At 27.8% G+C, this 43,518-nt stretch carries 36 protein-coding genes and 1 pseudogene; 35 read left to right on the top strand and 2 right to left on the bottom strand.

The features are described 5' to 3' along the window. The 5 genes from H9661_RS17100 to H9661_RS17080 all read left to right on the top strand — a co-directional run. On the top strand, positions 1-299 hold a 299-nt coding region (locus H9661_RS17100), incomplete at its 5' end, for an AAA family ATPase (RefSeq protein ID WP_479927600.1). Positions 300-816: 517 nt separating this feature from the next. Continuing rightward, entirely contained in the window at positions 817-2,472 is a 1,656-nt protein-coding gene (locus H9661_RS17095; RefSeq protein ID WP_191770006.1) for an ATP-binding protein, read from the top strand. A gap of 220 nt (positions 2,473-2,692) precedes the next feature. Further along, on the top strand, positions 2,693-3,115 hold the full coding sequence (tnpA, locus tag H9661_RS17090; RefSeq protein ID WP_191770004.1) for an IS200/IS605 family transposase: 423 nt from the start codon (positions 2,693-2,695) through the stop codon (positions 3,113-3,115). A 343-nt stretch (positions 3,116-3,458) separates the two neighbouring features. Further along, positions 3,459-3,611, top strand: coding sequence for a hypothetical protein (locus H9661_RS17085; RefSeq protein WP_191770002.1), 153 nt, complete (start codon positions 3,459-3,461; stop codon positions 3,609-3,611). Between the two features lie 35 nt (positions 3,612-3,646). After that, positions 3,647-3,856, top strand: coding sequence for a hypothetical protein (locus H9661_RS17080; protein ID WP_191770000.1), 210 nt, complete (start codon positions 3,647-3,649; stop codon positions 3,854-3,856). Positions 3,857-3,933: 77 nt separating this feature from the next. On the opposite strand, the gene H9661_RS17075 is transcribed toward H9661_RS17080, so the two are convergent. Next, positions 3,934-4,305, bottom strand: coding sequence for an integrase core domain-containing protein (locus H9661_RS17075; protein ID WP_341480439.1), 372 nt, complete (start codon positions 4,303-4,305; stop codon positions 3,934-3,936). Between the two features lie 160 nt (positions 4,306-4,465). Next, positions 4,466-4,909: a hypothetical protein gene (locus H9661_RS17070; protein WP_191769998.1), complete on the bottom strand. Its 444-nt coding sequence runs from the start codon at positions 4,907-4,909 to the stop codon at positions 4,466-4,468. Between the two features lie 268 nt (positions 4,910-5,177). Here H9661_RS17070 and H9661_RS19740 point away from each other — a divergent pair, with 268 nt between their 5' ends. From H9661_RS19740 to H9661_RS19735, 30 genes and pseudogenes are all read left to right on the top strand, one after another. Further along, complete coding sequence (locus H9661_RS19740) at positions 5,178-5,591, top strand: hypothetical protein (RefSeq protein WP_243240484.1); 414 nt, start codon at positions 5,178-5,180, stop codon at positions 5,589-5,591. Positions 5,592-6,391: 800 nt separating this feature from the next. After that, positions 6,392-7,486: an inositol-3-phosphate synthase gene (locus H9661_RS17060; RefSeq protein ID WP_191769995.1), complete on the top strand. Its 1,095-nt coding sequence runs from the start codon at positions 6,392-6,394 to the stop codon at positions 7,484-7,486. Between the two features lie 81 nt (positions 7,487-7,567). After that, entirely contained in the window at positions 7,568-9,046 is a 1,479-nt protein-coding gene (gene malQ, locus H9661_RS17055) for a 4-alpha-glucanotransferase (RefSeq protein ID WP_191769992.1), read from the top strand. Positions 9,047-9,400: 354 nt separating this feature from the next. Next, positions 9,401-10,396: a cysteine peptidase family C39 domain-containing protein gene (locus H9661_RS17050; RefSeq protein WP_191769990.1), complete on the top strand. Its 996-nt coding sequence runs from the start codon at positions 9,401-9,403 to the stop codon at positions 10,394-10,396. Positions 10,397-11,207: 811 nt separating this feature from the next. Further along, positions 11,208-11,405, top strand: coding sequence for a hypothetical protein (locus H9661_RS17045; protein ID WP_191769988.1), 198 nt, complete (start codon positions 11,208-11,210; stop codon positions 11,403-11,405). A gap of 318 nt (positions 11,406-11,723) precedes the next feature. After that, positions 11,724-11,846 (top strand): hypothetical protein, encoded by a 123-nt coding sequence (locus tag H9661_RS19935; protein ID WP_279290181.1) that lies wholly within the window; start codon positions 11,724-11,726, stop codon positions 11,844-11,846. Positions 11,847-12,311: 465 nt separating this feature from the next. Then, positions 12,312-13,025 carry an MraY family glycosyltransferase gene (locus H9661_RS17040; protein WP_243240482.1) on the top strand — a complete coding sequence of 238 codons (714 nt, stop codon included), beginning with the start codon at positions 12,312-12,314 and terminating at the stop codon, positions 13,023-13,025. Between the two features lie 128 nt (positions 13,026-13,153). After that, positions 13,154-14,521, top strand: coding sequence for a thymidine phosphorylase (locus H9661_RS17035; protein WP_191769986.1), 1,368 nt, complete (start codon positions 13,154-13,156; stop codon positions 14,519-14,521). Positions 14,522-14,581: 60 nt separating this feature from the next. Next, a complete protein-coding gene (locus H9661_RS17030; protein ID WP_191769984.1) occupies positions 14,582-15,709 on the top strand; it encodes a phosphomethylpyrimidine synthase ThiC in 1,128 nt (375 codons plus the stop codon). A gap of 20 nt (positions 15,710-15,729) precedes the next feature. After that, entirely contained in the window at positions 15,730-15,984 is a 255-nt protein-coding gene (locus tag H9661_RS17025; protein WP_191769982.1) for an acyl carrier protein, read from the top strand. Continuing rightward, positions 15,971-17,203: a phenylacetate--CoA ligase family protein gene (locus tag H9661_RS17020; protein WP_191769980.1), complete on the top strand. Its 1,233-nt coding sequence runs from the start codon at positions 15,971-15,973 to the stop codon at positions 17,201-17,203. The genes H9661_RS17025 and H9661_RS17020 overlap by 14 nt, the downstream gene beginning before the upstream one ends. A gap of 40 nt (positions 17,204-17,243) precedes the next feature. Beyond that, positions 17,244-18,572 (top strand): aminotransferase class III-fold pyridoxal phosphate-dependent enzyme, encoded by a 1,329-nt coding sequence (locus tag H9661_RS17015; protein WP_191769977.1) that lies wholly within the window; start codon positions 17,244-17,246, stop codon positions 18,570-18,572. A gap of 4 nt (positions 18,573-18,576) precedes the next feature. After that, positions 18,577-20,076 carry a class I adenylate-forming enzyme family protein gene (locus H9661_RS17010; protein WP_191769975.1) on the top strand — a complete coding sequence of 500 codons (1,500 nt, stop codon included), beginning with the start codon at positions 18,577-18,579 and terminating at the stop codon, positions 20,074-20,076. A 22-nt stretch (positions 20,077-20,098) separates the two neighbouring features. Then, the gene (locus H9661_RS17005; protein ID WP_191769973.1) at positions 20,099-21,151 is read left to right on the top strand and encodes an Ldh family oxidoreductase; all 1,053 of its coding nucleotides are present in this window, start codon (positions 20,099-20,101) and stop codon (positions 21,149-21,151) included. A gap of 25 nt (positions 21,152-21,176) precedes the next feature. Next, positions 21,177-22,154, top strand: a complete 978-nt coding sequence (locus tag H9661_RS17000; RefSeq protein ID WP_191769971.1) for an acyl-CoA dehydratase activase-related protein — start codon at positions 21,177-21,179, stop codon at positions 22,152-22,154. Then, positions 22,136-23,080, top strand: a complete 945-nt coding sequence (locus H9661_RS16995; protein ID WP_191769968.1) for an acyl-CoA dehydratase activase — start codon at positions 22,136-22,138, stop codon at positions 23,078-23,080. The genes H9661_RS17000 and H9661_RS16995 overlap by 19 nt, the downstream gene beginning before the upstream one ends. 34 nt (positions 23,081-23,114) lie before the next feature. After that, complete coding sequence (locus tag H9661_RS16990; protein WP_191769966.1) at positions 23,115-24,404, top strand: PLP-dependent aminotransferase family protein; 1,290 nt, start codon at positions 23,115-23,117, stop codon at positions 24,402-24,404. 35 nt (positions 24,405-24,439) lie between these two features. Next, entirely contained in the window at positions 24,440-26,140 is a 1,701-nt protein-coding gene (locus H9661_RS16985) for an ABC transporter ATP-binding protein (protein ID WP_191769964.1), read from the top strand. After that, positions 26,140-27,858, top strand: a complete 1,719-nt coding sequence (locus H9661_RS16980; protein ID WP_191769962.1) for an ABC transporter ATP-binding protein — start codon at positions 26,140-26,142, stop codon at positions 27,856-27,858. Before H9661_RS16985 ends, H9661_RS16980 begins: the two co-directional genes overlap by 1 nt. A 46-nt stretch (positions 27,859-27,904) precedes the next feature. Next, positions 27,905-28,966 carry a phosphotransferase gene (locus H9661_RS16975; RefSeq protein WP_191769960.1) on the top strand — a complete coding sequence of 354 codons (1,062 nt, stop codon included), beginning with the start codon at positions 27,905-27,907 and terminating at the stop codon, positions 28,964-28,966. Further along, positions 28,959-29,684 (top strand): glycosyltransferase family protein, encoded by a 726-nt coding sequence (locus H9661_RS16970; RefSeq protein WP_191769959.1) that lies wholly within the window; start codon positions 28,959-28,961, stop codon positions 29,682-29,684. The genes H9661_RS16975 and H9661_RS16970 overlap by 8 nt, the downstream gene beginning before the upstream one ends. A gap of 4 nt (positions 29,685-29,688) precedes the next feature. Next, on the top strand, positions 29,689-30,942 hold the full coding sequence (locus H9661_RS16965) for a hypothetical protein (RefSeq protein ID WP_191769957.1): 1,254 nt from the start codon (positions 29,689-29,691) through the stop codon (positions 30,940-30,942). Positions 30,943-30,993: 51 nt separating this feature from the next. Then, positions 30,994-31,806, top strand: coding sequence for a Cof-type HAD-IIB family hydrolase (locus H9661_RS16960; protein WP_191769955.1), 813 nt, complete (start codon positions 30,994-30,996; stop codon positions 31,804-31,806). Positions 31,807-31,821: 15 nt separating this feature from the next. Further along, positions 31,822-33,084, top strand: a complete 1,263-nt coding sequence (locus H9661_RS16955; protein WP_191769953.1) for a type III PLP-dependent enzyme domain-containing protein — start codon at positions 31,822-31,824, stop codon at positions 33,082-33,084. An 84-nt stretch (positions 33,085-33,168) separates the two neighbouring features. After that, positions 33,169-34,737: a hypothetical protein gene (locus H9661_RS16950; protein ID WP_191769951.1), complete on the top strand. Its 1,569-nt coding sequence runs from the start codon at positions 33,169-33,171 to the stop codon at positions 34,735-34,737. Positions 34,738-35,255: 518 nt separating this feature from the next. Next, on the top strand, positions 35,256-36,644 hold the full coding sequence (locus H9661_RS16945) for an HsdM family class I SAM-dependent methyltransferase (protein WP_191769949.1): 1,389 nt from the start codon (positions 35,256-35,258) through the stop codon (positions 36,642-36,644). Continuing rightward, positions 36,629-37,729, top strand: coding sequence for a restriction endonuclease subunit S (locus H9661_RS16940; protein WP_191769947.1), 1,101 nt, complete (start codon positions 36,629-36,631; stop codon positions 37,727-37,729). Before H9661_RS16945 ends, H9661_RS16940 begins: the two co-directional genes overlap by 16 nt. 372 nt (positions 37,730-38,101) lie before the next feature. Further along, entirely contained in the window at positions 38,102-41,290 is a 3,189-nt protein-coding gene (locus H9661_RS16935; RefSeq protein WP_191769945.1) for a serine/threonine-protein kinase, read from the top strand. Further along, positions 41,280-43,046, top strand: a complete 1,767-nt coding sequence (locus tag H9661_RS16930) for a hypothetical protein (RefSeq protein WP_191769942.1) — start codon at positions 41,280-41,282, stop codon at positions 43,044-43,046. Before H9661_RS16935 ends, H9661_RS16930 begins: the two co-directional genes overlap by 11 nt. A 293-nt stretch (positions 43,047-43,339) precedes the next feature. Continuing rightward, positions 43,340-43,518, top strand: a pseudogene (locus H9661_RS19735) (replication-associated recombination protein A); the annotation flags it as partial.

Raw genomic sequence — 43,518 nt, 5'->3', positions numbered from 1 at the left:
TAATTTATTTAGCTACATTACCAAAATCTAATAGTGCATATTTAGCAATAAAAGATGCTATGAATGATTTGGAGAATGGGAACTTTGGGGATATACCAATGCACTTAAAAGATGCTCATTATAGTGGTGCGGCAAATTTAGGAGTAGAGGGGTATAAATATCCTCATGATTATCCTAATCACTATGTTAGACAAGAATACTTACCAAAGGAATTAAGGGGGAAAAAGTATTATGAATGCCAGAACAATAAATTTGAAGACAGTATAAAAAAATACTGGATAAATATAAAAAACAGTTAGATGTTATTCCTAAATGGACAACGCTTGATAAAAAGACAATATACATTAAGCGTATATAATAAAAGTAAAGTGATTTTTAAGACATTTGTATAAGTAAAGTCAAGGAAACTGATGTAAAAAGTGGGAATGGATGCGATTTATGATAAAAAGTTATTTATTGAATTTTCAATAGAAATATGTAAATTGGTTATCATAAGAAATAATTATTTTTTATGATTTTAAAGAGTAGTCAATTGCAATAAAACAAGGACTTATGAACTTTAAATAGCATAAATCCTTGTTTATAAATCAGTGAATAGTTCTTCAATAGTAACTGAGAGAGCATTTGCTATTGAAACAATTTCATATGAGTAAGGTTTATACTTTTTCTAAGTCGTCTAACATTTTCACCAAAAATATTTCTTTTATCCATAATAACATTCCTATCATGATTTTATGTATTAATTGTAATAAAATGTACAAAATATAATGTGTAGTAAGTACACAAAATGAAATTTTCTTATTAGGAGTGGTAGTTATGGAAATCTTAAAACCATCTGTAAAAGATATATCATTATATAAAGAAATAGCAAAAAATCTAGTTAATCCACTTGAAGTTCCAAGAGAAGCCATCAGTAATTGCATTGATGCTGAAGCAAAAAATATAAATATAGATTTATATAGAAATGAAATAGGGGTATTTTGTATTAGATTTAGGGATGATGGTTGTGGCATGAATAAATGTGAAATAGAGAGCTTTTTTAATTTGGGTGATTCAAGGAAAGATGAAAGAAATATTGGAGAAAAGGGATTGGGAACTAAAATGTTTTTTAAAAGTGAAAATATTAAAGTCATTACTCAAGTAAATAATGATAAACGATTAGTTGCAATTATGAAAAAACCATGGGAGTTTCTTGCTCATGATGAAATACCAGTTTATACATTAGAAAACATTAAGCCAGTTATAGGAGAAAATGGTACAACTATAATAATTGAAGGATATTTAGTAGATAATCCTGAAAGATATTATAATTTCCATACATTGAAGGACTATATATTATGGTATACAGCAGGGGGGAGTTTTAAGAATGTTTTTGCAACATATCCTGAATTAAATAGATATGTGAAGAACATGCAAGTTGCACCTAGGATTTTTATTAATGATAAGGTTCTAGATAAAAGTGGTGAAATAGCAGGTACCCATCAATTCTTTCCTCCACAAGAAAATCCCCAAATTGACTCCAACGAAAAAATTTATAAGAGATCAGTTAATTATTGTAGGCATTTCGGGCCATATCATAGAAGTACTAATATCAATGGAGAATATGTTTCATTTCAATTGTATGGAACTGTATCAGGAGTAAATTGTAGAAAAGCTATTTGTAAATTGAGACCTTATGAAAGGTTAAAAGGGAGATTCGGTATTTACTTGGCAAAAGATTTTATAGCATTTTGTAAAAAATCAAGTTTAATAACAGATCCTAACTATCATCATTTTCATATTTTGATAAATTCACAAAATTTTGAACTAACAGCTGATAGAAATAATTTAAGCAACGAGGATGATCCAAAAGTTAAATGGATTTTTTCTAATGTGAAAAAAATAATATCAGATGATATACTTCCAAATACTCAGAATACTTATTTCAAAATGAGAAAAGAGGAGGAAAGTCAGTTTTTTATAAAAGAAAAAAGTAAGAACTTAAATAAAAGACTTGAAGAATTTACCAATTTGCAAGAGTTAGATATTGAGGATGTATCAGTTAAACGAATACCAGATAATGAATCACAAGTTGTATTGCTATTAGCAAGCTTGCTTAGTAATAGTAATACCAAAAAATATATTAGTTATATTAATTCTATTGCACATTATTCCATACAATCAACAACTGATTTAATATGTTTAGATAATAAAGGTGATATATTACTAGTAGAAGTAGAATTTTTATTGAGTAATATATTTAAACATGAGCATCCATATAAGACTTTCGATTGTATTGTATGTTGGAAAGTAGATATAGAGATAAATGAAAGAAGGACCCTAGTTGATGGTGTGAATTTAAAGGTATGTCATGAATCAGGAGAATGGTTATTAAAGTATGGAGCTGAAAAAGTAATACCAATTATTGAATTAGAAACTGTAATTAATAGTTTTAATAATAACAATCAAAATAAAAATGAAATAGTAAATTAAATAATTATAGACGATTATTGTTTTATAGGTATACTTATAGCAATATTTCACAATTACTAGTTGAATGTTCACCTAGTAATTTTTTTGTATTTTAAATACCACCTGCTACGCGGGTGGTTCTAAAGAGCTTTCAGCGGTGAGTAGAAAATAAAAAAAACTCCATTGTAAAGTTATAGTAGGTTTGCCGACCAATACTATAAAACAAGGAGGTGTGTCCGTAATGGACAATAGTAGTTTAGCACATAGTAAATGGAATTATAAATATCACATAGTTTTCACGCCAAAGTATAGGAGACAAATAATATATGGAAAGATAAAAGCGGATATTGGAAGAATTTTAAGAGAACTGTGTGAGTATAAAAAAGTAGAAATCATCGAAGCGAATGCATGCAAAGATCATATACATATGGTGGTTAGTATACCACCAAAATTAAGTGTGGCACAGTTTATGGGATACTTGAAAGGAAAAAGTTCACTGATGATTTTTGATAGACATGCAAATTTAAAGTATAAGTATGGCAATAGGCAATTCTGGTGTAAGGGATACTATGTTGATACTGTGGGGAGAAACAAAAAGGTTATAGAAGAATATATAAAGAATCAAATACAAGAAGATATAGCATATGAACAATTGAGTTTATAGGAATATATTGCCCCGTTTACGGGTGAGCCGGTAAACGGAAACAAAAAATAGAGCACCTTTTAGGTGCAAGTTTGTAAAGGTATGCGGTTGGCAAACCGTTCAACGTGCGAGTAACACAGCCAGTAATAAAGCCTTACAGGCGCAGAGCAAACCACCCGTTTTACGGGTGGTCCTGATTATATTAAAATAATTTTTTGTTTAAGCTTTTATTCAGTATAAGTCATTTTAGTAGAAATGAAAATAGTATGCTTTAACCTGAATGATGTGGTTATAGTTTTTTATGGAATATGTAGTCAGAAATAGGTAAATAATAAATATATTATGGCCTCGTGGAGGAAATAGAATGGAGAACAATATCATTTTGTTATTGAAAGATAGGATATCAAAAATTAAGGAGGTGGGAAATAAGCTATTAAGTGAACAAGATGTTCAAAATATAATCTATTCTGTATTAAAAGCTAAAGCTATTTTAGTGCATATAAAGCATTTGAGTTAAATCTAGCCCATATACCTATGGAAGCAATAAAAATTTTGGATAAAGATACTGATAATATTCTTAACCAAATACCACATCCTAAAATGTATTCTAAATTTGATGTAGTTGGTTTAGTTGTGGGCTCAGTTCAGATGGGAAAGACGACCAATATGTATGGTGTAATAAATAAGGCTTTAGATATTCGGTGTTTGTCAAGAGAGTTGTCGTATAAATTTATAAAATCTATACCGATTACTCTTTTTTGATTTTTGTTGAATTTTTTTCTATAATATTGAAGTGAATGTTAACACAAACCTAATTTGGACCTATAAAAATTAAAAAATCAGATTATTTTTAGATTATCTTTAAACTCATCAGTTGGATTAAGTGCTACCATTTCAGGTGGTGTCCAATTTCGGATATCCTTATTAAATCTTGCTGGATTCAACTTTCTAGCTGCTTCATATACCTTTATTCTATTCTCTAATATCTTTTCTGTTTCACCATTGTGTCTACTATTAGGTGTCATAAATTTAATTCCACTGTGGTAATGTTCATTATTATACCAATTAACAAAGGTAGAAACCCACTCTCTAGCTTCTTCTATTGATGTAAATCCATCCTTTGGATATCCCGGTCTATATTTCATAGTTTTAAATTGTGCCTCTGAAAATGGATTATCATTGCTTACTCTTGGTCTAGAGTATGAAGATATTACCCTAAAACCTCCAATTTAGCTTTAAGAGTATATAATTTCATAGGCGCACCATTATCAGAATGAAAGACTAATGGGCTTGAGTTATTTTTAAGTTTAAATTTTTCCTACAGCATAGCTCTTTCTACTAATTCTGATGCAAGTTCTCTATTTTTTCATTTCATATTTCCCACGAAACTATTTTCCTACTATAAATATCAATAATCATATATAACTTATAATAAAATCCTCTCGTATAGGTATTTAGCCACGTTATATCCCATGTCCAAACTTGATTAGGCCCATCAGCGATGAAAGTAGTTGGTAGATTAGCTCTTTCAGGCGGTTTAGTATGTCGTCTATGATTTTGTATATTTTTAACTCTCAATATCCTATAAAATGTTGATTCAGATGCAATATAAATTCCTCTATCAGCTAGTTTAGGAACTATTTGTAATGGTAGTAAATCAGCAAATTCTTGTCTATTTACTGTATTTAAAACATTTTGATCTTCTTCTTTAGAAAGCTTATTTTTAGGTTCTAGTCTTATACATGATTTTCTTTTATCTTCTTCTACCGAACCGTGTTTACACCATCTTTCAAAAGTTCTTTTACTTATACCCACAACATCACAGGATGGTATTAACCTAGCTCCATTTTCATTAGCTTCTTTTATCAGTTTTAGAATAATAATGCGATTTTCTATGCTGATTAATCTTCATCGTTTTCCTCGAAAATCGCATCTAACTTTTTTCTAAGAACTAATAATGCTGCTGTTTCAGCTAAAGCTTTTTTTTCTAAGATCTTTTTCAAGTTCTTTTGTCTTTTTCTTTTCCTCTTTTAATTCATTTTCTAAAACTTCACTATTGATTCTAGCTACGTTATTTGCTGCTATGCAGCTAGAACGCTATCCTTTAACTTCTTCAACATATAGTCCATTTTCTCTACATTATTTTGAAAGATCGCTTTCTGACAAAGTATATGTCTACATAACTATTAAAAACTTTTCTGTTGATGACATATTCTTTTTAGATTTTGCAGTATTTCTACTTGAAAATATGGTTGCCTTAGTTCTCCAAGTAGCTAATGTAGATTTGCTTATACCAGTTTCAAATGATAATTTTGATGGCGATATATTTTCAGGTGGTAGCATTCTTGCTATTAAACTTTCTTTTTCTTCTTTTGTATATCTTCTATTTTTACTATTATCTCTCCTTATTGTATCTCTTACGAGAATAGCATTAATTACGCTCTACGACAACTATCTTACCACCCAGGGAAGGAGACTTTCACGTACGGTTCTGTGAGAAGTTTGAGGTGAAACTCCTCCTGCTTGATTATATACATTATAGTATATTTTCTGAAAACAACTTTGGTGCAAAATTTAAATATATTAATAAATGCATAAAATATTTACAACAATATGGAACTGAGTAAAAAAAATATATAACTGAAAACGAAAATAGTAAAAAAAAAAAAAAGATGTTTTAAAAAAAAACATATGCACAGCAAAAAGTAACATAAAATTTAACTTAATAGGTGTAATATATATATTAGTCAAATAAATACAATATTGGGTTAAGTAAGTAAAAATATAGATAGATTTATCAAATAAAAATAATAAAATTGTACTAATTAAATTTAACTCTATAGAAATTAACAACTTTAATTATTAAAAAAATATAAAGCTACTATATTTACGTCTCTTTCATAGTTAGTGAAATGATTACTAACTAGATTCTACTATTATGATGTTAACTATATTACATTGATAACGATTGTAATTTTTGAAAATGTTATGTAAATATATATTGTTACTACATTATATATATATTTGAGTAAGTGATTTTTTACATTCGCCAATATAAACTAAGGTAAAATGAATTTTACAAAGTTATGTTGATATTTTTGATTAGACTACTTGACTTAAACTAATTTGGTTTATCCGAATAGCAATAAGGATGCTTTATATTAGACTTGTTCATTATGCGTTAATCTTTTTATGGTGGTAATTAAGTTTTACAAAACCATTGGTTTCCAAAGATTGAGAGGAACGCAGTATTCATATAACTTAATAGATTTAAAATAGAATTTAGGAGGAAAAGCTATGAAAATTAGAGTTGGAATTATTGGGGTGGGAAACTGTGCTAGTTCATTAATTCAGGGAATTACTTATTATGGATTTAACAAAGGTAAAGAAGCTGTTGGGTTAATGCATATGGAGATAGGAGGATTTAAAGCTTCAGACATTGAAGTAGTACTAGCTTTTGATATTGATAAAAGAAAGGTTGGAAGAGATATAAGTGAAGCCATATACCAGAAGCCAAACTGCACAAAGAGAATAGTGGATCATATTGAAAATAGTGGGGTAACTGTAAAAATGGGAAAAATACTAGATGGGGTTGCAAGTCATATGGAAGATTACAGTAAAGATATTTCATTTGATTTAAGCAATGAAAAACAGCCTACAAAAGAAGAAATAGTTATGTATATTAAAGAATCAAAAGCTGAAATGTTAATTAACTATTTACCAGTTGGTTCAGAGAATGCAGCAAAGTTTTATGCTGAATGCGCATTAGAGGCTGGCGTAGGATATATCAACAATATGCCCGTATTTATTGCAAGTAATCAAGAATGGGCAAATAAATTTAAGGAAAAAAATCTCCCTATAATTGGTGATGATATAAAATCACAAGTAGGAGCAACAATAGTACATAGAACGTTAGTTAATTTGTTTAGAGAAAGAGGAGTGGAAATTGATAGATCATATCAATTAAATGTAGGTGGGAATACAGATTTTTTAAATATGCTGGATCGTAAAAGATTAGCTTCTAAAAAAATTTCAAAGACAGATGCAGTGCAGTCAGTAGGACACTTGAAGGAATCTGATGTAAATCTTCATGTTGGACCAAGTGATTTCGTGCCATGGTTAAAGGATAATAAGGTTTGTTTTATTAGAATAGAAGGCAGAGAATTTGGAGATATTCCTATAGAATTGGAGTTAAGACTAAGTGTTGAAGATTCACCTAATTCAGCTGGAGTTGTTATAGATGCTATTAGATGCTGTAAATTAGCATTAGATAATAATGTTGGAGGAGTATTAGTTGGACCTTCTTCATATTTCTGTAAGCATCCAATTGAACAATTTGAAGATTCTGTAGCATTAAAAAATGTTCAATGCTTTATTAAAAAATATCAATAGAATGAGTAGAATTGAATGCTATCTCAAGTATAGTATTCGATTTTATTTATGTATTCTAAGAGACAAAGAAAGGGTGATAAAATGGCAGATAGAAGTTATGGAACATTAGTTCATCCAAGTTGTTTTCGTACCAAATATGGTATTGGAGATTTTGGAGCAGAAGCTTATAAATTTGTTGATTTTCTTAAGAAAAGCAAACAAAGATATTGGCAGATACTCCCTATAGAGCCTTGTGATAATGAAAACTCACCGTACAAGTGTCACTCTGCCTTTGCAGGGAATGAATTGCTAATAAGTATTGACCTATTGGTGAGGGATGGGCTAATTAATAATTCTGATATAAAATTTGATGAGTATTTAAACAAAGAAAGAGTAGATTACGAAAAATGTCGTAAATTAAAATATAAATATTATAGAATTGCTTATGATAATTTTAAAAAATATAGCATTCAAAAGGATGAATATGAGAAATTTTGTAATGAGGAAGAAGAATGGTTAAAAGATTATTCTTTATACATTGCGTTAAGTAATTATTTTAAAAAGAGTAGCTGGGTAAATTGGGAAATGTCAATAGTTAATAGAAATCATGAAGCAATAAGTTATTATGAAAATTTACTTGTTAAAGAAATAGAGTTTCAAAAATTTCTTCAGTATATTTTTTTAAAACAATGGTTGAGCCTAAAGAAATATGCAAATGAAAATGGGATAAAAATTATAGGTGATTTAGCTATGTATGTTTCCCACAACAGTTGCGATGTGTGGGTGAATAAGGACTTATTTAAATTAGATAATAATAATAAACCTGTTGAAGTATCAGGTTTCCCTGCTGATCCTTTTTTTGGAGATGATCAAGTATGGGGGCATCCAGTATACGATTGGGATAGGATGAAAGAAGAAGATTTTAATTGGTGGATGAAAAGAATAAACAATTTATTAAAAAAGATTGATGTAATAAGGTTTGATCATTTTAGAGGATTCGAATCTTATTGGGTTATTCCTATTATAGATGGGGGCGTTGGGAAAGGTTATTGGAAGAAAGGACCATCTTACGATTTCTTTAATGCTGTGATAAATAAGTTTGGAAAAATCCCTATAATAGTGGAGGACTTGGGATATACAAATGAAGAAATAGTTAAACTTAAAGATTTTTATTCTTTTATGGGTATAAAGGTTTTACAATATGGTGTAGAGTATTATGAAAAATATGATACTATGTACAACACTGTAACTTATTTAGGGACTCATGACAATGATCCAATACTCGGATGGTATAAGTCATTATGCTTAAATGAACAATTGAAAATTAAGAAGTTAGTAGATATAAGTTGTAATGATAAAAGTTCTATATCTTGGGGATTTATAAGTTATGCAATGAAGTCAATATCAAAAATTGTGATCATTCCTGTTCAAGATATATTAAGCCTTGGACGTGAAGGTCGAATGAATACTCCAGGTACATTGGGAGGTAATTGGGAATGGACATTTGATGTTGGAGAATTAAATAGCACAATAATAAATAAAATTAGTAAAATTGCTATGCTATATGAAAGAAATACTTAAAGTTAATAAAGTGAAATCCAATTAATTAGTTATTAATATATTAATAGGTTTGAATATAATAGATTTTTTGAAATGTATGTATAGATAAAAGAAGTAAAAAAATTAGGATTATTACTAAAAGTGATGCATGACAAAGACAAACCATTCTTATGAAGATAATAAAATGAAAAATCATAGTTAGTGGTTATGGATCGCTTAAATAGTTAAAGTAATCATATATATAATCACTTTCATTAAAGGAGAAGCAAAAGATACTATTAAATTTCAGGTTTATTGTTCTTAATTTATACTTAATATATAAAGGACAGCAAAGAGAATTAACTTTATTATGTTGATATTGAGGAGGTGTGCCTCGTGGGAAAAAGAGAGTTAAAACAAATACAGCCTTTTGACGATATTTTTTATAGACACTGTTATTATAATCCGTTATTAACTGCACTAAGATATTATGGTAAGGATGTAACTCCTTTCATTGTAAATGATGTAAATGTATATAAAATAAAAAAGAAAAATGAATCTAAATGTAATGTTCAGTTTTATAGTAGATATGTAGGTGTTAAAAAAGATGATGAAATATTAAGTGAACTTGGTATAGAAGTAAAGAATCATTTATATACAACTGATATCATTACAACAATTATACAATCTATCAATGAAGATATTCCATTAATTATTTATGCGGATGCATATTATTGTAAGCATTATGAGTTGTTCTACAAAAATAGTCATCATAAGCACTTTATGCTTGTATTTGGGTATGACGAAGAATTAAATATTTTTAAGATTGTAGATGTTAATAACGAACACATATCAGTTAAAAATATTAAATTTGAAACATTAAAAACTGCTTATGAAGGATACTATAAATTTTTACAAATGAAGAGTGATGATGTTAATTATTCACAGGTCATTCTTAAGGAGAACTGTAGCAATAAATTAAATCATAATTACATTTCTGTGTTTAGAAGTAATATGTTGAAGAATAAAGAGTTAATGTTGAATAATACAGAAGTTTTGAAGCATATTAATAGTAATTTAAATGAGATATTAGCTGAAGAGAGTGGAATTGATAAAAATATTAATGAGTTATTAGAGTCATTTTTCTTTATTATTGTGATAAAGAAAACTGAAAAATATAGAATACAGAAATTGTTTGGAGATGAATTCTTTTTAGTTGATCCCTTAGATAAAATAATAAAAGAGTGGGAAAAAATAAAAATTAAAATAATTAAGTATAATTCTATAAGAAATATAAAAGTTAAAACAATGTTTAATCATATTAACAAAATATATGTGCTAGAAAGTTATTACAACAAGGAATTATTTAATTATATTGAAAAAATTAAATAATGAGATTTTTATTGTGGGAAGGTACTATAGTATGTTTTTTATAGACTGTGATGATGTTGCTAAAAATATTATAAAAGAACTTAATGAATATTTCAACAATCTTATCAGATGTTTGGAAATATATCTTAGAAGAGTATGTTGAAAAAATTATGATTTTATCTGATTCTTGATAAAAAAATATAATTGCAATAATTGTTGGAATTATAACTGCTTAATCAGTAGTTATTTCTAAGATATCTCAAGAATTAAAAGATAGTTATTACTTAGGATTAGAAGAAAGCAAGATAAAGAGATTATAAAGATTTTTAAGCAATAAAGCTATTAATATATAAATTTAAAGAAAAATCAATTTATATAACATATTTAATCATACAACAATAGATGGTAGATTTGTAATACTTCAATTTTTCTTGAAGGTAGGTAAAATAACTATTCCTATTTGGTTTAAATTATTGAGATATAAATAAAATGGAAATAAGGAGTTTATACATGTTAAGGAAGGGCTTAGATTCTTGCATAAAATACTAATTCCATATAAATAAAATCATGAAATTAGAAGATATCACTCTAAGAAAGTGTGCTACAAGAACTTTTTTATAATATTAGATTAATAACTCAAGAATATATTTGAATATGGCAGTATGTATAGCTCAAGATGCTGATGATATATGGTTTATAGCTAATAATCTTTCCAACGCTTATGTAATAAGGGAATAAAAAAAGATTTGATATTGGAGAAATGCTTAGAGATTTCAAAAGCAGTGGCTTCAATTTGGAAAGTACTTAGAGTAAGGATGTTCATTATTCTAAAATGGTATATTTTTGTGCTTGTATAGCATATTCCTATATAATTTCACCTGGTGTTTCATGTATTAAAGATAAGAAAAATAAATTATTAGGTGCCACTAAGAATATTAAGGGTAAAAAAGTTAGAATTTATAGTTTATTTACTACAGGAGTTAACTGGTTTAAAAGATCTTATTATTCATGTAGAAAAAATATTATTTAAATACTTGCTTTACAATATATCAATCAGGGATGATATGACTAGAAGGTCTGACAAATCTGATATAGTCAAAATATAACTCTGCACTTACTTATTTATCCTTAGTTTCGATAAGTTCATATATTTTAAAGGGGATTCTATAATAATTTTGTTTTAAACCATAATGGAATTTATTTGATAAATTGACAATAACTGTCCGTAAGTCAGGATTAAAAACATTTCTTAAAAATGTCTAATAAAGAATGATTTATTATATGAAGATTTGGAGGATGCTGATTGGATGTAATAGTTAGTGATAATAATATAGGAGATTAGTGATATATGAAAAAATATAAATTAGATTTAGATGTTCATATATATATATATATATATTCCATGTTTTTAGGCATAGTTAATGAAAGGTTAAAACAAGAAGGGGGTGATTATGTTCTTGGTTTACCATAGAATTGATTGGTATCCATAATATAAGTGAAGTTTTAATAACTGGACAAACAGATGCTAAAATACAATATATCGAAAAGCTAGGGGTTGAAATGTATAAAGCTATTAGTTGACTAATAAACAAGCAGAGATCTTACAGGAGGGACGGGGATAATTAACAAAAATATTATAAATGATGATATAACAATTAACTAAGAAACTTATATTAATTAAAGATAAAGAAATTCAATTATATAAGAAAATATTGATAAATATATAAAGAAAGTTGATGAATTTAATGAATTACATTTTTACGTTCTTAGTAGAATTTTTTACAATGATTTTAATAACACCTGTACTAAGAAAAATTGCAATAGTGAATAATTATGTAGAGAAGCCAAAAGAAAACATTAAGAGAAAGATTCATAAGCAATGAAAATCTTATATGGCGTCTATTGGAATAATGGAAACATTCCGGGGGGATATTTCTTGACAAATAGAATTTTTGATACGAAAATCGTATATATTTTTCTAGGTTCAATTTGTATTTTCATAATTGGAATGATAGATGATTGGATAAGGATTAAAGACGGGGATCTGAAAGCGCTTCCTAAAATGATTTTCAAAGTTATAGCATGTATAATTGCATATACAGGTGGAGTGAGATTTGAAGGGTTTGCAAGTTTAACAGATAATACATATATTACATTGCCCAATATATTACAACTTATTTTAACAGTTGTTTGGTTATTTGGAGTAACTTCAGTTATTAATTTTACTGATGGCATGGATGGACTAGCTGGTGGAATTTCATGTATTTCTGTGTTTACATTATTTATAATTGCATTGGAAATGAATAATAGTCAGGGAGCTTTAATGAGTATTCTTTTAGTTGGGATTTGTCTTGGTTATCTAATATACAATAAGTTTCCATCAAAGGTTCTTATGGGTTATGCTGGTACAACTTTTATTGGTTTTATATTAGGTGTTATTTCATTAGATGGTGCATCTAAGCAGGCAGCAATCATTTCAATATTTGCGCCAATTTTTGCATTGGTATTACCGACTTTTGACAATATATATGTTGTTTATAGACGAATAAAATTACGGAAGCCCATTTATGCTGGTAATCCAACACAAATACACTATAGGCTAGTTGCAAAAGGGTTAACTCAAAACAGACTGTGTATAGACTTTATTTAGTAAGTATATTATTTAATGTAATTGCCATTGTACTATTTAAGTTAGAACACTAGAGTATTTTATTATATTAAAAATCGATTTTAAAATTATTCAAAATGTTTTTTATAATTTAACAAGGAGATGATGATTTGAATATTATTGATTGCATCAATAAAAAGAAAAATAGTGAAGAAATGAGCAATGAAGAAATATCATATGTTGTTCAGAAATATACCCTTGGTGAAATTCCAGATTATCAATTTGCAGCTTGGTTAATGGCAGTATATTTTAATGGAATGAGTACTAGGGAGATAACGCAACTCACATATGAAATGGCACAATCAGGAGAAAGATTTGATCTAAGCACAATTAATGGTATAACAGTAGATAAACATAGTACTGGTGGAGTGGGGGATAAAACATCATTAGTAGTATGTCCTATAATTGCTTCACTTGGACTAAATGTTATCAAAATATCTGGTAAAGCTTTAGATTATTGTGGTGGAACAATTGATAAATTGAAATCAATAAAAGAAATGAAAGTTACAATTCCTAGTGCAGCAGTAATTGATCAGATTAAAGAGTGTGGTATTTCAATTATAAGTCAATCAGAAAGTTTAGTTCCTGCAGATAAAAAAATCTATGAATTAAGAGATCTTACAGCAACTGTTAATTCTATTCCGTTAATAGCTAGTTCTATAATGAGTAAAAAAATTGCAACAGGTGCTGATATTATCATTTTAGATGTAAAAGTTGGCAGTGGTGCTTTTATGAAGACAATAGATGATGCAGTATTATTGGCACAAACTATGGTTAGTATCGGAGAAGGTTTAGGAAAAAAAACAATTGCAGTTGTTAGTAATATGAATACTCCATTAGGAAAGAATATAGGAAATATATTAGAAATAGGAGAAGTCATTGAAACATTAAAGGGAAATGGACCATCAGATTTAGTAGAATTATGTTCCTTATTTGGAGCAATTATAGCATTTATTAATAAAAGAGCTATATCTATAGAAGAAGGTAAATTACTCATAAAGGAAAAGATTCAAAAAGGTGAAGTTTTAGAAAAATTTAATGAATTTATCAAAAGACAAGGAGGAAATTTAGATTTATTACAACATGATTTGGAATTACTTAAGACTTCAAGAAGGGTTAAGATTTACAGTAACGAAGAGGGGTATATTAATAAAATTGATAGTTTCAAAATTGGTAATGCGTCAATGTTATTGGCTGGTAGAAGAAACTTAAAAGAAAGTCAAATAAATTACTCAACAGGAATTTTATTAAATAAAAAAGAGGGTGATTTTGTAAATAAGGGAGAACTTATATTAGAACTTGTGACTGACGATACAGAATCAGAAGAATTTAGAGAGGCTTATCAGTTAGCTCATGAGGCTACAGTAATAGAAAAAAATAGAAAAGTAACAGATGAATTAATAAAAGCTATTGTAATAAAAGAAAAGGTTTTTTTTAACTTAAAAGATTTTAATAATTTAGAATCATATCTTTATTAATAAATGTCATTAAATCTTAAATTAACATTTTGATAAAAATAAGTGGAGGAATATAGAGTAATGGATAGAATTGGAGATTTGCAATTAGGAAATGGTGTAACAAGGTTAGTAACACATGTAGGTGTAACATATGAAAAGAGTTCACCAGAAGAAGAATTAAAGAAAGCGATAACTGCAGTCGATGCTGGTACAGATATTATTGCTGACGCAAGTATAGGTGTTAATGCAAAGAGAAATTTAAAGTTGTTATGTGATAATTTAAATGTGCCAGTCACAGCATTGCCTGGGTATATTATTTGTACAAACACAGGTTTAAATGAGATGCCAAATAATATAAGTAAGAATGAAATTTTAGAAACCACTGAAGAAATATTATCTTATGGGGCGAAAAGTATTACAATTCATGCTCCAATTAGAAAAAGGCATATAGAATTACTTGAAAATAGTCAAAGAAGTTTTCCATTTACAAGTCGAATGGGAAATTACATAAGAAAATATATAAAAAGTACAGGTAAAGATAATCCGTTTTATATATATTTCCCTGAAATAGTAGGACTAGCAAAAAAATACGATGCTGCTATAAGTATTGGACTAAGTATGAGAAGTCCAAGTATCACCAATGATGGTGGATTTGATAAATTATATAAAACTGAAATTGCTGATGCTGCTGATTTAGTGGATATTTGTCACAAAAGTGGTGTAACTGTAGCGATAGAAAATGGAGGCCATATTGCACTTAATAGATTAGAGGAGTGGTTTAACTATACAAAAAATGTTTGCAAAAATGCACCTCTAAGAGTACTGTCTGTAGCAACAGATAGGGGGATGGGACATGATAATATTACTGGAGCAATTACAGCAGCTTTTATGGCTAAATTGGGAGTGGAAATGATTTGCACAATTACAAGGGCAGAACATATAAGTCAACCAACTATTGAAGATATTTACGAATCTGTTATTAATACAAGAATTGCATTATCAATTGTAAATCCTGATTGGGTAATGGAGGAGAAGGTTGCAGAGGCACGTGCTAAAGGTGGATGTCATCTGCCAAATGTTATAAGAAATGTAATTGATCCAAAAGGAGCAGCTCTAGAATTGGAAAGAAGAACTGGGAAAGGCTTAGTAGAATTAGAAGATGTATCTAGTGAATGTACAATGTGTGGATTAAGCTGCCCACTAAAATAAAAGCTAAAGGGGAAATGTAAATGGTTAATAAACTAGAAATAGAAACTTATTTAAAATCACTTTTAAAGGATTATGAAGATGAAGATGGAGTAATAAGGGCTGAATACATGGATTCATTTGAATTTGTACAAATAATGCTAACAATAGAAGATTATTTTGATATTGAATTTGATGACAAGTTGTTGGATATGGAGATTTTTGAAAATGTAGATTATGTAATAAGTTGTATATATGAAATGATTAATTGTAAGGAAAATTCACATGAATGTGTATAATTATCAATTATTAAAGAATAGAAAAAAGCTTATTGAACTATTATCATATGCACGCTCAAATGTTCCAGCTTATAGAAAAATAAAAAGGGATGTTTCATATTATATTTCTAGTTATGAAGCATGGTGTGAACTTCCCATTATTAAAAAAGATGATATTAAATTAAATTGGGATAATTTTATCAAGAATAAAGATATATTGGATAATCCTAATGCTATATTGCAACATACGAGTGGAAGTTCTGGAGAACCATTAAGGATTATTAAAAATCGACAGGAAGAGCTTAGATTGACTAAAAAAATGTGGAAAACAAGAAAGATGTTCCACAAGGATATTATGAAGTGGAAATTACTATACTTTTATAGAAACCTGGAGTCCAATAAGTTAAATGCACTAAGGATAGGAGACAATAATGATTATCTTGACCTATCAGAGAAAAGCTTTGAAAAATATATTAATGAGATTTTAGAATTTGATCCTGATTGGATTATTGGGGCACCTATTGCTGTCAATAAATTTGCTAATTTTTGTGGCGATAGAAATATAGTTCTTTCTAATATTAAGATGGTAGAATTATATGGAGAGCAGATATTACCATACCAAAAAAATAATATTGCTACTAAGATATGTAACAATATTATTAATCACTACGGGTCAAGAGAGACAGGTATTATTTCTTATCAATGTTTTAATGAATATATGCATGCATGGGATGATGAACTGTTTTTTGAATTATTTGAGTCTGGTAAACCCACTATGAGTGATGGTCTGGGAGAATTAGTAGTAACTGTTTTATCTAATAAGGAAATGCCTTTAATTAGATATGTTTTAGGTGATTACGTTAAAATGAAGTATCATCAAAAACAGTGTAGTTGTGGTAATAAATCGTTAATAACAATAGAACCTATAGGTGGGAGAATTTCTGATTTAGTATATACATCAAAGAAAATAGTTAGTAGTGGCATTTTCGATACAATATTTTCTAGGTTTATTTTAAAGTACCCAGGGTTAATTAAAGAATTTCAGGTTATTCAAAAAGATAGAGGGATATTTGATATAAAAATTGTACAAGAAAATAAAATTGATTCTATTGCACTGAAAGAAATACAAAACACATTGAATGAATATTTAGATGAACCACAAATTAACTTTGAATATGTGGATAGCATTAAAAGCATGAATTCGGGTAAAACAAAAAGTTTTATTTCATTGAAAAAATGATAAATTAGTAAATATAAGATCTAAAAGGATGGCGGTATAAGTGAAAAAATTATTATCAAAAACGGATTATTATGAATTAGATTATAAACATGTATGGCATCCATGGAAGAAGAATATTAAACTTGGAGAAAATAACATATTTGTTTCAGGAAATGCTTGCTATGTAACAAGTATAGATAATAAACGTTATTTGGATGCTACAAGTGCAGCTTTGAATGCAAGTTGCGGATATAATCATTCTAAGATTATTAATGGAATAACTAAACAGATGTCTACACTTATGAATTTTGACTTGAGTAGATATTCTACAATTCCTCCAATAGAACTTGCAAAAGAAATATCTGATTTACTACCAGAAAAATTAACTCGCACATTTTATTGTACGAGTGGATCTGAAGCTACAGAAGCTGCTGTTAAAATGGCGCAAATGTATTTCGAATTAACAGGCAAAAAAAATAAAAAACAAGTTATATCGTTAGAACTAGGATATCATGGTTCTACAATTGGTGCAATCAGTATTTCTCACTCAGAATACGTTCAGGCAAATAATGTATATTTAACATCTGTGTATCATAGTATTCCAGCACCTAGATGCTCTAAATGTCAAAAATTTATTGAGCATAATGATTGTGAGATGCCTAATGCATTATTATTAGAAGATAAAATTAGAGAATTAGGTGCAGATAATGTAGCTGCTTTTATTATGGAACCGATATTAGGGATAGGTGGATATATTATTCCGCCATACGATTATATTCAAAAAGTTTCAGAAATTTGTAAAGAATACAATGTTCTGTTTATATTAGATGAAACTATGACTAGCTTCGGGAGAACTGGTAAAATGTTTGCTTTTGAACATTTCGGTGTTGTTCCAGATATCTTAGTATGTGGTAAAGGGATTAGTGGTGGTTATTTTCCACTTTCTACAATTACAACATCTGAAGAAATTTATTGTTCATTTAAAAATGATAGATATTTAGGTGGATTTAGACATGGGCATACAAATTCAGGTCATGCATCAGGTATTGCTGCAGCAATAGCAACTTTGGAGGTTATTGAAAGTGAAAATTTAGTTGATAACTCAAGGAAAATTGGTGAACTATTATTATTTCATTTAAAACCACTTGAAGATACGTATAAATTCATAAACAATATAAGAGGATTAGGTCTTATGGTGGCAATTGATTTTAAAAGTGAACAGCTCTGTTATGAAGCATGTATGAGTTGTTTTGATAAGGGATTAATTGTGAGACAAGCTAATCAAGCCCTTGCTTTATTGCCGCCATTAATAATATGTGAAGAAGAGGCACAAAAAATTATAAAAATCATTAAATCAGTTTTAAGTGATATGCAGAAAAAAATGAGGTGAAAAAATGGATTTAGTGCACTATACCGAACAAAAATGTAGAGTGTTGAGTGATATCTTATTTTTGCAAGCTAAAATGCAGCCAAATGAATGTATAGCTATATGGAAACAGAAAAATTATACGTATCAGGAGATATATCGTGTAGCTAGTGGATTGTCAATGAAGATTGAAGAAAAAGTAGGACGTAAGAAAAGGGTGGGGTTAATTACTTCAAAAAGTATAGATTACTTGATTGGTTATTTTGCAATCATTATGGCCGGTGGACAAGTTGTTCCTTTTGATCAAGAACTTACAGCTGAAGAAATTTCAAGAGAGATGGAATATTGTAATATTGAGCTTTTAATATATAATGATTACTTTAAATACAAAGATATCATTCAGGTAGCTAAATCAATTTACTTGACAGAAGTCAGTTATGAGTTATATGAAAAAAAATCTTTAAATTATAAGTATAATACATCAGATATAAATCCTGATAAGGTAGCATTGTTTTTACATACATCAGGGTCTATTGATAAACCCAAACGTGTTATGTTGACTCACCGAAATATCATTGAAAATGCTAAAGCTCATGTAATACATATGAAATTAGCTCCAAAAGATAAAGTACTAATCACTTTGCCAATGCATTTTGGATATTGTAATACAGCACAAATGATTGCTCACTTATTACTTGGCGGGACATTAATTATTCTGGATGGCATTTTTTCGCCACATAAATTACTAAATTATATTGAAAAATACCGGATCAATGTTTTTACAGCAGTACCTACAATACTATCTCAAGTATTAGCCTTTAAAGCTAGAGATAAATATGATTTAACTAGTGTTAAACAAATTACTTTTGGGGGGGCTCCAATAGCTGTAGAGAAATTGGAAATGTTATCAGAACTTTTTAAAGATGCAGCATTATGTCAAACATATGGATTGACTGAGGCAGGTCCTCGTGTTACAGGCGTTATCCCACAGGTTAATAAAAAAATTGATAACTCAGTAGGGAGTGCTCTACCAAATGTTAAGCTAATTATTATAAAGGAGGATGGGACAAAAGCTAAACCTTTTGAAATTGGTGAAATACATGTAAAAAGTCCTGGAATAATGAAAGGTTATTATGAAAGAGGCGAAGAAACATTACAAGTAATAAAAGATGGGTGGCTATCAACTGGTGATTTAGGATATGTTAATAATTTGGGAGAATTGTTCTTAAATGGACGTATAAAAAATATAATTATACGTGGTGGTATAAATATTTATCCTGAAGAGATTGAAACTTATTTAATGAAATATGAGAAAGTTAAACAAATCATTGTTGAAGGAAAGCCACATGAGATATTAGGAGAAGTGCCCAACGCTAGGGTTGTTGTTACAGATAATAGCATAACTACTAAAGATTTGGAGAGATTTGCAAGAAAAGGGCTGGCTAAATATAAAATTCCTAGTTTTGAAATTGTAGAAGAATTGGAATATACCTACAACAAAAAGATTAAAAGAAAAACTTCAAAGTAAAGATAAAAGGAAATTAGTGTAAATGAGTAAACGTATATCACATATAGATTTAATAGGAATAGTTAGAGAGATTTTCTTGAAATATAAATTTGAACCGATTAAGGCTCAAATAAGTGCTGAAATATTAGTTGAAGCAGATTTAACAGGCAAAGTTTCACATGGTGTATCTAAAATAGGGTCATATTATATCCCGTTGATTGAAAATCATATCGTAAATCCTAATGCAAAAAATAAAATTATATTTGAAAGTAAACATAAATTGATTATAGATGGTCATTCTGAACTTGGTTTATGTACGGCTCATGATGCCATGAAAAAATCTATTGAAAAAGCTAGAGAGAATGAAGTATGTATTACATCGGTATTAAATAGTACTCATTTTGGAACTGCTTCATTTTATACACAAATGGCAGCTAAAGAGAATTATATTGGCATTGTTATCACTAATGGTTGCCCAGCGATTGTGCCGCCAGGAGGGCATGTACCATTAACTGGAACAAATGCTTTATCAATATCATTTCCCAATATGTCTGAATATCCTATTATTATGGATATTGGGATGAGTTCAACTTCATTAGGGAATTTGTTTATAAAAATGAAAAATAATGAAGAGGTACCTAAGGAATATGGGGCATATGCATTACTAGAAAAATATCATCTACATAATCAAAAAATGATATCTCCAGAGGTTATATTGAGAGAACGTATGCTCACACCTTTTGGTGGAAGTGATTTAAGAGGAAAGTATAAAGGCTTTCAGTTAGCGTTAATGATTGATTTATTCTTAGGCATATTTTGTGGAGGTAAATTTAGTTATGAGCAGGAAATTGGAGAAGCTAGTCAACTATTTATTTGTATTAATCCATATACTTTTGTTTCAAAAGCAATGTATAAAGAAAGGGTTGATAATATTATAAAGGTAGTAAAAAACTCCAAAGTTTTTGATGGATTTGATGCATTAAGAGTTCCAGGAGAACGTGCTTATAATGAAAAGAAAAAAAATTTAAAAAATGGGGTTTTATTAGAAGAACACTTGTTAGATGAACTATTAATATTGAGTCAAAAATTTAAATAATAAATTGAAGGATATGGAGGCTGTTATGAGCAACAAATACAATGGCGAGTTAGTTGGTTTATCACAAGAGCGTGTGTTAATTGATAAAGGTAAGTGGGAAGCTTTTTTAAAAATTCTAGGCGTAAATTTTATTATTTCTGATTTAAGAGCTGAAACATCAGTTGAAAAGGCAAATTCTATTTTCAAATTTACTTCAGACTATTGTTATTTTAGAAAAACGTGTTTAGGACAATATGTAGATTTGATAGATAAAGAATGCAAGATATTACTAGTGCCAGTTGAAAATACAGAAGGACATTTAGCTTGTAATAGCACAAATTTTATGGCACAGGAGATTGCTGAATATTATAAGAATAAGGTGAAAGTACTTAATTTTGCAGTAGACACCAAAAAGGATTTACGACTTGAAACTTTAAGAAAAATAGCTGAATATTTTTGTGATTCAGAAAAAATTATTTTGCAAGCCTTAAAATTGTGGGAGGATATGAGTCAATCTAAAAACTTATATTTAAATGTAAAAAACAATAAAAATATTACATTATTACTAATAGGGCGAATTTTTCATTTCTTTGATTGTTCTGATGCTAATAGCATAATGGTTAAGTATTTAACTGATAAACTTTCGGTAAGAGTTGTTACTGCAGAAGATGTAAGAACAAATAATATAAAAGCTTTTATGAAAGCTCATAAATTGGTTAACAATCGTAATTTAGTGTTTAAAAAAAATATACACAAATATTGGCCTACAGAATCTTATGTAGCAACAATATTATCACCAAACGAAAAAATTGATGGAGTAATTTTGCTAAAAGATTGTTATTGTAATGCAGGTATAGAGGAGATTAATGTTCTTGACAGATTATTAAAGGAGTTAAATATACCAAGTTTGATTATTTCCTACAGTTTGGAAGCACAAAGCACAATAGAAACATCACTTGAGACCTTTGTTGAAATGATTGATTGGAAAAGAAAGGAGAAAGGTATATGTACTACATGGGAATAGATGTAGGATCTACAACGTGTAAGGTAGTAATTATCGATACAGTAGGAAAATTAGTATGCAGTTATATTGAAAAGGTATATGCAGAACCATTAGATGTAATAAAAGAAATACTAAAAAAAATTGATTTAGATATATTTAAAATAAAAAAAGTTGGTGTAACAGGTAGTGCTAGAATTTTAATTGCAAAATGTATTAATTCAGATATTGTTAAAAGTGAGATTATTGCACACACTTATGCGGCTGTCAAACAATTTCAGAATGTAGGGTCTATAATAGAAATAGGTGGCCAAGATTCTAAATTTGTGAAGCTAGAGAACAACATGATAAAAGATTTTAAAATAAATTCTGTATGTGCAGCAGGCACTGGTTCATTTATTGAGTGGCAAGCTAAAAGACTAAATCTGAGTGTTGAAGAATTTGATAAACTTGCGTTAGAATCTAATAAAAAGTTAAATATAGCTGGAAAATGTGCGGTATTTATAGAAAGTGCAATTATTAATTATCAAAGAATTGGGGAAAGTAAAAAAAATATTACAAATGCCATTTGTGAGGTATTAGTTAAGAATTATTTAAATGAGGTATGTAAGGGAGAAATATTAGAAGAGCCTATCATTTTTCAAGGTGGGGTAGCAAAAATTAAGGCTATGCAAAAAGCTTTTGAGAAGACTCTTGGGAAAAAAATTTTTGTAAGCGATAATTGTCAAAACATGGGGGCGCTAGGAATGGCATTAATAGCAAAAGATACTAATGAAACAGGTAAAAAGGACAAGCTAAATTTAAATAACATATACTTTAAATCTTACAAAAGGGATACTGCAAATTGTGGAGGATGCCCAAGAAATTGTGAGGTTACTAAATTTATAGATGAAGAAACTAATTCAAAATTTATAATTGGTGGTAGGTGTGGTAAAAATTCTGTTTTATAGAATTATAAATAGAAGTTGAAAGGACTTTATGATTATGAGTATAGAAGAATTATTAAATCTGTTAATTACAAATGAAGAGAAAGGTCAAGGCATTATAAATATGGTTCCAAGTGAAAATAACTTAACTCCTATATCACGACTTCCTCTTGTTTGCGATATATATAATCGATACTTTTTTAATAACACAGCTAATGAAAAGGAATGGAACTTTCGAGGAGCACAAGATATTTATGAAATAGAAACTAAAGTTGCAGTAACTTTATTAAAATCATTAGGCAAATCAACATATGTGAATTTAAAACCTATTTCAGGATTAAATGCTATGATACTAGTATTAAATGCTCTAGGGGGGCCTAAAGGTTCGAATATTATTACAATATCACCTGAACAAGGTGGACATTATGCAACTAAAGACTTGGCAGAAAGTTTGGGGTATCATGTAGATTTTATGAAAGGAATAAACGAGCATACTGTTGATTTTGAATATTTAGAAGTCATGCTCAAAGAAAAAACATATAGTTTAGTTTATGTTGATCAATCAAATTGTTTATTTCCTTTAAATGTAGAGTTGCTAGTTCATAAAGTAAGAAAATGTTCCCCTAATACAATTATCCATATTGATGCTAGTCATTGGTTGGGATTAATCTTAGGAGAAGCTATGGAAAATCCTTTAGAATTAGGAGCTGATTCATTTGGTGGGTCAACACATAAGTCTTTTCCAGGACCTCAAAGAGCTGTTTATTTTACTAATAATAAACAGCTTAATGAAAAAGTAAAAGATGCTCAATATTATATGATTAGCAGTCATCATTTTGGTTCAGTTGCAAGTTTAGCGATTGCTTTGATGGAGTTTAAAGAAAAAGATGGTTCAGGATATGCACACCAAGTTATTGCTAATGCAAAAATGTTAGGGAAAACATTAGATTACTTAGGTTATGATGTTAAAGGTAGAGAACTTGGATATAGTCAAGGAAATCAAATATGGATGAGTACGTCTAATATAGGAATTGATTCTTATGAGGCAAGTAAAAGGTTGTCAAAGTGTGGCATTAGAGTAAATGTATTCGATGAGTTACCAGGTACAAAATCACCTATCTTGAGAATTGGTGTTAATGAAATAACACATTTAGGCTGTAATCTGCAAAACATGGAGGCGCTTGCTTATATAATGGATAGCATAATTCAAGAAAAAGATGATATCAAAAACTTAAGAGAACAAGTAAAAGCACTAAAAAATGGAAATATAAAAAAATATGTATATGATTTAAATGAATTAGGAATTAGGTCAAATATATACAAACTTTTGAATACAATATTTAAATAGAACTTGTATCTTAAAGAGGTAAGGTGAATTTAATAATGAATTATAAATGTAAAGCATTTTGGAGTGAAATTGTAAAAACTAGGTTGAAAATAATAGCATTTTTATGTACAATTGCAGCAATTAACATAATTGCTAATTTAGTACCACCTATAGTAATTCAATGGTATATAGATAATATTATTTTAGAGAATAATAAGGTACTTTTATTGTTTGCATGTGGTTGTATTTTTATATGTATGTTGGTAGAAGAGTTTTTTTTAACCTTATTTGAATATATTTATTCAGTGATATTATTCAAAATTATAAAGGAAGTAAAAAATAAAATGTATTCAAATATAATGAATATGGATTATATTAAATATCGAAAATTGCAAAGTAAAATTGTTAATGTTTTTACAAATGATTTAAGCAATATAGTAGATAGTGGGATACAACTATTGCCCCAAATAATTTTTAGTATATTTATTGGTATAGGGGCTTCTATTTATATAATACATATAAGTGTTTGGCTATTTGTAGGAATAGTATTAATAAGTTTAATAGGATTAATCCCTATATATATTCTTAATAAGAGGCAAAATCAATTAGTAGAGCGAGCACAAATAGATGAGCAAATACAAAGTATATATATAAAAGAATGTTTTGATAAACCATTATTCGTAAAAACAAATTATAATATTTCTTATATGGTTAATAAACTTAAACATATAGCAAATAAATTATTACATTCTACTTTGAGAAGAGAATTGAACTTTAGATGTTTTTTAGTTTCCTTAATGGGGAATAATGCAGTTTTAATGACATTTATTTTTGGATTAAGTGTATATTTATATGATAAACATGCCATTACCATTGGAGAGATAGTCGCTAGCATTACTCTTGCTAGGTACATTACTTCGCCAATATCGGAATTAAGTACCTATTATATAACTATAAAAGACATCATACCTCGTTTAAAAAGGATTAATGATATCATTTCGTTAAGTACTGAAAGAGATTTAAAGAAAAAGTTGCTTTTACCAATAAATGTAGATTATAAGATTCGTTTTGAGGATGTCACTGTTATTATTGAAGATAATACAATTTTAAAAGATATAAATTTAGAGATAAGTTCACATAAGAAATATATAGTTATTGGGGAAAGCGGGGCTGGAAAATCTACCTTAATAAATATGTTGTTAAATATATTAGATGTAAAGATTGGTAGAATAGTTATAAATGATTATGATTATAATGATTTAAATAAAGAATGTATAAGAGATTTATTTTCTGTTGCTTCACAGGAAGCAATTTTTTTAAAAGGTACAATTAAGGAAAATTTAAAAATTGTTAATCCTAATGTAACGGATATAGAACTTTCAAATGCTTTATATATAAGTTGTGCAGATGACTTTATTAATAAACTAGAGAATGGGGTTGATACCTTCTTAGAAGAATGTGCAAATAATTTATCAGGTGGTCAAAAACAGCGTTTAAGTATTGCAAGGGCGATACTTAGTAACAGAAGGTTTATATTATTAGATGAAGCAACTTCTATGTTAAATCCTGAAATGGAAAAAAAAGTTCTTTCACGAATATATACAATGACTAATAAAGGAGTAATACACATTACGCATAATGTAGAAAATATTCAATATTGTAATGAGAAAATTATTGTTAAAAATAAAAGTGTTAAAACAGAAATTATTAATAATTGTTTGCAGGAATCTGTTTATAATAGGGAGGAGTATATTTAATGATTTTAAAAAGATTATTGTTCTTCCTTAAATATATAACTGATAAATTAAAGAAAGAACGCAGTTTGTCTATAATAATATGCATTAGTATATTTTTTCATTCTATTGTAAGACTAATAAGTCCTATTTTAATGATGAAATTAATTGATATGATAAATAATATTAATAAGGATTTATTTCTATATATTATGGTTGGCGTATTTATCATCCCATTTATGGATGGTGGTTTAATGACATTTGAAGACTACCAATCTAATAAATTAGGACATAGAATTATTACAAATGTCAGGGTGAAATTTTTTGAGCGCTATCTTAGCCAGCTCTATAGTGTCCTAGAAAAAAATGAAACTGGCATTTATATAAAGCAAATAATAGAGGAACCAAATGAGATTTCCCATTGGATTTATATTGTAGGTATTAAAATATTGCTTAATAGCATGGAAATTTTATTTATTGCAAGTTTTCTATTTAGTTTAGATTTTTATCTTGGTCTATTAAGTATTATAATCTTGTTTTTTTATATTACACCATTTAAATACTTAGGTGAGTCTATTCATCAGACATCTAATAAAGAAATTCAATTAGGTGAAAAATCATTGAATAATATGAATGAAGGAATTAAAGCTTTTTATTTTTCTAAAATATATAATTTGGAAGATTACTTGTGTATAAAATATAACAAAATAAATAATGAACATCTGAAAGCCTATTGCGATGGAATAAGGGCACAAAAATTAGGTAATTGTTTTATTGGATTTATTAAAGCGTTAGGAGTGAGTATTATTTATTTATACGGTGGTTATAAAGTACTCCAAAATGAAATGACAATAGGAACTTTAATTCTAAGCAAAATGTATATAGAGCAGCTCTTTAGTTGTGGCAAAGATTTATACGAGAGATTGACTCAAACATTAGTAAAGGTACCTATTTCAGAACGATTATATATAGCAGAAAAAAATGATGCAAATTTAGAGATTGACGGAACTATTGATTTAACTAATATTTATAGTGTAAGTTATAGTAACATTAGTTTCAGGTATACTAATAAAGATGTAGTAGAGAATGTATCTTTAAAACTAAAAATGAATAAACATACAGCTATTGTAGGAAAAAGTGGCTGTGGTAAAAGCACACTATTAGGTACATTGATTAGACTGTATGATGTAAATAAAGGTGAAATTTTATTAAATGATATACCTATTAATCAATATAAATTAGCTAGTTTAAGAAGAAAGATCAGTCTTGTAACGCAAAATGTAGAAATTATTACTGATACAGTATGGGAAAATATTATTTTCGGCATTGATAATGTTGATGAGGTAAAGGTTAAAGAAATTTGTAAAAGCATAAATATAGATGAGGTAATTAGTAAATTAGAGGATAAGTATAATACAGTAATTGGAAAATCAGGTGAAAGAGGATTATCAGGTGGACAAATCCAAAGACTTGCATTAGCAAGAGCATTGGTGCATGAACCAGATATTTTATTATTGGATGAAGTAACTGTGGGATTAGATTCATCAAATATAAAAAAGGTATTAGCTGGTATAAGAAAATACATGAAGAATAAAACAGTTGTTTATGCTACACATACTAAAGAAATTGCTGAGTGTGCTGATGAAGTTATTTATTTTGACCCTAAGGTAGGTATAGTTTGTGATACGCACAGTAATCTAATGAAAAACAATACAAATTATTATTCCCATTTTAATCAATAGAAACTATAACTAATTAATAAGAGATGAATTTGAGAGAGAGGTAAATATGTATTTTTATAAAAATAATAAATTAATTCAATCTTTAAATGAGAGCAAAATAAAATTTTATTTGAAAAATTTTATAGAAGATGTAACAGAAATACAATATGAACTCATAAAGAAGGGGTATGAAAACATTTCTATAAAGGTGATATTAAATAATAATAAATATCTGCTTAGGTTATGTACTATTGATAAAAAACATCCTATGTTCAGTTGTATAGATAAACTAGTAACTAGAGAAATTAATTTTATGTTTTTTTTGAAAGAAAGAGGGATTGCTATTCCTAGTATATATTCTACTTTACAAGAAAATAAATATTACTTTGTTAGTGATATTGGACAGGAGTGTATATATGCTATTTTATTTAAATTTGTGGATGGAGAACATTTAACATATAATGAAGCTACAATTGAGAAAACTGCAAAACTCCAAGTAAAGATGCACTCAATTTCACAAAATTATAAATTTCAGAAATTACTTTTGGATAAAAATGAACAACTTTATTCAGCAATGGCCTATCGTATGCAGCATCATTCTAAATTGTATACAGAAACTTTTCCTAAAAACTTATATGATACAATGTTAGCAATTTACAAAGTTATTTATAATGAAATAATGCCATATTATAAGTTCGTAGCGAAGCAAATAATTCATAGTGATTTAAAAATGGATAATATTTTATTTTTCAATGAAGAAATTGCAGCAATAATTGATTTTTCTGATATGAGATATGGGACAATTGCTGAAGATTTAGGTATCTATATATGGGATATGTGTGATGTACTTTATGATATAAATTTAGATTTTATTCCATATGTTAACTACTATTTAAAAGTTTATAGTAAGTATAATAATAACTTTAGAATTAATGATCAAATTATGGCTATTAATTATGCAATAGATCGGTATTTAATTATAAACCTATATTATTTAGTTGAAAACCAAGTTTATGAAGATAAAATTAAGTATCAAACAAATAAAGCAGAAAAGCAGCTGAAAATTATAAAATCTTTATTAATTTACAAAAATAAATTAAGGAAAAGAGGTGAATTACTAGATGAATGACAAAATTGGAGTCATAATTCCTTGTGGTGGTACTGGAAAGAGATTAGGTTTGCCATATCCTAAGGAATTATTAGGAATTGAGTCTAATAAAGTACTTATTGATTATTGCTTTGATTTGTTAGTAGGTTATGAGGACAAAGTTCAAGTTATAGTCATTATAAATTCTGAAAAATTAATGACAGTAAGATATTTAGAAAAATATCGTGATAAAATTGACATTGTCTTTTGTTACCAAAAGTCATATGAACAGGAACTTATTGGAGCCATTGAGTCTGCTAGAAACTTATTTTTATCAAAGAATATAGTACTACTTCCAGATACAATTATTAAATTGAAAAATTCCCAAAATATTATTGAGGAAACTATTAAATTACTTGATAAAAATTCATTAGTTTTTTGGGTCAAAAAAGAAAAGGACTTTGATATATTAGCTCAAGAAGGATCATTAAAAATAGATTACAAATTAGGGCAACTGATTGTTGAAGATTATTTGGATAAGCCTATGAAAGAGATTAAAGAATTAAACAGTTATTGGGCAGCATTTGCATTTAACAGAGAATCATCTCACAAATGCTTATATGCATTAAATAAAATCATTCAAAAGGATAGAAATATAAAATTTAAGAATTCTGAATTTGCTAATTCACCAGGGATAGAGGTAGTTGATTCAGTAGATATGGGTACATGGAAGTCAATATATAATTATCTAAGGAGGTGATAACTTGAAGTCTATTTCTATATTTACATCTAGTTATTCAGTAGGTAGCTACATGGGCGGAATTGGTGTTAGAATTTGGGAAATATCTCAAGTTTTATCAAAATATTTTAAGGTTTCAATTATAACTCAACAAAAATCCAATTTTAAATGGCCTAATATAACATTTAAGATATTTGATGAAAAAAATTGGAAAAGCCAAGTGAAAGAATCTGATGTTATATTTTGCGTTGATATACCAGATACACGAATACTACTTTATGCACATGAACTTAAGAAATTAATTGTAACAGAAAATGCTATACCAATTGAGCATTTAGAGTATGACAGTATTAAAAATAGCATTAATAAAGACAAGCATTATTATGATTTAATTATGCGATTTAAACTCCAGATACTGGTTACAGACCATTTTATCACAAGATCTAAGGTAGAAGAACAAACTTTAATTACAGCGATGGCTATGATGGGGAGGATTAACTATATAAATTATTTAGAAAATGAAAATTTGAGAAATCTTATTTCTTATGTGCCTATAGGATTTAATAAATTAAGTGATGTTCATCAGGAAAATTCTCCTTTTATTGATGAAACAATAGAATATGTATGGAATGGTGGGATATGGGATTACTTGGATGCCAATATGGCACTTACTGCGATTGAAATGTGTAGAAGTCAAAAGGTGGATTTAAAGATGAAGTTTATGTATCATCCACCAACTAATCAAAATATTCAAGAATATAAATTAATTCTACGTAACATAAATGAAAAAAAACTCAATAGCAATGTTAAATTTATAAATGAAAATCTCCAACATTATGAACGTGATAAATATTTAAAAAGTTCAAGAGCAATTGTTTGCCTAGGAAAGGATACAATTGAAAATTATACGTGTGTTAGGCTACGCGTAAGAGATGTTTTTCTATATAAAAAGCCAATTGTAATAGATAATTTTGGTGCAACAGCAAGTTTTGTTAAAACACATCAAATAGGTCTTGTTGTATCTAATGAAAAAGAGTTAGCTGAAGCACTTGTCAGCTTAAAAAGAGATGATTGTTTATATAAACAACTTGTTAATAATATAGAAGCAATAAGAAACGATTATTGTATTGAAAATAATATATTAGGACTTGTTGACTTTTTAAATAGAGGAGAAAAAGCTAAAGACATTTGTAATTCTCTAGAAAAACATGATTTATTACTAACAAATTTAATTGATAGCTATTCTTCGCTCAAAGAACCACCAATATATCCTATATAATATTGATTAAAAGCAAATTATAAAAATACTTAATATTGGGTGGGGAAGTATATGGATTTCGGAAAAATAGAAGTTATTATATTTGATATTGATGGTACATTAGTTCATAAAAAAGATTCTATTTCAGCAAGATTAATAAAGCAAATAAATATATTGAAAAAATCAGGATATAAAGTTGGTATTGCTACAGGGAGAAGTATTGCTGAATCTGGCTCTATAATAGATCAAATTAAACCTAACTTTCCTTGTATTTTTGCAGATGGACAATTAGCTTATGACATAGAAAAAAAGGAAGTACTATTCAAAAAATCATTACCATTAGATAAAATAGAATTGATAAAGGTTTATTTAAATGATGATTACCATGTTATCCAAGAAGATGAAAATTATATATATGCAGAAAATCGCTTAGCTGAAATAAGATTTTCAATGGCGTTTGGTGTTAATAGGAAATTTATCTCCAATACAAAAGCTGAAGATAGCATTTTACCAATCCGTATGTATATTACAGCAAAACAACATAAAAAATTTATTTCGTCAGATATTGAAGAAAAAATAATAATGATGAGCGAAAAATGGATTAAAGTATATAGAGCAGGTGAAAATTGGATTATCTTAAGTCTATCACAAAAAGATAAGGTAGATGCTTTGAATGCTATTTGTAAAAAGCTTAAGTTAAAAACAAGCAATATTTTAGCGTTTGGAGATGGGTGTAATGATATTAATTTATTTAAGAGTGTAGGTATTTCTATAGCTATGCAAGGTGCAAATCAGACTGTAAAGAGATATGTAGATTTAGTAACTAATGATGATACTACAAATAGCATATCTAAAATACTTGATAATTTACAATTGTATTATTAAAGGAGGTTGCATATTATGAAATATTGTGGTGTAAAAGATAAAGATATTATTAAAGCTGTTGAGGAATATAGAACTCCTTTGTATATTTATGATAAAGCAAAGATCAAAGAACAATATGACTACTTAAAAGAAAATATACCAAGGCAATTTTCTATTTATTATTCCATGAAAGCGAATCCGTTATTAGGTATTTGTGAAATATATAAGTCATTAGGATCTGGTATAGAAGTAGCTTCAGCAGGGGAGATTTATGTTGCATTAGAAGCAGGTTTTAAAGGAAAAGATATTTTATTTACAAGCCCTGCTAAAAGTGAAGACGAATTAAAATTTGCAATACAAAATGATGTGTATTGTATAAATGCTGAATCTATAGAAGAATTGAACATTATTAATGAATTAGCGGTAAAACACAACAAGGTGGTGGATATTGGACTGAGGATTAATCCTGATTTTGATTTAAATGGTGCTTCAATGAAAATGACAGGGATTCCAACTCAATTTGGTATTGACCAACCATTAATTAAGGAAGCTTTTAAAATTCTTAAGAATTTGCATAATATAAAGTTAGTAGGTATTCATGTATATACTGGTTCACATATTTTAAATGTAGAAAATATTATTAATAATTTTGAAGGAATATTTAAATTGGCTAATGATTTACAAATTAAATATAATTTTGACATGAAAGTATTAGATATTGGTGGAGGATTTGGCATACCTTACTTCAAATCAGAATCATCATTGGATATGATTACTTTAAAAGTAAAATTACAAGAATTGTGGAATAGATATGTGTCAAGTTTTCGTGATACAAGAATTATTATAGAAAGTGGTAAATTTCTTATGGCTGAGTCTGGAGATTATGTTGTTTCACTACTTTATAAAAAACATTGTAAAGGAATAAATTATCTCATTTGTAATGGTGGAATTAATCATCATGAACCTGTTTCAATTCTAGGTAAAAGGAATTTTCCAGTTGATATTATTGTTCGAGGTAATATAAACAGAGAAGTTCAAGAAGAAGTATATGATATTGTTGGCCCGTTATTAACAACTAGGGATTTAATTGGAAGAAAGATGAAGCTTTTATCACCTGAAGTTGGAGATTTACTAGTTTTAAGGAATTCTGGTGCCTATGGTTTAACTCACAGTACTTCAGCTTTTTTAAGTCATGAAACTCCAGCAGAAGTTATTGTTGATGAAGGTAAAATATTTTTATTAAGGGAACGGGGAAACTATAAAGATTATATAAATAGCCAGAAACATTTATGTAGATAGCATATAATCATTTTGGAGATAAAATTAAACTTTTTAAGAATAAGCAATATTTAAAATATAAGAATAAAAGAGGTGAGAAATATATTGGAAATTTACGATTTTACTGAAGGAAAATGTTATGATGATTGGGAAAAATTATTTAAGGTAAGTAAAACGAATTTATCATATAAATTAAAAGATTTAGAGAAAAATGAACAAATACAGGATGAAAGAAAAGAAGATTTACAGGAAACTATTTTTTTACTTTATGAATGTAAAAGGATGCTATCTGAGGTTAAAAAATTCAAAAATATAGGGTTATTATATAAAGATATTTGTCCTATATATGAGAATAAAATTAATGACATTGAAAATGAGTTAAATATATATCTTTATAATAAAAAAAATTGCACCTATATAGAATACCTTAACTTAAAATATAATGTTCGTATAATTATGAAACAAATTGGAGGAATTCTCTCATGTAGTGATTGGCAAAGTCCAGGAATTAGTACAGGAAATATTAAAGAATATGGTTATAATCAAATTGAAAAAGAAACTTACATGCGAACAGGTGGTAGTTTGTTTGTTAAGCAGTATGAAAAGAAATTACTTAAAGAACTATACGAAAGTGATAATAAAGCAAAAAGCAAGTTGTTGGGATATATGACTAGTTCAGGAATGAAAGCATTAGAACTATCACTCATGATTTATAAAGTAATTTCTAGAGAACAGATGAAAATGTACTATCAATGCAATTATTATTATGAAGGAATAACTCTTATAAGAAACTTATTTCCTTATTCAATTTCTCTTTCAGTTAGTGAAATATACTCAAAATTAGATAATAATGAAGAGATAGGTTGTATTTTACTAGAACCTGGTACAACATGGCCTATAGGTGAAGGAATTGATTTAGATAAATTTTTTAACAAATTAAAACTTCATGTACAGAAAGGACCTCTTTTTATTATTATTGATCGTACAATTGTCTCAATTGCAGAGGAAATTCATCTTAACTACTCCAAATATATGAAAAATAATCAAGTACTTATAACAGTAGAGAGTGGACTAAAATATTATCAGTATGGATTAGATATAGTTAATTTTGGATTTTGTACAATATATGGTTTCATTTGCCGAATACCTGCTTATATTGAGCTAACTGAGCATTTAATAAATGTTATAAGTGCTATACCAGATCCTGCACTAATAAAAAGACTTCCAGAAGTAAATAGACTAATGGTTCAGAAACGATTAAAGAGAATGGCGAGAAATAGTAATTTGTTATTTTCTTTTTTTAAGTACCTAAAGGTAAAGAATATTATTAATGAAATACATCAATCAGTATCAAATGAAAAATTATTAAAGATTGAAGAAATACCTTGGAATGGAACGTTGATATATATACAAAATGGTATTAATAAGACATTAGCAGATTATGAAACACTAAGCAATAGAATAATTAACCATTCAAAAGAAAGTCTCTCGATACATAAGGGTGGTAGTTTTGGTTTTGATACCATGAGACTTTCTGCTTGTGAAGAATTAGAAAATCCTCTAAACTGTAGTTTAAGAATTTCTGTTGGGAGAGATACTTTATTTGATCTCATAAATAAAATAATATTTTTTAAAAGTTTTTTTCTTGATTTTAACACTACATATTTGAAATGAATTTTCTAATAGTGTAACAAAAGAATTTTAATAACGTTAATTAGAAACGTTCATAATTTTTACAAAGTAGTATATTGTCATTAAAACAACAAGTATCAGTCAGAAAGAAGATCATTTAAGAATTACTTTATGCAAGATGATAAGGAGTTAAAATAATTGAAACTGGAAATTATCTATAAGTAACGAAGTAGACACTCTGGGTTGAAAGAACATGTTTTCTACTTAAATACATACATATCAGACCCTAAAATCAGAATTATTATACGAGAAGCTTCCCCTTTACGATCTAGTAAAGATATTTTTTCTTCACTTAAACATATAGGACAGTACCTTCTGTAAGTGACAAAGTTGTCTGTGAAGTAATTGGGAACCTTTTCCCTTAAAATTCACAGACAACTTTACTTTTTCATCTACCAATGATAAAAGTGACATTCTTTTCAAAATACCATTTTCAAAATGCAACATTTTCTCAAAACTACTTATATCAAAGACTTCATCAGGATTTTCATCTAACTTTAATGATATACAACTTTGATGATATCGGTATTGAGGCGAACGATGGTACATCAATTGTAAATGGGCAAATTTTCCATGCAGCTAAGGATGTAAAAATAGGTCATTATATTGAAGAAGATTCTCATGCTGTTTGTTTTGAGCAAATTATATTAGAATTTGCAAGTTATGAGAAAAAGAATGGGAAATTTATTAATATTAGCAAGGATTTCAAATCAAAGTTATTTGAAACATTTATGAAAAATAGCGATGATAAAGCTGACATGGGGCAGTTCTTTACACCTCTAAAAATAGTTGAAGAAATGGTAAGTATGGTCAATATTTTTGATGGTGCAAAGATATGTGACCCTGCTGCGGGTGTAGGTAAATTTTTGCTTGAATCAGTAGCTAATAGCTCTGTGGATTATGAAATAAAAAGGAAATCAGATGGAACACCAGAAGAGCTAACAGCGGGATTGGAGTTATTTGGATTCGAAAAGCAGATGTCTGGAAATGATGATATAACTACTATTTTATCAAAGGCAAATATGCTGATATATTTTTCAAAATTATTTAAAGAAAATAATGATTCTGAGTCTGTAATGTTTTTAGCAAATAAATTAATGAATAAAACGTTCCTTTCAAGCAAAACAGCGCTTGGAACCTTGGGGAGAAATGACAAAAATGAATATGATTTAATCCTTGCAAATCCACCTTATTATACTGATGCCACTATTTCTTCATTGGCGAGAAATACTGGGTTCTATCCTTCAAATGGTAAAGGCGTTGAAGGGCTGTTCTTGGAATGGATAATAAATGCGCTTAAGTTTGGTGAAACTGCTAACATAATTTTACCAGAAGGTATTTTTACAAATATAGGAAACAAGGGGTTGAAGGAGCTGATTATTAGGAGTTGCTATATAGAAAGTATTATTTCACTACCTATAAATAGCTTTTTTAATACACCTAAGAAAACATATATATTTACACTGAGAAAAAAAACAAAATCTGAATCCGAATCTGGAGTCGTTCAGAATTATAAGGTGTTTACTTATATATGTAAGTCAATAGGTGAGACTTTAGATGTATATAGATTTGATATTGATGATAATGATTTGCATGAGGCTACTAACAAGTACAACGCTTATAGAAATCTGTCAGATAAGAATGATATACAAGAACCATTTAAATCTTGGTTTGAATCAGACAAGAAAATGAAGCTTCAGGATATCTCTATATTTGATCCGAATACAAATTGGAATATAGATAATTATTGGTCAGATGAAGAAAAAATAGAATTAGGTTTCAAAGAGGCAGACAGTGTGATGTCACTATCAGAGTTTCAGTTGTTTATAGATGAAATAGTGGAAGAAGTGGGAAACTATAAGGAGGCTATCGAATGTCTGAAAAAATAGAAAAAAGGCTTGATGAAATTTGTGATTTTATTTCGGAAAATCATATGTACACTAAAGCATACATCAACGAACATCGGGGGAAGTATCCAGTATATTCTGCTACAATAGGTCAGCCGTTTGGATATATTGAAACTTATGATTTTGAAAATATAGATGTATTAGTAGTTGTAAACTATGGAGGATCAGGAAATACTTATATTATTCATGACCAAAGGTTCTCAATTGGTCGTAATATTTGTGGATTATCCATTAAAGAAGAATATAAAGATATGCTTTCACTTGAATATATAAAAATGGTAGCTACTCCAATTTTAATTAATAGAGCTAAAGGTGAGAAGCAAAAAAATCTTAATCAAAAGATGGTTAAAGAGACTGTCATAAATATCCCAATACTGGAAGGTGGTATTTTTGATATAAACATTCAGGTATCGTTGTCAGAAACATATAATAATATCGAAAACCAAAAAAAGGTTTTATTAGGAAAAGTAGAGATGCTTAAGAATACAAGGATTGAGATTAATGATCAAGAAGATATTCAATTTGAAAATGTAAAAATAACGAAGCTATTTACTCCAAAAGGTGGGAGTATGAAGTATTCAAAAAAATGGTGCAAAGAACATGAGGGAAACTATGCTATATATTCAGGTAGTACAGCTGATATTTTTGCATATGTAGATCAAGTTCAATACAATGGAGATTATCTTACTTGGGTCATCGATGGTTTAGCAGGATATATTATGAAACTATCAGGGAAATTTGATATCACATGTCATAGAGGAATACTAATTCCAACTGAAGACTGTAAGAATATCGATTTGGATTATGTCAAAAGAGTTATAGAGCCTGTGTTCCGAAAAAGAATAAGAGGTAGAATTGGTATAAATGGAAAAAATAAGTATACAGCTCTTAAACCAACACATATTCAAAAGTATGATGATACTATACCTATTCCAATAAAACCGGATGGTACATATGACTTGGCAAAGCAGAAAGAATTGGCAAAGCAATATACAATACTAGAACAAATCAAAGATAACATATGTAAAAAAGTATTTGAGTTAACATCAATTACAGTTGAGGCATAATAATATTTATTGAAAGCGATGAGAGTAATCTTATTGCTTTTTTCTTTCCAACTGTTTCAATCTACCAAGGTAAGTGTCAAAGAATTGACAGATGGAGATTGGCAACTCATCCTTGTTAAAATTAGGCTATGTTTTAGAATAATGTTGGTAATGGATTTTTTTAAAATATTCTATAGAATTTTAAAATATTAAAAGAATAAATGAATCAGACAAAATGTTTGTAAATTTTCCAAAAAGAAGGTAGGAATTGAGTGTATTATCTTCTTTTTTTGAATTTAAATTTGATAAATTTATTCTAAATTGTAAAAAAATATATAAAGTGATATTATAAATATGTGTATAAATAAATATATTTATAAGGATGGTAAAAATATGGGTCAGATAATAGGTGATAGATATTTATTAATTAATCCAATTGGAAATAATAAAAAGGACAATATGGATAAGAGTGAATTATATTTTGCTAGAGATATGAAGAGTAAGGAAGGTGTGTGTTTAAAACTTATAAAGAAAGATGGTTTTATTGATAACGACACAAGGGCAGAGTTATTTAAAAGGGAATATATGTCTTTGAGAAGGTTAAATCATGAAAAGATTATTAAATACATAGATTCTGGGCAAGATGATGATAACTTATATATTGTTACTGAATACTATTATGGAGATACATTAAGAGATTATATTACTAAGAATGATATAACAATAGAAGAAAAATTAAAAATAGCTATTAATATAACTGAAGCATTAGAATACTCACATGAGAAATCTGTGATTCATAGAGATTTAAAGCCTGATAATATAATGATTAATTCACCAGATGATATTAAGATTATAGATTTTGGTATAAGTAAAATTTTAACTCAACAATATAAAACAAGTCAAACTGTAAAGTGTTATATGACAATAAAGTATGCAGCACCAGAACAGTTGATGAGATATGAAGCAATTATTGAAAGTGATATTTATTCATTAGGATTAAATATAGCATATTTGTTTTCAGAGATTGAACCTCCAGATGATAAACGAGAAGTAGTGCAATATATTGAAAAAGTAAGTTGTTCTAATAATATGAAATTACTTATTAAGAGAATGACAGAATATGAAGTGGAAAAAAGATCTAAAAGTTTGATTGAAGTTAAAAGAATCTTAGAAAAAGAGTACAATGAATTATCAGCTAAGACAAAAAAAATATATATAAGATATAATCATTATATAAAAAAATTGCTGCTTCAAATGGGGTATTTGGAGTATAGAGGAGATGAACATGCATATAAATTTATAAAAGATGATTTAATTAGTAGTTATATATCTAAAAATGATAAGAATGGTAAGTATTACTTAATAGGTAAAGATGTGAAATATACTTGCACATTAGATAATAATAGTAGATATTTACTTATTCAAAATGTAAATGTTATAGAAGATCATTTGCAATGGGAAGATGAGATTAGAGGTAAAATACATGTACAATTACCTTGGAGCCCTATAAACAATGAGGATAAGATAGGTGAAAATAATTATATATCAAATCTGATTCAACAAATAATTAATGAAAAAAGAAAAGCAAAGACAAAAAGAAATAGAAGCGAAATAAAAAATGTATTATTAAATAAATGGGATACTTATTTAAAAGAGGAGTACAACGAAATCAATCGTAAAAAGAGAATATGTAGATATAATAATTTGATATTAGATGAAACAGGTTACAAAATATATGTTGATGTAGAAGAATTAGATACAGATATAGAAGTTGGTGATGTGTTACAGTTAACATTAGAGAAAAGTGGTCAAGTAAGTGTTGGAGAATTTGAAGATTATAGTGATAATAGACTAACTATAAAATTAAATGCTGATATAAATCCTAGTTATATAGCTCAAAGAGGTATAGTTGGTATTGATTCAAGAAAAAGTATAGCCAATTTTAGAAAACTTAGTAGAGCTTTGAATCTGTTGATAGCTGGAAATACCGTGAATAGAAATTTACAAGACATTATTACAGAACCGTCCTTAGTAGAAATGGATTGTCCATATGAAATAAGTGATTATGTACAAGATGTATTAAAGAATTCTGTGGATAGTCCTAATGCAGAAGTAGTTAGAAAAGCATTAGGGACAAAAGATATTTTTTTGATACAAGGGCCACCAGGAACAGGAAAATCAACTGTTATTACAGAATTAGTATGTCAAATACTTAATATTAATCCAGATGATAAAATTTTAATTACTTCTCAATCCAATGTTGCTGTTGATCATGTAATAAATAAAATAGTCCCATTATTAGATAATATAAGAGTAATAAGAGTTGGAAGAAATGAAAAAATATCATTGGAATCCAAAAATCTTATTATGTCACAACAGTTGAATAAATGGGTAGAAGAAGTTAAAGAAGAATCTAAAATAAATTTAAAAAAATATTTAAAAAGTAATTATAATTATAGTTTAGAAGAAAATGAGATAGACACTAAAAATATTGAACATTTGGATTTAGAGCATGAAGAAAATAGTGAAGAAATTAATTTAGATAGAAAGCAAAAAATTATTGATTTAACAATTGAGTGGCATCGAAGATTAGGTAAATTAGATGAATTTTATGATATATATGCAAGTAAAGCTTCAATAATTGCATCTACATGCTTAGGGATGGAATCGAAACATGTACTTAACGATATTGAATATGACTGGGTTATAGTTGATGAAGCTGCAAGAGCAAATGCATTGGAATTGTTAGTATCATTAACAAAAGGAAAAAGAATAGTATTGGTGGGAGATCATAGGCAGTTACCGCCTGTTGTTAATATAGAGTTGGATAGAAATAGACTAGAGGAGAAAAAAATAAAACAATCAGAATTGGAAATAAGTCTTTTTCAGGATTTATTCGAGAAACTTCCAGATAGTTCAAAATCTATTTTAAATTCACAATATAGAATGCATCCTCAAATTTCAAAGTTGATTTCAAATATTTTTTATCCTGAAATTGATATTAATACTATATTGTCTGAAAATGATAGAAAGCATTATCTAAATTGGCAACCTAAATGTATAAAATGGATAAACACATCAAAGGTTAAGGATTGCTTTGAGGTTAGTGATATTTTACAGTCAAAGAAAAATCCTTGTGAAGCAAGAGCAATATTAAAAGAGTTGGAGAATATTGAAAGTAATTATGAAAAAAAATCAAAAAAAGGGATAAGTGTTGGAATAATATCAGGATATGATGCACATAAAAAACTATTGATTGATCTAATTAAGCCACATGATAAAAAAAGATGGAGATGTATTGATATAATCATAGATAATGTAGATGCGTTTCAGGGGTCGGAAACTGATATAGTAATTTATAGTATGGTTAGATGTAATAATGAAAATAAGATAGGATTTTTATATGATTCAAGAAGATTAAATGTAGCACTTTCAAGAGGTAAAACAGCTTTGATTATAGTTGGGAATATTAGATTTGCAGAAACAGCAAAATCATATAGGGGAAATCCATTTGTTGATATAATTACTTTTATAAAAAAACATAATAAGTATTGTTTTGTGGAGGAGTATAATGAGAATTAGAGAAGTAGTAGAGAAATATCATGAGGCTTTGCCTGGATATAATTTAGTTGGATATAATGAGCTAGCAGTCCCAGTATTTGAAAGGTATTTGAAAATATTAATATTAGAAGATAAAACTATACCAGTTGTAGAACAATTTATACTCAATTTTTACAGTTTAGGACTCAAAGAGAAAGAAATTCAAGATATTATGGGGATAAAGAGAGAATTATTTGAAGAAGCATGGTTTGGATTATTGCAAAAAGATTACATAGATAATTTCACCAAGAAAATTACAAGTATGGGGGATGGATATTTAAAAGAAAATAAAGTTGAAAAGTTAACAAGAGAAAGTATAAAAATATCCATTGATGGATTGACTGGGAAAATTGAAAAATCAAATCAACATTTAATGAGCTCAAAAATAACAAGGCAAAAGTCATTAAAGGTATTAAAAATTAATAATAATAATGTAAATATAGAAAATTTAAATTTTCAGGTTGTGAAAAATGTTTACGAAGAATATAAAAGAAATGATGAAGAAAATTACCAGGGGGAACTTTTAGATATAATATCACTTGATGGAAACACAACCAAGTATCGAAGAGTTGATATACTATTTTTTCAAAACCTTGATGGGGATTTAAGAATATTAGCATATGATGATTATAATAAAATTGAAGAATATGAAGAAAAAATATTAGAATTAGAAGATGAGGGACAAGCTATTTTAAACTCAAATATAGAGGAGTTTTTGAATGATTCAAATGTTAAAGAAATAGAATCATATATAACTAGTGATGAAAATATGTTGATTTCTTTAGGGAATATTAATAATCAATGGGAAAAATATTTCAATTGTAAAGATGAATATTTAATTGTTACCCCGTTAATAAATGAATGCAGAATTGAAAAATCGTTTGTTAATAAGATTACTAGTCTAGTTCAAAATGATTTTAAGATAAAATACTATATTTCAGGAAAAGAAATATTAAATTCTTTTCAAAAAGAAAGGTGCTTAGAATTAAAATCTATTAAAAATGATAATTTTAAATTGTATAGCATTCCATACTTTGTAAATAAGATGATATTGAATTTGACTAAAAAAGAAGGCATTGTATCAGTTTATGAGGAAATGCAAATAAATTCAAATGGATCTAAAAATGGAATTGTTGAAAAAGCATATAAAATTAGCAAGGAGACATTTGAACGAATATATCAACTAATAAATAATATAAAGATAAATCAAAGTGAACCTAAATTAAAGAATAGTAATTTTGATTTGCAATATTTACGAGAGAAAATATTCGATATTTCTGAATTAGTAAAAGGATGTAATGCAAAAATGCAACATATAGGATGGTATGGAAATGGTGAAATACCAGATTATGATAGATTATTGAAAATACCAATTAGTAAAGATAAAGAAACTTTTGGAGTTTTTATTGATAGTGTGAATAAGTCTTTAGTTGAATCTTTGGTAAATAACTCAAAAGCTAATGGGTATAAGAATTATTTTAGTAATGAATTTGAAAAATCATATCATGAATTGCAAGGAGTTTTAGATAAGATTAGAACATATAGAAATAAGAGTAATCATTTTAAACTTAATGAATTCAATAGAAAAAAATATTTAGAATATTTAGGTGAAGATTTAAATGGATATATGCCAGAATTAATTAATGATGGATTTTTAATTTTACAGGAATTAATATTGCTTGAATTAGATTCAAGCTTAAGATCTACATTAACTATGTTAAATGAAGGGAGGATTTAATATTATAATCTTAAGTAAATCTGATTAAAAAATAAATAATATTTTGATTTAGTAAAAGCTTCAAAGATAAATTGGAGCTTTTTGCAATGCTTTAAATTTATTAATTAAGTTTTTTATGTCTACAATTATCCATTTATTATTTAAATTATCATCAAGTAAACTAAGTTAATAAAATGGTAGTTTTAAATCATATTGTATTTTCAACAATTTATTTTATACACATTGAAATTAGCTTTATAATTAAGTGAAATTGAGGTTTTAAGAATTTTATACAAAAAATACTTTACACATAAGATGAACTTCAACATTTTTCAAAACGACAACAACAATCACTTTTAGAATTCATAGAGAATGGTAAAGTTACATTAATTGCAAGTACTACTGAAAATCCTTACTTTGTTTTACATAAGGCAATAATTAGTAGATGTAATATTTTTAATTTTAAAGCTTTAACCAAAGATGATATAAAGGT

It is taken from the genome of Clostridium cibarium, from assembly GCF_014836335.1.
Lineage (GTDB): Bacteria > Bacillota > Clostridia > Clostridiales > Clostridiaceae > Clostridium > Clostridium cibarium.
Note: the sequence above shows the minus strand (reverse complement) of the source record. Positions and strands in the feature narration are given on the sequence as shown.

Excerpts from the sequence above, each read along its gene's own strand:
- H9661_RS17095 (WP_191770006.1), top strand. The coding sequence starts at position 817 with ATGGAAATCTTAAAACCATCTGTAAAAGATATATCATTATATAAAGAA.
- tnpA (WP_191770004.1), top strand. The coding sequence starts at position 2,693 with ATGGACAATAGTAGTTTAGCACATAGTAAATGGAATTATAAATATCAC.
- H9661_RS17085 (WP_191770002.1), top strand. The coding sequence starts at position 3,459 with ATGGAGAACAATATCATTTTGTTATTGAAAGATAGGATATCAAAAATT.
- H9661_RS19740 (WP_243240484.1), top strand. The coding sequence starts at position 5,178 with ATGCAGCTAGAACGCTATCCTTTAACTTCTTCAACATATAGTCCATTT.
- H9661_RS17060 (WP_191769995.1), top strand. The coding sequence starts at position 6,392 with ATGAAAATTAGAGTTGGAATTATTGGGGTGGGAAACTGTGCTAGTTCA.
- malQ (WP_191769992.1), top strand. The coding sequence starts at position 7,568 with ATGGCAGATAGAAGTTATGGAACATTAGTTCATCCAAGTTGTTTTCGT.
- H9661_RS17045 (WP_191769988.1), top strand. The coding sequence starts at position 11,208 with ATGGTATATTTTTGTGCTTGTATAGCATATTCCTATATAATTTCACCT.
- H9661_RS19935 (WP_279290181.1), top strand. The coding sequence starts at position 11,724 with ATGAAAAAATATAAATTAGATTTAGATGTTCATATATATATATATATA.
- H9661_RS17030 (WP_191769984.1), top strand. The coding sequence starts at position 14,582 with ATGGATAGAATTGGAGATTTGCAATTAGGAAATGGTGTAACAAGGTTA.
- H9661_RS17025 (WP_191769982.1), top strand. The coding sequence starts at position 15,730 with ATGGTTAATAAACTAGAAATAGAAACTTATTTAAAATCACTTTTAAAG.
- H9661_RS17020 (WP_191769980.1), top strand. The coding sequence starts at position 15,971 with ATGAATGTGTATAATTATCAATTATTAAAGAATAGAAAAAAGCTTATT.
- H9661_RS17010 (WP_191769975.1), top strand. The coding sequence starts at position 18,577 with ATGGATTTAGTGCACTATACCGAACAAAAATGTAGAGTGTTGAGTGAT.
- H9661_RS17005 (WP_191769973.1), top strand. The coding sequence starts at position 20,099 with ATGAGTAAACGTATATCACATATAGATTTAATAGGAATAGTTAGAGAG.
- H9661_RS17000 (WP_191769971.1), top strand. The coding sequence starts at position 21,177 with ATGAGCAACAAATACAATGGCGAGTTAGTTGGTTTATCACAAGAGCGT.
- H9661_RS16995 (WP_191769968.1), top strand. The coding sequence starts at position 22,136 with ATGTACTACATGGGAATAGATGTAGGATCTACAACGTGTAAGGTAGTA.
- H9661_RS16990 (WP_191769966.1), top strand. The coding sequence starts at position 23,115 with ATGAGTATAGAAGAATTATTAAATCTGTTAATTACAAATGAAGAGAAA.
- H9661_RS16985 (WP_191769964.1), top strand. The coding sequence starts at position 24,440 with ATGAATTATAAATGTAAAGCATTTTGGAGTGAAATTGTAAAAACTAGG.
- H9661_RS16980 (WP_191769962.1), top strand. The coding sequence starts at position 26,140 with ATGATTTTAAAAAGATTATTGTTCTTCCTTAAATATATAACTGATAAA.
- H9661_RS16975 (WP_191769960.1), top strand. The coding sequence starts at position 27,905 with ATGTATTTTTATAAAAATAATAAATTAATTCAATCTTTAAATGAGAGC.
- H9661_RS16970 (WP_191769959.1), top strand. The coding sequence starts at position 28,959 with ATGAATGACAAAATTGGAGTCATAATTCCTTGTGGTGGTACTGGAAAG.
- H9661_RS16960 (WP_191769955.1), top strand. The coding sequence starts at position 30,994 with ATGGATTTCGGAAAAATAGAAGTTATTATATTTGATATTGATGGTACA.
- H9661_RS16955 (WP_191769953.1), top strand. The coding sequence starts at position 31,822 with ATGAAATATTGTGGTGTAAAAGATAAAGATATTATTAAAGCTGTTGAG.
- H9661_RS16945 (WP_191769949.1), top strand. The coding sequence starts at position 35,256 with ATGATATACAACTTTGATGATATCGGTATTGAGGCGAACGATGGTACA.
- H9661_RS16940 (WP_191769947.1), top strand. The coding sequence starts at position 36,629 with ATGTCTGAAAAAATAGAAAAAAGGCTTGATGAAATTTGTGATTTTATT.
- H9661_RS16935 (WP_191769945.1), top strand. The coding sequence starts at position 38,102 with ATGGGTCAGATAATAGGTGATAGATATTTATTAATTAATCCAATTGGA.
- H9661_RS16930 (WP_191769942.1), top strand. The coding sequence starts at position 41,280 with ATGAGAATTAGAGAAGTAGTAGAGAAATATCATGAGGCTTTGCCTGGA.